At 35.7% G+C, this 57,671-nt stretch carries 42 protein-coding genes, 3 tRNA genes and 1 pseudogene; 22 read left to right on the forward strand and 24 right to left on the reverse strand.

What is annotated here, in order from left to right:
• Window positions 1-198 precede the first annotated feature (198 nt).
• The 4 genes and pseudogenes from J7R05_RS03445 to J7R05_RS03455 all read right to left on the reverse strand — a co-directional run bounded on the left by J7R05_RS03445 (window position 199) and on the right by J7R05_RS03455 (window position 2,691).
• Window positions 199-288, reverse strand: a tRNA-Ser gene (locus tag J7R05_RS03445).
• Between the two features lie 227 nt (window positions 289-515).
• Window positions 516-768 (reverse strand): annotated as a pseudogene (locus J7R05_RS09205) (hypothetical protein).
• A gap of 225 nt (window positions 769-993) precedes the next feature.
• Complete coding sequence (locus J7R05_RS03450) at window positions 994-1,452, reverse strand: NUDIX hydrolase (protein ID WP_208541215.1); 459 nt, start codon at window positions 1,450-1,452, stop codon at window positions 994-996.
• A 48-nt stretch (window positions 1,453-1,500) separates the two neighbouring features.
• Window positions 1,501-2,691 (reverse strand): UbiH/UbiF family hydroxylase, encoded by a 1,191-nt coding sequence (locus tag J7R05_RS03455; protein ID WP_208541216.1) that lies wholly within the window; start codon window positions 2,689-2,691, stop codon window positions 1,501-1,503.
• 151 nt (window positions 2,692-2,842) lie between these two features.
• Here J7R05_RS03455 and pcsA point away from each other — a divergent pair, with 151 nt between their 5' ends.
• Window positions 2,843-3,655: a phosphatidylcholine synthase gene (gene pcsA, locus J7R05_RS03460; RefSeq protein ID WP_281388199.1), complete on the forward strand. Its 813-nt coding sequence runs from the start codon at window positions 2,843-2,845 to the stop codon at window positions 3,653-3,655.
• Window positions 3,656-4,079: 424 nt separating this feature from the next.
• Here pcsA and J7R05_RS03465 read toward each other — a convergent pair.
• The 5 genes from J7R05_RS03465 to J7R05_RS03485 form a co-directional block, all read right to left on the reverse strand.
• Window positions 4,080-4,156, reverse strand: a tRNA-Arg gene (locus tag J7R05_RS03465).
• A gap of 33 nt (window positions 4,157-4,189) precedes the next feature.
• Complete coding sequence (locus J7R05_RS03470) at window positions 4,190-4,498, reverse strand: ETC complex I subunit (RefSeq protein ID WP_208541217.1); 309 nt, start codon at window positions 4,496-4,498, stop codon at window positions 4,190-4,192.
• Window positions 4,499-4,583: 85 nt separating this feature from the next.
• Window positions 4,584-4,660 (reverse strand) — tRNA-Pro (locus J7R05_RS03475).
• 626 nt (window positions 4,661-5,286) lie between these two features.
• The gene (hdaA, locus tag J7R05_RS03480; protein ID WP_208541218.1) at window positions 5,287-5,982 is read right to left on the reverse strand and encodes a DnaA regulatory inactivator HdaA; all 696 of its coding nucleotides are present in this window, start codon (window positions 5,980-5,982) and stop codon (window positions 5,287-5,289) included.
• The gene (locus J7R05_RS03485; RefSeq protein WP_208541219.1) at window positions 5,979-7,190 is read right to left on the reverse strand and encodes an AI-2E family transporter; all 1,212 of its coding nucleotides are present in this window, start codon (window positions 7,188-7,190) and stop codon (window positions 5,979-5,981) included. Before J7R05_RS03485 ends, hdaA begins: the two co-directional genes overlap by 4 nt.
• 168 nt (window positions 7,191-7,358) lie before the next feature.
• Between J7R05_RS03485 and purM the strand changes: the two genes are divergently transcribed.
• Complete coding sequence (purM, locus tag J7R05_RS03490; RefSeq protein ID WP_208541220.1) at window positions 7,359-8,441, forward strand: phosphoribosylformylglycinamidine cyclo-ligase; 1,083 nt, start codon at window positions 7,359-7,361, stop codon at window positions 8,439-8,441.
• Entirely contained in the window at window positions 8,438-9,055 is a 618-nt protein-coding gene (gene purN / locus J7R05_RS03495) for a phosphoribosylglycinamide formyltransferase (RefSeq protein ID WP_208541221.1), read from the forward strand. The genes purM and purN overlap by 4 nt, the downstream gene beginning before the upstream one ends.
• A 103-nt stretch (window positions 9,056-9,158) precedes the next feature.
• Here purN and J7R05_RS03500 read toward each other — a convergent pair whose 3' ends face one another.
• Window positions 9,159-11,702, reverse strand: a complete 2,544-nt coding sequence (locus J7R05_RS03500; RefSeq protein ID WP_208541222.1) for a response regulator — start codon at window positions 11,700-11,702, stop codon at window positions 9,159-9,161.
• 219 nt (window positions 11,703-11,921) lie between these two features.
• Here J7R05_RS03500 and J7R05_RS03505 point away from each other — a divergent pair, with 219 nt between their 5' ends.
• Complete coding sequence (locus J7R05_RS03505; protein WP_208541223.1) at window positions 11,922-12,461, forward strand: flagellar biosynthetic protein FliO; 540 nt, start codon at window positions 11,922-11,924, stop codon at window positions 12,459-12,461.
• Between the two features lie 56 nt (window positions 12,462-12,517).
• Here J7R05_RS03505 and dksA read toward each other — a convergent pair whose 3' ends face one another.
• Both dksA and J7R05_RS03515 read right to left on the reverse strand, forming a co-directional pair.
• Window positions 12,518-12,934: an RNA polymerase-binding protein DksA gene (gene dksA / locus J7R05_RS03510; protein WP_010703810.1), complete on the reverse strand. Its 417-nt coding sequence runs from the start codon at window positions 12,932-12,934 to the stop codon at window positions 12,518-12,520.
• 1,181 nt (window positions 12,935-14,115) lie between these two features.
• A complete protein-coding gene (locus tag J7R05_RS03515) occupies window positions 14,116-14,649 on the reverse strand; it encodes a flavin reductase family protein (protein ID WP_034990078.1) in 534 nt (177 codons plus the stop codon).
• A gap of 155 nt (window positions 14,650-14,804) precedes the next feature.
• On the opposite strand from J7R05_RS03515, the gene rpe reads away from it, so the two are divergent.
• The 10 genes from rpe (at window position 14,805) to J7R05_RS03565 (ending at window position 24,103) form a co-directional block, all read left to right on the forward strand.
• On the forward strand, window positions 14,805-15,479 hold the full coding sequence (rpe, locus tag J7R05_RS03520) for a ribulose-phosphate 3-epimerase (protein WP_208541224.1): 675 nt from the start codon (window positions 14,805-14,807) through the stop codon (window positions 15,477-15,479).
• A 10-nt stretch (window positions 15,480-15,489) separates the two neighbouring features.
• Window positions 15,490-16,791: an adenylosuccinate lyase gene (gene purB / locus J7R05_RS03525; protein ID WP_208541225.1), complete on the forward strand. Its 1,302-nt coding sequence runs from the start codon at window positions 15,490-15,492 to the stop codon at window positions 16,789-16,791.
• Between the two features lie 75 nt (window positions 16,792-16,866).
• Window positions 16,867-17,415, forward strand: coding sequence for an RBBP9/YdeN family alpha/beta hydrolase (locus tag J7R05_RS03530; RefSeq protein WP_208541226.1), 549 nt, complete (start codon window positions 16,867-16,869; stop codon window positions 17,413-17,415).
• 305 nt (window positions 17,416-17,720) lie between these two features.
• On the forward strand, window positions 17,721-18,485 hold the full coding sequence (gene purC, locus J7R05_RS03535) for a phosphoribosylaminoimidazolesuccinocarboxamide synthase (protein ID WP_208541334.1): 765 nt from the start codon (window positions 17,721-17,723) through the stop codon (window positions 18,483-18,485).
• An 82-nt stretch (window positions 18,486-18,567) separates the two neighbouring features.
• Window positions 18,568-18,807 (forward strand): phosphoribosylformylglycinamidine synthase subunit PurS, encoded by a 240-nt coding sequence (purS, locus tag J7R05_RS03540; protein WP_208541227.1) that lies wholly within the window; start codon window positions 18,568-18,570, stop codon window positions 18,805-18,807.
• 12 nt (window positions 18,808-18,819) lie between these two features.
• A complete protein-coding gene (purQ, locus tag J7R05_RS03545; protein WP_208541228.1) occupies window positions 18,820-19,488 on the forward strand; it encodes a phosphoribosylformylglycinamidine synthase subunit PurQ in 669 nt (222 codons plus the stop codon).
• Between the two features lie 350 nt (window positions 19,489-19,838).
• Entirely contained in the window at window positions 19,839-22,049 is a 2,211-nt protein-coding gene (gene purL, locus J7R05_RS03550; RefSeq protein WP_208541229.1) for a phosphoribosylformylglycinamidine synthase subunit PurL, read from the forward strand.
• A 55-nt stretch (window positions 22,050-22,104) separates the two neighbouring features.
• The gene (locus tag J7R05_RS03555) at window positions 22,105-22,341 is read left to right on the forward strand and encodes a BolA/IbaG family iron-sulfur metabolism protein (RefSeq protein ID WP_208541230.1); all 237 of its coding nucleotides are present in this window, start codon (window positions 22,105-22,107) and stop codon (window positions 22,339-22,341) included.
• Between the two features lie 100 nt (window positions 22,342-22,441).
• On the forward strand, window positions 22,442-22,774 hold the full coding sequence (gene grxD, locus J7R05_RS03560) for a Grx4 family monothiol glutaredoxin (protein WP_208541231.1): 333 nt from the start codon (window positions 22,442-22,444) through the stop codon (window positions 22,772-22,774).
• Between the two features lie 81 nt (window positions 22,775-22,855).
• Window positions 22,856-24,103 (forward strand): multidrug effflux MFS transporter, encoded by a 1,248-nt coding sequence (locus J7R05_RS03565; protein ID WP_208541232.1) that lies wholly within the window; start codon window positions 22,856-22,858, stop codon window positions 24,101-24,103.
• Window positions 24,104-24,223: 120 nt separating this feature from the next.
• On the opposite strand, the gene parC is transcribed toward J7R05_RS03565, so the two are convergent.
• Window positions 24,224-26,473, reverse strand: a complete 2,250-nt coding sequence (gene parC / locus J7R05_RS03570; protein ID WP_208541233.1) for a DNA topoisomerase IV subunit A — start codon at window positions 26,471-26,473, stop codon at window positions 24,224-24,226.
• A gap of 289 nt (window positions 26,474-26,762) precedes the next feature.
• On the reverse strand, window positions 26,763-28,553 hold the full coding sequence (gene aspS / locus J7R05_RS03575; protein WP_078689801.1) for an aspartate--tRNA ligase: 1,791 nt from the start codon (window positions 28,551-28,553) through the stop codon (window positions 26,763-26,765).
• 139 nt (window positions 28,554-28,692) lie between these two features.
• Between aspS and rnd the strand changes: the two genes are divergently transcribed.
• Window positions 28,693-29,847 carry a ribonuclease D gene (gene rnd / locus J7R05_RS03580; protein WP_208541234.1) on the forward strand — a complete coding sequence of 385 codons (1,155 nt, stop codon included), beginning with the start codon at window positions 28,693-28,695 and terminating at the stop codon, window positions 29,845-29,847.
• 105 nt (window positions 29,848-29,952) lie between these two features.
• Here the strand turns inward: rnd and ppx are convergent, their stop codons facing one another.
• Entirely contained in the window at window positions 29,953-31,464 is a 1,512-nt protein-coding gene (gene ppx / locus J7R05_RS03585; protein ID WP_208541235.1) for an exopolyphosphatase, read from the reverse strand.
• 7 nt (window positions 31,465-31,471) lie between these two features.
• On the reverse strand, window positions 31,472-33,652 hold the full coding sequence (locus J7R05_RS03590) for an RNA degradosome polyphosphate kinase (protein ID WP_208541236.1): 2,181 nt from the start codon (window positions 33,650-33,652) through the stop codon (window positions 31,472-31,474).
• Between the two features lie 186 nt (window positions 33,653-33,838).
• On the opposite strand from J7R05_RS03590, the gene J7R05_RS03595 reads away from it, so the two are divergent.
• Window positions 33,839-34,087: a zinc-finger domain-containing protein gene (locus tag J7R05_RS03595; protein ID WP_078689804.1), complete on the forward strand. Its 249-nt coding sequence runs from the start codon at window positions 33,839-33,841 to the stop codon at window positions 34,085-34,087.
• A 27-nt stretch (window positions 34,088-34,114) separates the two neighbouring features.
• Window positions 34,115-35,353: an FAD-binding protein gene (locus J7R05_RS03600; RefSeq protein WP_208541335.1), complete on the forward strand. Its 1,239-nt coding sequence runs from the start codon at window positions 34,115-34,117 to the stop codon at window positions 35,351-35,353.
• Window positions 35,354-35,413: 60 nt separating this feature from the next.
• Here J7R05_RS03600 and dnaE read toward each other — a convergent pair whose 3' ends face one another.
• Window positions 35,414-38,902 (reverse strand): DNA polymerase III subunit alpha, encoded by a 3,489-nt coding sequence (gene dnaE / locus J7R05_RS03605; RefSeq protein WP_208541237.1) that lies wholly within the window; start codon window positions 38,900-38,902, stop codon window positions 35,414-35,416.
• A 339-nt stretch (window positions 38,903-39,241) separates the two neighbouring features.
• On the opposite strand from dnaE, the gene recG reads away from it, so the two are divergent.
• A complete protein-coding gene (gene recG, locus J7R05_RS03610; protein ID WP_208541238.1) occupies window positions 39,242-41,350 on the forward strand; it encodes an ATP-dependent DNA helicase RecG in 2,109 nt (702 codons plus the stop codon).
• A 361-nt stretch (window positions 41,351-41,711) separates the two neighbouring features.
• Here the strand turns inward: recG and glmS are convergent, their stop codons facing one another.
• The 5 genes from glmS to J7R05_RS03635 form a co-directional block, all read right to left on the reverse strand.
• The gene (glmS, locus tag J7R05_RS03615) at window positions 41,712-43,535 is read right to left on the reverse strand and encodes a glutamine--fructose-6-phosphate transaminase (isomerizing) (RefSeq protein ID WP_208541239.1); all 1,824 of its coding nucleotides are present in this window, start codon (window positions 43,533-43,535) and stop codon (window positions 41,712-41,714) included.
• A 175-nt stretch (window positions 43,536-43,710) separates the two neighbouring features.
• Window positions 43,711-45,060, reverse strand: coding sequence for a bifunctional UDP-N-acetylglucosamine diphosphorylase/glucosamine-1-phosphate N-acetyltransferase GlmU (gene glmU / locus J7R05_RS03620; protein ID WP_208541240.1), 1,350 nt, complete (start codon window positions 45,058-45,060; stop codon window positions 43,711-43,713).
• A 14-nt stretch (window positions 45,061-45,074) separates the two neighbouring features.
• Window positions 45,075-45,863, reverse strand: a complete 789-nt coding sequence (locus J7R05_RS03625) for a cytochrome c biogenesis CcdA family protein (RefSeq protein WP_208541241.1) — start codon at window positions 45,861-45,863, stop codon at window positions 45,075-45,077.
• A gap of 46 nt (window positions 45,864-45,909) precedes the next feature.
• Entirely contained in the window at window positions 45,910-46,914 is a 1,005-nt protein-coding gene (locus tag J7R05_RS03630; protein WP_208541242.1) for a carboxypeptidase regulatory-like domain-containing protein, read from the reverse strand.
• An 18-nt stretch (window positions 46,915-46,932) separates the two neighbouring features.
• Window positions 46,933-47,256: a HesB/IscA family protein gene (locus J7R05_RS03635; protein WP_010703836.1), complete on the reverse strand. Its 324-nt coding sequence runs from the start codon at window positions 47,254-47,256 to the stop codon at window positions 46,933-46,935.
• 107 nt (window positions 47,257-47,363) lie between these two features.
• Between J7R05_RS03635 and J7R05_RS03640 the strand changes: the two genes are divergently transcribed.
• From J7R05_RS03640 to J7R05_RS03655, 4 genes are all read left to right on the forward strand, one after another.
• On the forward strand, window positions 47,364-48,563 hold the full coding sequence (locus J7R05_RS03640; RefSeq protein WP_208541243.1) for a deoxyguanosinetriphosphate triphosphohydrolase: 1,200 nt from the start codon (window positions 47,364-47,366) through the stop codon (window positions 48,561-48,563).
• A 30-nt stretch (window positions 48,564-48,593) separates the two neighbouring features.
• Entirely contained in the window at window positions 48,594-50,351 is a 1,758-nt protein-coding gene (argS, locus tag J7R05_RS03645) for an arginine--tRNA ligase (protein ID WP_208541244.1), read from the forward strand.
• A gap of 172 nt (window positions 50,352-50,523) precedes the next feature.
• Window positions 50,524-52,950: an SPOR domain-containing protein gene (locus tag J7R05_RS03650; protein WP_208541245.1), complete on the forward strand. Its 2,427-nt coding sequence runs from the start codon at window positions 50,524-50,526 to the stop codon at window positions 52,948-52,950.
• A gap of 471 nt (window positions 52,951-53,421) precedes the next feature.
• Window positions 53,422-54,525 (forward strand): branched-chain amino acid aminotransferase, encoded by a 1,104-nt coding sequence (locus tag J7R05_RS03655; protein ID WP_208541246.1) that lies wholly within the window; start codon window positions 53,422-53,424, stop codon window positions 54,523-54,525.
• 112 nt (window positions 54,526-54,637) lie between these two features.
• Here the strand turns inward: J7R05_RS03655 and glpX are convergent, their stop codons facing one another.
• Together glpX and J7R05_RS03665 are read right to left on the reverse strand one after the other, a co-directional pair.
• A complete protein-coding gene (glpX, locus tag J7R05_RS03660; protein ID WP_208541247.1) occupies window positions 54,638-55,627 on the reverse strand; it encodes a class II fructose-bisphosphatase in 990 nt (329 codons plus the stop codon).
• A 167-nt stretch (window positions 55,628-55,794) separates the two neighbouring features.
• Window positions 55,795-57,111, reverse strand: coding sequence for a homoserine dehydrogenase (locus J7R05_RS03665; RefSeq protein WP_208541248.1), 1,317 nt, complete (start codon window positions 57,109-57,111; stop codon window positions 55,795-55,797).
• Window positions 57,112-57,671 lie beyond the last annotated feature (560 nt).

Consider the following 57,671-nt stretch of genomic DNA (forward strand, 5'->3'; position numbering starts at 1 on the left):
AGCACGAGACATTTTAAAGCATAACCAGAACGGAAAACGTTCTTGTGGATGGAAACCTATTAACAAGAAATCAGGATGATCTTAATGCAGTTTGGAAAGACAAATTGCAAAATCCTATTCCCTAACCCTTATTATTTTATCCCTAACCTTAAATAAATAGAAATAAAATCAATGGGTTATAAAGACAAAAAAAGCTGGTGGCGGAGGGGGTGGGATTCGAACCCACGGTACAGTCTCCTGCACGCCGGTTTTCAAGACCGGTGCCTTAAACCGCTCGACCACCCCTCCAAAAAACACACTTTTTTATAAGGTACTTTTTACAAGCTTCTTCGAAAAGGTCAATCACTTAAATACGATTTTAAGTATTTTAATTAATGCTTTAAGCTTAATTAATCTTAATTTCTAAGCCATATACTTTTCTATAAGGCATTTCAATTAAAACTAACAATTCCACTGCCTTTATTTAATGGTTTGGTATTATAATGAAAAATTAAAATTGCAAGTTATTCATAAAACTAAAAACCAGCACCTATTATTAACCCTATCATTGCACCAATTAGGATACCAATAGAAAGTGCTATACCTAACCCATTACGATGATTGGACCAAACCCTGGTAAGGCAATATAACCATAAACTGCAAGAATTGTTGCAATTTCCCCTGAAATACTACCATTTAAGCTTCCAATAAGTGCAGATTTTTTAAGCTTTAAAGAAATTCTCCATGGTTATTTGGGTTAATTTCGTTATAAATTTTAAAACCAATCATATTTTTTCTTTCACTTTGGACGCTAACTACCCCAGAATAATCGATCGATATGAGAAAATTACAATTTTTAAATTCTACTAAAGCGCGAATTATACGAGCGCCAATTTTAAATAATTTGTATTTTTGTCTATTTCTTCAAATTATAATTTTATAACATTTATATTAGCAAGTGATCGATAAAAGAAAAGATAGTGTATAAAACAAGTTACCATGCACTATTTTATTTTAACATGGTTTATAACGCAATAAGATTTCTTTTAATTGTGGTTCATTAACACGTTTTACCGCTTCTGATACTGTAACCCACTCATACATACGCTGACTTTGTTCTGGCCATTTTTTTTCTTGACAAGAATAAAGTACAGCAAAAACATAGACACAGAACTTACTGTTTTTTTCTACTGGTAAATCTAATTTTTCATATTCATATGTGCCTATAGGAAATGTCCCCACGGCACCTCGCACTCCAGCTTCTTCAAAAGCTTCTTGCAATACAGCCTGTGAAAAAGACTTCTTTGGAATTGGCCATCCTTTTGGTATAATCCACCGACCAGATCCTCGGCTGGTAATCAGGAGAAATTCAAGATTTCCATTCTTTATGCGATAAACTAATGCACCAACTTGTAAAAAACGTGCATCATCTACTAAAATATATTTACTATGAGCTATATCAGCACCGTTCATTTCTTCTTATTATACCAGTGTAGTTATTTGAGAATTAATTGTAAAAATTTATATTATTGCTTTTAATCCATCACCAGGATGCATTCCTTCTCGCATCAATAAATTACGTAACGGTGAGAAATTACGTAATAATTCGAGCCCAACGCTTCGTACAATATGAACAGGAAACATATTGGAAAGTAAAGTATGATTAAGTGTATGAACAAATCCGCTACGAATAAATACATCAGGTTTACGGCACCGGTTATATTGTGCAATAATTGTTTTAAAATTAGAATTGGATATCTGGTTAGGTAAAATATCAACCAAAGTTTGAACATCACGAAACCCTAAATTAAATCCCTGTGCCCCAATAGGGGGAAAAACATGAGCTGCTTCACCCACTAAAATTGTTCTGTTTGCAGCAAAACAATGAGGGATAAGCCCCCAAAGAGAGCACGTTTGAATTGCCGTTTTTACTGTTACTTCACCAAGCATTGATTGCATCTGACCTTCAATCACTTTTGCTATTGTCTTTGGTTGCATATCCAATAGCTCTTTGGCGCGTGAGGGATTAGTAACCCACACAAGACTAGATGTATTTCCTGGTAACGGAACCTGTGTAAAAGGACCATCTTCTGTGTGAAATTCAGTTGATATATTTTGATGAGGTAACTTATGTGCAAAATTTAAAATAAGTGCTGTCTGCGGATAATTCCATTGTTTAACTCCAATTCCAGCAGCCGCTCGCGTTGGAGAATGACAACCGTCAGCTGCAACAACAAACGATGCTTGAATAACTCTGCCATCCGAAAGAGTAATATTTACATGATCTTGTTCATAATGAAAGGATTTTGCTAAAGAAAAAAATCTTATAATGTCTGATGTGCGCTCAATAGCATTCATTAAAGCATTGTTTAGTTTTAAATTGGGAATATTATAACCAAAAGCCTTTTTACCAATTTCAGAAGAACAAAAATTTACAGTAGGAGCACGTACAACCCTAGACGTTGCATCAACGATTCTCATTAAAGATAAAGCTGCAGCATGAGATTTGACAGTTTCCCAAATATTTAATCTTTGAAGCGCATGAATCGCCGGCATCATAAGAGCAGTTGTTCGTAATTCATCTACACGAGTAGGGGAGCCAATGAGAAAAACAGTGTAACCTTTATGCACAAGACTAAGTGCTGCTAACATACCAACAGGACCTGCACCAATAACAGCTACATCTCTATGTTCATTTTTTTCAAATATCACAACAGCTTAAATCCTCTAATTTACTAATTACTTTAATGATTTTAAATAAAGAATTTCTTTTCTTATTACATAATGTAATAAATTTTGCGATACAAAAAAGTGGTAATCTTGTACTCTTTTTACAGATTAGTCATACAATATAAAGAGAAAAATGATACAAAGCTTAAAAAGTGAGGATAGAAAAACATTGAAACGTAAATTAACAAGAAAAATCAAAACTAACACTGATCAATTGCGCTCCAAAACAGTAACAATGCCACAAGCAAGGGCTTTTTCTGTTCATTTGCTAACAGCTTCAGGTTCATTTTTAGCATTCCTTTCTTTAATAGCTGCATCTAAAAAAGAATGGATCGCTATGTTTTGTTGGCTTGGGCTTGCACTTCTCGTTGATGGTATTGATGGGCCAATAGCACGTAAACTTAATGTAAAATCTATACTTCCAACATGGTCTGGTGAACTGCTAGATAACATTATTGACTACGTGACTTATGTTTTAATTCCAGCCTTTGCGCTTTATCAAAGCGGTTTTATGGGGGAAGGGTTATCATTCTTATTAAGTGCTATTATCGTCATTTCATCAGCTATTTATTATGCAGATACTGGAATGAAAACTAAAGAAAATTTCTTTAAAGGATTTCCTGTTGTTTGGAACATGATGATTTTCACACTTTTTGTGGTGCGACCTGAAGAATGGGTTGCCTTCGTTATTATTTTCTTATCAGCAATTTTATCTTTTTTACCAATTTATTTTATTCACCCAATAAGAGTTATTCGCTTACGTATGCTTAATCTTTCAGTTTTTCTTGCGTGGTGTTCATTTGGTATTGCTGCATTTTTTTATCAACTTAACGCTCCACATTGGATTAAAATAGGAATCTCGATCACCGGTATTTATATTTATTGTATTGGTGCCATCATGCAATTATTTCCTACATTAGGTGCACAAAAGAGTGATCCAAAATAATAAATTGTGATTAAAATTTTATTTAATGAAATGAATAAGAAAAAGTTTGAGAAAGGGATGCAACCAGAATATCTTAAAATCGCATAATATATATTATGGAACTTTTTAGATTAACAGCAACAAAAAGAAATTAATAAAAGTCAAAGTCTTCACATGCTTGCTCACGTTATTCATTGACCTCAACACGTGTAATCATCTTGATGGCTTCATCATTTTCCCCGGTAACCTGGCAAAGGTAAGATCTTTCCCAACAAAGCTAAATAAGCAGCACTCTACACAAAAACAGCTGATAGAAAGTGACTCGCCCATAGAAGCAATTAAAAAGCTCCAAAAAGGTGCGGGATAGTGAAACAAAACAACTTAATAAAATCAATGAAATCAAAAATCCCTAACTTCTATATAACCTATTGATTTTATTGATATTTGGTGATCCCGACAGGATTCGAACCTGTGACCCACGGCTTAGAAGGCCGTTGCTCTATCCAGCTGAGCTACGGGACCAATTGATGATCACTTTTTAAAAAACATTTTTTGTTAGTGCGTCCAAGATTGTTGCCGATCACTACGAAAATTATCAGAATAAGAGACAGCACGCCGAAAAGAAGGCTTACATGAATTTTCTACACGATAAGGAATAGAATTTTTGAGAGCAAAAGCAATGGCTTCTTCTTTCATTTTAAACCGGATTTTTATCTGACTATTCATATCTGATGTTGCTGTATATCCCATAAGAGGTTCAAGCATTTTTGCTTGCTCCGGCTCATACTGCAGAACCCAAAAACCACTATTAGCCTTGCCCGACTGCATTGATGTTTTCGCCGGACTATAAATACGTGCAACCATATTCTTTCCCTTTAGACGACACAACGCTTAAATAACAACACTGTATGCTATTCAATAAATCCATTTTACATCAAAATAAAACATATGGTCGGAGCGATAGGATTCGAACCTACGACCCCCTGATCCCAAATCAGGTGCGCTACCAGACTGCGCTACGCTCCGCGTTTTATATTTGATGTCCCTTCCCTAAAATTTTCACAACAGAAGTGCAAGTGTAAAACACATTTTTTTAAAATTTTGTTCTCTTTTTTTATGGATAATAGCTTTTTTCAAACATTTCTTATCGCCAATGACATATTATAAGCAGAAAAAATGATATTTTTAAAAAAAAGCTTAGACTGCACAAGTTAAAAAATTCCATACGTAATTTTCTTTAACGAGTCTTATTATTTTATCCATAGAATGACGATTGATATAATTTAAAATATAAATAATTTGAACACAATAAAAACTATCCCCCTATTTCCATTTATAAACAATCCCACTCAATAAAGTTTACAGCTTACTGATAACAGACCAATATACAATTAAATAAATGTTTTGCAGTATTCAAACTACAAAAATTTCCTTACAAAAGGAAAACAAATCGCCTCCTCATCCCCTTTTTATATGAAATAGTTAGATTCTTGACTTTTCAAAATTAACCAATGATGCATTACTGCCTACACAAACATTATCAGTTAAATAAAAACAGAAAATTTAGCGATTTCCCTCCTGTTTACGTACTTCAAGACCAATAAAAACCATATATTTTTATTAAACAACTAAAGACAACACTTAAAATATATTTATTGCATTTGTGTGTTAATGACTTCACAAATGACAGCACGTGTTATTTTGCTTTTTCTTTGCAATGCTAATTTATCAACAGAATCAATAACACATCTTAATGCAAATAAAGAACGTTCACAACGACTTACAAGATAGTGGATAACATCTGAATGAACAGTAATTTGGCGATCTGAAAAAAGTTTAAATGCAATAGCCGTTAACAATGCATCATCAGGTTGATCAATCTCAACCAACATAACTGAATTAAGACGACTTTTTAGATCATTTAGCTTTAAGTCCCATGTAGATGGTAGTGTGCGAGCAGTCATCAATAAAGTAGCTTGACCTTGGCGCACATTGAGATTTGCCTGTTTAATACTATTAATCAAATGAAAAAGCCCAGTTTCATTGATTTTCCCCGTATCAATATCCTCAATTAAAAGTGATCTACCTGAAGAAGCTGCAGTAATTACTTGGTCAATTTCATCACGATGAACAATTAAAGCATTAGCTTTTTGTACCCACACGCTAGAAAAATGCGTTTTTCCAGATCCTTCTTTTCCAACCAAAACAGCAATAGGTAATACCCAATTTGGCCAATGATCAACCAACTGAAAAGCCATACGATTACTATCTGTAACCACCAAATCATCTCGCCGAAAAATCGACTCACAGGAAAAGTCTAAAGGTAATTGTGTTTCATGTTCATTCATTCTACTGCCCCCGAATTCCCACTTTGTGAATACATTTGAGAATTAAGATAAGTATGAAGAGCAAAACGAACCAAAACACCAATGGCTGCAGAAGCAGGAACAGCAACCAACATGCCCGTGAAACCAAATAACGAACCAAAAGCAAAAAGTGCAAACATCAACCATACCGGATGAAGCCCCACTGATGAGCCCACAAGCTTTGGTTGAAGAATATAACCTTCAATAAATTGGCCAATAAAAAAAACAGCCATAACAAGAACAATCCGGCTCCAATTATCGGGATAAAACTGGACCCATGCAACACCACCAGATAAAATAAAACCACTCATTGTGCCAATATAAGGGATAAAACTGATGAGACCAACAAACATACCAATTAAAAGACCAAAATTAAGCTCCGTAATAGTTAGGCCAATAGCATAATACCCTCCCAATATTAAACAAACCGTTCCTTGCCCACGAACAAAGCCTGCAATGGCTCTATCCATTTCGTAAAAAATACTGCGGACAGTTTCAAGATGATCTCGCGGTATCCAAGAATCAACGGCTTCAACCATACGCTGCCAATCCAGTAACATATAAAATGCTACAACAGGCGCTACCACAAGCAGACTGACAATATTAACAATAGATTTTCCTGATCTTAAAAGTGAATTTAAAAGAGACGTAATAAAATCAGAGCTTTGCCCCAAAAGAACTTTAATATCGGTTTGTAATTCATTTGAATCACTACCAAAATAACGCCCTACCCAATCAAAATTAGATTCAGTCAACAAATTTTGAATGCGACTAACATAAATTGGTAAACCACTACTCACAAATTGTTGTATTTGCCAACTGACAATAGGAATTAAAATTATTAAAGCAGCAACAAAAACGATAACAATAAACAAGGTAATTAAAATTGTACCAAAAACACGACGAATACCAACTTTTTCAAGCAATTGTACAATCGGATTAAGAAAATAAGCTAATACAAGCCCTGCTACAAAAGGAAGTAAAACTGATCCAAAAACAAACATAAAGATAACAAAAAAAATCAATGTCCCAAGCCAGAAAAAAACTTGTTTTTTCATACTGTTTGGTAAAGGTACTTGTTCATAAGCTGGAACATAAGAAGTATAACGGCCTTGAAAGCTACTTTTTTTGATTTTCTCTTTCATTGACTGTAAATTAGGGTTATTATGACTATCTGATATTTTATTCATCGATATCCTCAAAAAATCCTTTACAAAAGATTATGCAACTTCTTTCGTTTAGGTTCAAGGTAAACAATCATTTATTTCTAGATGTTAAATATTAAATTTCTTGCAGAGATAGCGCTATCATGCCATTGCGTAAACAACATAAATTGATTTTTCATAAAGAAGGCTCCAATGAGCAACAAAAACCCAACAAATAATAAACCCAATAATCTTACTTATGCAGCAGCTGGTGTTGATATTGATATGGGTAACACCATGATAGAAAACATCAAACCCTATATACGCTTAACAAAACGAGTAGGTGCAGATGCAGAAATCGGCGGTTTTGGTGGCTTATTTGACTTAAAAGCAGCAGGATTCACAGACCCCATTCTTGTGGCAGCTAATGATGGTGTGGGTACAAAATTAAAAATTGCTATTGAAATAGGTATTCATAATACTGTTGGTATTGATCTTGTGGCCATGTGCGTTAATGATTTAATTGTTCAAGGTGCTGAACCTCTTTTTTTCTTAGATTATTTTGCAACTGGAAAGCTTGATGCTACACAAGGTGCTGAAATCATTTCAGGCATTGCAATAGGATGTCAGCAAGCAAACGCCGCTCTTATTGGAGGAGAAACTGCAGAAATGCCTGGAATGTACGCAAACGGAGACTATGACTTAGCAGGTTTTGCTGTAGGAGCTGTTGAACGCAATTCATTGTTGCCTTCAAAAGATCTTACAGAAGGTGATGTTATTTTAGGCCTTAGTTCATCTGGTGTTCATTCTAATGGTTTTTCTCTCGTCAGGCAGATCGTTAAACAAAGTGGTTTGAAATGGAATGACCCTGCCCCCTTTACCCCTAAAATAAACCTTGGGGAAGCACTTCTTACGCCAACTCGCATTTACGTCAAATCACTATTGCCAATTATACAAAATTATAAAGGGATTAAAGCTCTTGCTCATATAACAGGTGGTGGCTTTCCAGAAAACATTCCACGCATTCTCTCCCCTTCCCTTTGTGCTGAAATTAATCTTTCTGCTATTAATGTGCCGCCAGTATTTTCATGGATTGCCAAACAAGGTGAAATACAGGAAACAGAAATGCTACGAACATTCAATTGTGGTATTGGCATGGTTATTATTGTGGCACAAAACTCAGTTAAAGCTATTACACAAGCACTCAAATCACAGGGAGAAACAGTTACTTCACTTGGTATTTTAACAAAATACCAAAATAAAAGAATTGCTTATAAAGGTGCTCTTCACTTATGAAAAAAAAAGTAATTATTTTTATTTCCGGCAATGGTTCTAATATGGTTTCCCTTGCTAAAGCAAGCAAACAAGCTAATTATCCTGCTGAAATCATTGCAGTTATTTGTGACAAACCCCATGCTACTGGTATTGAAAAGGCACGTGCCAATGGCTTGCCTACTCATATTGTAGATCGTAAAAATTATCCAACTAAACAAGCCCATGAAGAATTTATTCTTACTATTTTAGCCCAATATCAACCAGATATCATTTGCTTAGCTGGCTATATGCGGCTTATTTCACCGCATTTCATAAAACCCTATGAAGGACGGATCCTTAACATTCACCCTTCCCTTTTGCCTTCATTTAAAGGTTTAAATACCCATGAAAGAGTTCTGCAAGCAGGTGTTAAAATTACTGGTTGTACAGTCCATCTTGTTACAGAAGCAATGGATGAAGGAAAGATTCTTGCTCAAGCTGCTGTTCCAGTGTGCCCTAATGACACTCCTGAAATGTTAGCGCAAAGAGTTCTTCAAGTTGAGCATAAACTCTATCCGCAAGCTTTAAAAGCATTCATTGAAGGTAATGATAACGATAAAATTATAGATTATCAACAGCAGCTTTTATCATTTTAAAACAATCTCTTATGTTAAATATTTCTTCTAAATTTACTGATCTATTTTCTAGATTAATGAGTACAAATTTTGATATAAACACTTATTATCTTCATTAATATTTTTACTGTGCTAACGTTTCTTTAACGGCTAAAGCTAGCTGTTTGAGTGTAAACGGCTTAGATAAAAATCCGAAAACAGCATCTTTTGAAAGATTCTTAGTAAAAGCATCTTTTGTATACCCTGAAACAAAAATAAATTTGATCTCAGGATATTTTTTTCGCACTTCCTTGAGTAAAGTCGGCCCATCCATTTCTGGCATAACTACATCGGAAACAATAATATCAACAGCACCTTTATTTTCTTCAAGTATAGCAAGCGCTTCCACCCCACTCGCAGCTTCTAAAACAGTATATCCTCTCATTTGAAGAGCTTTTACTCCGCCCATTCTAACAGCGTCTTCATCTTCAACCAATAAAACAGTCGCAAAGCCTGTTAAGTCCGTATTTTTTTCCTGCTCTTCTACTTTTTCAATTTGTGGAGAAATCTCATTGCTGACATCAGAAATATAACGAGGTAGAAAAATATGAAATGTCGTTCCTTCTCCTTCCTGGCTATCACAGTAAATATAACCACCTGTTTGTTTGACAATGCCATAAACCATTGATAACCCAAGGCCTGTTCCTTTACCAACTTCTTTTGTTGTAAAAAACGGCTCAAACATTTTTTCTTGTACAAAAGCAGATATACCTTCCCCTGTATCTGAAATGGTCAATTGTACATATTCACCACTCACAAAACCAACATAATTAAATTCAGCACTTTGTTGTTTTGTAATATTGTTTGTTTTAATTGTTATCAGGCCTCCATTCGGCATAGCATCACGCGCATTAATTACTAAATTCATAATAACACGCTGAAAAGAAGCTTGATCAACTTTAACATTCCACAGATCTCTTCCGTGAATAATTTTCAACTGGATATTATTTCCTAAAAGAGACAAAATAAGATTGCGAATATCGGATAAAAGTTCTGTAAAACCAACTTTCTCAGGTTTAAGTGTTTGCTTTCTAGAAAAAGCTAATAATTGCTGCACAAGTGCAGCAGCACGATTAGCATTATTTTTAATGTTGATAAGGTCAGCATGCGCTGGATCAGAACTGCGGTGCGTGTTTAAAAGAAGATCGCATGACATTAAAATTGCTGTTAAAACATTATTAAAATCATGAGCAATACCACCAGCTAACTGCCCAACAGCTTGCATCTTTTGATTTTGTACCATTTTATCTTCAAGTGTTTTTTGTTCTGTTGTTTCTATGACAGACACAATCACCAAATCTTCTAATGCATCATTATGATATTGCATCATAGGCATAAGATGAAGATGAAAATGGCGTTCTTTTTTATTTTCTAATACTATGTCTATTGAAATTGGATCATTCTTATTCTTTGTAATCTTCTCAAATGCATGCTCTAGCTGAGCACGACCTTGATGAGGTATAATATCATAAAAATTGATAGTTTTGCCAGAACACTCCATCAATAATAAAAAAGAGTTATTGATATGAATAAATTGCCCTTTCTGGTCAACTACAGCTATTGCAAAAGGACTTGCATCAAAATACCCTATCAATGTATTCGGCAATTTTAATTGATAATCGCTCTCCTTCTTTTGCATTGATTGCGGCGTCATAACAATGCGATAGACAGTATCATCTTCTAGGAGAGAAGAGATACACATAAAACAATTCAATATTTTCTTATCACCAGTTTGTGAAGTTAAAAACAAAGAAAACGTATAAGGTGTAGCACAATTTAAATTGTAGTGTTCGTGACTTTGTAAACAAATATCACTCCATACACTATTAACTCCAGAAGCATTAAAGAACTGATCAAAACTATATTGACCAACAGTAAAATTTGCCAAATCAATCGAAAACCATTCGGCAGAAACTGCATTTGCATAGATAATAACTCCTTGTGCATTAACAGATAAAAATCCAACAGGAGCTTGATCTAAATGATTGATAGCTTCTTGAAGATTCAAACAAAAAGTTTCACGGCATTCTTCTAAATGTGAAATATCAGCGATACGCCAAAATAAAAACTTTTTTCTCCATTGTAGTATTGGTTGAACAGAAATATTATACCATACAATGTTTTTCTGAATAGAATGAATAAAAATTGACCGATCTATCTTTAATGTTTCTTGAGCTGAAAGATTGTTAAATGCCGCAACTTTCAAGCGATATAAAAGTGCGCTAGCACCTGGAAGATCAGCAATAACTGCATAACAAGAAGCCTCAGGTTTATAAGTAAAAATTTTCTGATAATTCTGATTAGAGTAATAAACAAAACCTGATAAATCAGATATTACAATTGCATCATCTATCTCATCAAAGACACTAAAATCTAAGCTCTTATGCAATGACCCAATATCATATCTCAAAACACCTATTCCTATCAGAAAAAGCGCAGCAATGCCTATAATCGCTAAAACTAAAAAAAATATCAAAGAAGCCTGATGAAAATAGCCTTGCGGATAAAAAATGCCCAAAAATCCTACAATGAGCAAAAAAATTACAACAAAAAAAAGCCCCCAAACCATAGCTCCCCACCGCATGGAAGGAGGTAATAATTTGTCCATGCCATTAAAACCTTTGTTCATCTCTATCTGTCTCGATTGTAGATGCTTCATGAAGCTTAAAATATCTTCAATAATCACTATTATGAAGGATATGCTTAATCTTTCTATTATACATAATATAAGTATATTTGCTCAATGGAAATCACTCAACACTTCACATTTTATTGAACTTCTTAAAATGATTTATAAACTTACATAATAAAAAATAATGATTTCATTATGAAATGAGGAAAAAATAGTATGAATATTTGGTTATCAAACTATATAGGAACATCTGCAGCAAATATAATTACAAGCCTCGTGTTTCTTATAATAATAATTGCAGCAATTGTTGTAGTTATAATGCTTTTGCGCTATTTGAATAAAGGAGGATTTAATTTCAACAGAAAAAAGAATCCACTACGATTAATCATATCTGACACAATCGCTATTGATCGTACACGCCGCCTTGTTCTAATACGTCGCGATGATGTAGAGCATTTAATTCTTATCGGTGGAACGACAGATACTGTTATAGAATCTAATATTGTCAAAACACAAACTGCATACGAAAATTATAACAGAGCACAAAGAGATACACAGCCAACATCAAAAATGGCAGAAACTAATTTCAATGCTACCTTTACTGAACAAACCTCTTTATCCAGCAGTACAATAAAACCTACACAAGATAATATCTCCTCCCCCTCCTCTGAAAATAAACAGTTAAAAGATTCGGCACTCACAGCTGAAATTGAAGAACGGCAAGAACCATCTTTCTTTATTCCTACTCCCAAATAAAGTACTTTATTTTCTGATATTGATTGAGTATTTTGTTTTTGGATTGTAAATCGATTTTAATCATCACGATAGACCTTTTCTCGTCGTTCGTGGCGTTCTTGTGCTTCTAATGATAAAACTGCAATTGGTCGTGCCTCAAGACGTTTTATACTAATAGGTTCTCCAGTTTCTTCACAAAACCCGTAAGTACCATTATCAATACGCTCCAAAGCTGCATCTATTTTTGCAATGAGCTTTCTCTGGCGAGCACGAGCACGCAATTCGATTGCACGATCAGTTTCATAAGATGCACGATCAGTCAAATCAGATTGATTAGCATTTTCTTTTTGCAAACTCTCTAAAGTTTCACGGGTCTCCTTTAATATATCGCATTTCCAAGAAATTAATTTAGCACGAAAATATGCCTTTTGCCGCTCATTCATAAAAGGCTCATCTTCACTAGGACGATACTGACCACTAACAACTTTATTCATGCCATAAAACCTCCACATATGGTATGTGTGGTCTATATATTGTATACCCAAAATCAACACAAGTGTAAAACATATTTCTATAAAAATAAGAATATCTTGAATTCATTATTCAAATTTTTCAGCTCATTTTTGTGTAATATGTTGAAATTTCATAATATTTTTATTTAAAGAAGCTTTGTAAATTCTTTTATATCAGCATAAACTATAAAATCTGCCATATTAATTCTAGAAAATAATTTTCTTAATTGAATGTAAAAAAATCTGCAGAAATAAAAGGATAGTTTTTTGGTTTTTCATTATCTTCAAAAATGAAACTTCAACCGTTTTTAAACCATTAAAGATTGAGCACAAAATTTTGTAATCTCTGCTCTGGCAGTTAAGTCTCATTCCCTTTTCAAAAGCAAATAAAACAATTTTTACAAACAACGCACATAAGAACGTGAATTGCAGTAATGGGTATATTATAACCCGCCTTTCCTTTAGCAAGATTAAGGCTAAATGACCTTACAAGATTTGATACACTTTATTTATTCATACAAAAATCAAACACTAATATAATACAAAAACTTGAACACCATATAAAGCATTAATTGTTTTTATATGAAACTTCTATAACAAGGAGCTAGTGTAGAAAATATTGAACACCCTATATTATTTGACATAAAATGATAGCAACATGAAATTAGCATCTATCCTATGTATAATTCATATTTTTATTTACTAGTTTTGATAAAAATTATGAAACAAAATTCTTCATTCGGCCCCCAGTATCTGATAAGATCCGACAAAAGCGCACCTGAAATATAAAAGTGCTTTGCTTATTTTTTTTAAAAATACCCCAAAAAACCTAATACCTGATTAAACGATAATTGTTATATTAATATTTTTCAATTCACAAAAACAAAATATTTTTAAAGAAGAATCAAGTCGCACAAATACATATAAATCATAGCGTAAAAATCAAGTAATAGCAGTATTTCTAATTTAAATTAACCAAAACTATATCGCTATCGTGATTAAAAAAATAAAATTCCTTAAGTTTTATATCAACATTTTTAAATAGAAAATTGATAAATATAATTATTTTTCTTTACAACTGATAAAAAACCTAAGGCTAATTATTAAAAATTTAAGCATGAAAAACATGCATAACCAAAACTTACCCAATAACAAAGCAGAAATTATAAAGACAAAACATGATAGTCACGATTAAAATACATTAAAGCGTCTTTTTCTTGATTACGGTTTATCGCAACAACTTCACCAATCAAAATATAATGAGTCGCATGTTGGTGCCAACAAATCAAACGGCAGTCAAATGAAGCCAAGGCACCTGATAAGCTAGGTGCACCAGTCTGTAAAACATTCCATTGAGCTGTATTAAAGCGTTCAGTTTGTGTAAAACCACAGCGTCCAGAAAAAACTTCTGATAATGAACGATGTTTTCCTGCTAAGCTATTGACACAAAAATTTCCATTTTCCATAAACAGCTTATTTTCAGGATTATGCCGCATTAAGCAAACAAGAAGCATCGGAGGATCATCTGATAAAGAACAACAAGCTGAAACTGTTACCCCACGCTTTCCTTTAGCACCATTTGTCGTTACAATATGTACTGCCCCTGCCAGACAACTCATAGTATCCCGATATTCTTGTGAAGAAACCGTAGCAACTTGTTGAAATTTAGGCATTAAATCTTTTGTATGATTTTGCATATTTTTCACTTAGATAGCTTTCAAAATTTCAATGGATATTTCAATAAATTGATTTATTACATATTCTTATTCTTTTATATCATATATGAGCAACAAAAATGTATATTTTATCACACAATATTATACGCTAAAAAGGGCTCACTCAGGAGATCTTAATGCCCCGTCCCCATTTCATTTCACCCTCACTCTTGGCTGCTGATTTTTCTAAGCTCGGTCAGGAAATATCAGATGTTGTTGATGCTGGCGCAGACTGGCTTCACCTTGATATTATGGATGGCCACTTTGTTCCTAATATCACCTTTGGCCCTGATGTCGTCAAAGCATTACGCCCACTAACTAAAGCAATATTTGATGTTCACCTCATGATAGCACCTGTAGATCCTTATCTTGAAGCCTTTGCGCAAGCTGGCGCAGATATTATAACCATTCACGCTGAAGCAGGTCCTCATATTCATCGTTCACTGCAAACAATTAAAGCGATGGGAAAAAAGGCTGGGGTTTCAATCAACCCAAGCACGCCAGAACATGTGCTGGAGTATTTGCTTGATCAATTAGATCTCATTCTTATTATGACTGTCAATCCAGGTTTTGGTGGACAAAGCTTCATCCCAGAAATGAAAAATAAAATCGAACGAGTAAAAAATATGATGGCCAATCGACCTATTGATCTTGAAGTTGATGGTGGCATTACAGTTGATACAATTGGAATAGCTGCAAAAGCTGGTGCAAATGCATTTGTTGCAGGATCTGCAATTTATAAAAATGGTAACAAAGATCTTTATAAAACACGCATTAACGCACTGCGCCAAGCAGCAAAACTCTCACAATAAGGAAAAAATCATGATCGAGCGTTATTCTCGCCCTGAAATGGTAGCAATTTGGTCACCAGAAACTAAATACCGTATTTGGTTTGAAATTGAAGCACATGCTTGTGACGCGTTAGCTCAACTTGGTGTTATTCCAGAAAAATCAGCTAAAATCATTTGGGAAAAAGGTGCAGCAGCTGAATTTGATATTAATCGTATTAATGAAATTGAAGCGACTACAAAGCATGATGTTATAGCATTTTTAACCCACTTAGCTGAATTTATTGGGCCAGAATCTCGTTTTATTCATCAAGGTATGACATCATCAGATGTTTTAGATACAGCATTCAATGTTCAATTAATGCGTGCCAGCGATATTTTGTTGAGAGATATAAATCAACTTCTTGAAGTGCTAAAAAAACGTGCCTTTGAACATAAAGAGACAATTACTATTGGACGTAGTCATGGCATTCACGCCGAGCCTACAACATTTGGAGCTAAACTTGCCCTTGCATATGCTGAATTTCTCCGTTGTCACAAACGTTTGCTTGCTGCAAGGGAAGAAATTGCCACTTGTGCTATTTCAGGAGCTGTTGGCACTTTTGCAAATATTGACCCCCGCGTTGAAGAACATGTAGCACAAGCATTAGGTATACGTGTCGAACCTGTTTCTACCCAAGTAATACCACGTGATCGTCACGCTATGTTCTTTGCAACACTTGGAGTCATTGCTTCATCTATCGAAAGGTTAGCCATAGAAATACGTCATCTGCATAGAACAGAAGTTCTTGAAGTAGAAGAATATTTCTCACCTGGGCAAAAAGGTTCATCTGCTATGCCTCATAAACGTAATCCAGTTTTAACAGAAAATTTAACTGGACTGGCACGTATGGTGCGCGCATTTGCAGTACCTGCTATGGAAAATGTTGCGCTTTGGCATGAACGTGACATTTCACATTCATCTGTTGAACGTTATATTGGCCCTGATGCTACCATTACGCTTGATTTTGCTCTTTCTCGATTAACATCTGTGATTGAAAATTTAATCGTTTATCCAGAAAATATGCAAAAAAATCTCAATAAATTCCGTGGTCTTATTCATTCACAACGTGTGCTTCTAGCGCTTACACAAGCTGGTATAAGTCGTGAAAATGCTTATCACATTGTTCAGCGAAATGCGATGAAAGTTTGGGAACAAGGAAAAGATTTTTTAGAAGAATTGTTAAAAGATGAAGATGTCACAAAAGCTTTAAATGAAGCAGATCTTCGCGAAAAATTTGACCTTGCTTACCATACTAAACATGTTGATACAATTTTTAGACGTGTGTTTGGATAATAGTAACAACTGTAAAAAAATAAAAATCTTTTGTTTTTGCTAGTTCAAAGTACGTTTTCATAAAGAAAGACATTCATGAAAGCAAATCAACTCGATATTCTTATTGTTCCCGGCTATAAAGGATCTGGTCCGGATCATTGGCAAACACGTTGGGAACAAAAATTATCTACTGCTCGGCGTGTTCAACAAGCCCATTGGTCAAAACCTGTGTGTGAAGAATGGATTCATGAAGTAAAAAATGCCATCACACAAGCCAATAAACCTGTTGTTATTATTGCTCACTCATTGGGAGTGCCAACAGTTATTCACGCAATTGCTCAAAATGCACAAAAAATTTGTGGTGCTTTCTTTGTTGCCCCACCAGATGTAGAAAATAAAGAAATACGCCCCAAACATCTAATGACATTTGGTCCATATCATCGCAAGAAACTCCCCTTCCCTTCAGTGGTTATTGCCAGTCGCAATGATAAATTTTGCCAATTCTCAGTAGCAGAAAATCTTGCAAAAGACTGGAATGCGCTTTTTGTTGATGCTGGACAGTCTGGACATATTAACGTGGAATCTGGCCATGGTCCTTGGCCTGAAGGACTTATAATTTTCTCCCATTTTCTTGCAAAACTTTAAAGGTAATATGAATTATTCTCAGAATAATACATTTTATATTACTTTACCCAATATTACTTAACACATACTCTATAAGAAGCTTAAATATTTTTGCCTGCACTGATTTATGCTGAAAAACATAAAAATATTCACTTTGCCTGATTGCATTAATGTTTTTGCCAGACTATAAAAGTTTAAATCTCATTTAATATGCCTTAAATAATAAAAATTGTAGTAAACATTATAGCAATTCATTGAGAATTGTTGCTAATTAAGATACTATTTTATCAACAATATTAAGATTTTTCAACGAATAGAGAATTATGATGAATCGTCGTCACCGCATTTATGAAGGTAAGGCTAAAATCCTATATGAAGGGCCTGAACCGGGTACCTATATTCAATTTTTTAAAGATGACGCAACTGCATTTAATGCAAAAAAACATGAAATCATTGATGGTAAAGGAGTCTTAAATAATCGTATTTCAGAGTATATTTTTACCCAACTTGGCCGTTTAGGTATCCCAACACACTTTATCAAACGGATCAATATGCGTGAACAGCTTATCAAAGCAGTCGAAATTATTCCGCTAGAAGTTGTTGTACGTAATGTCGCTGCAGGTTCCCTTTCTAAGCGCTTAGGGCTAGAAGAAGGAACAGTTCTTCCACAATCTATTATCGAATTTTACTATAAAAACGATTCTCTTGATGACCCAATGGTAACGGAAGAACATATTACTGCTTTTGGGTGGTCTGCTCCGCAAGAAATAGAAGAAATTATGCAACTTTCAATTCGCATTAACGATTTTCTCTCTGGGCTTTTTGCAGGCGTTGGTATTCAATTGATTGATTTCAAAATAGAATTTGGTCGTTTATGGGAAGGTGAAACGATGCGTATCGTTCTTGCTGATGAAATTTCACCTGATTCTGCTCGTTTATGGGATGTGCAAACACGAGAAAAAATGGATAAAGATCGTTTTCGTCGTGACATGGGTGGGCTTATTAATGCTTATCAAGATGTTGCAAAGCGTCTTGGTATTATGAATAAAAATGACCCTCAACGGCCAAGCGGTCCAGTTTTAGTTAAATGAGAAACAAAGTAATGCAATATAGCCTTGCTTTATAAAAAAGAGCTATTCTTTTAAAAAATGCTTTAAATAACAGGAAATAAAAATGAAAGCACGCATTATAGTTACCTTAAAAAGCAGCGTTCTTGACCCTCAAGGAGAAGCGATCACTAGTGCTTTAAATAGTTTAGCTTTTACCGGTATTCAATCTATTCGCCAAGGAAAAGTGTTCGATATCATTCTCGATAATATACCCGCTGAAACAGCAAAACAAAAACTTAAACAAATGTGTGAACAATTGCTTGTAAATACTGTCATTGAAAACTACACTATAGAACTTCTTTGATCGGGTCACTTGATGAAAACTGCTATTATTCAATTACCTGGATTAAATCGCGATCAAGATATGATTGCGGCATTACATCACATAACAGGCATTCAACCTCTCAAGATTTGGCAAACAGAAACAACAATTCCAGAGGTTGATATGATTGTTATTCCTGGTGGTTTTTCCTATGGTGACTATTTAAGATGTGGCGCTATTGGTGCGCGAATGCCAGTTATGCAAGCTGTGCGTAAAAAAGCACAAAAAGGCGTCATGATTATGGGGGTATGTAATGGTTTTCAAATTTTGCTAGAATCCGGATTGCTACCAGGCGCTTTAATGCGCAATGCTTCGTTGAAATTTGTTTGTCGTGAAATAAAACTTGAAGTCGCTAATGCTGATACAAAATTTTCTCGATGCTATTCTAAAGGACAAATTATTCGCTGCCCTGTTGCCCATCACGATGGAAATTACTTCGTTGATAATGATACATTGAAGCAAATGGAAGACAATAAGCAAATTGTTTTCCGTTATGCAGAAAATACAAATCCCAATGGTTCAATTAATGATATTGCCGGTATCGTCAATAAAACTGGCAATGTTCTTGGTATAATGCCTCATCCTGAAAATTTCATTGAAACTGCGCATGGTGGTGGTGATGGCCGCTTATTGTTTCAAAGTGTTTTAGAATCGAAAAATTAATGTATGAAGTGAACCTTACTAAGCAAATTTCTACACTTACAATAATGAAATATATTATTCCAAATACACATCAGGTGTGGTTTGAAAGCTCAAAGTTTCACTATAAATTTGGTCCTTCTTTTAAATTTTATGCTTATTATTCAAGCTCAAATGACTTTCGTGTTTCAATCGTGCTTTATAATTTTTTAAAAAATTTGACCCCTGAGTTTGTTAAAGCAGAACTAATTAAAGCCTTAACTTATAGTCCTTTAATAGCTTCATTATCAAATAATGAAATTACCAATACACCAAACAACTTAGATTAAAAGTGATAATACATATTAAATCTGATCAATATAACGGAAATACTAATGAACTTTCGCAATAACATTGCCATTACACCAGAATTAATCGCACAACATGGCTTAAAACCCGATGAATACCAACATATTTTAGAGTTAATCGGGAGAGAACCAACACTAACTGAGCTTGGAATTTTTTCTGCAATGTGGAACGAGCATTGTTCATATAAATCTTCTAAAAAATGGCTCAAAACTTTACCGACAAAAGGAAAGTGTGTCATTCAAGGTCCTGGAGAAAATGCTGGCGTTGTTGATATAGGCAATAATCAATGTGTGGTTTTCAAAATGGAAAGTCATAACCATCCCTCTTACATTGAACCTTATCAAGGTGCAGCAACAGGTATTGGCGGCATTTTACGTGATGTTTTTACAATGGGTGCTCGCCCTGTTGCAAGTATGAATGCATTACGATTTGGATCTCCTGATCATCCCCGAACGCGTTATCTGGTTTCAGGTGTTGTTTCTGGAATTGGTGGTTATGGCAACGCTTTTGGTGTCCCTACTGTTGGTGGAGAAGTCAATTTTGACAAGCGTTATAATGGCAATATTCTTGTTAACGCTTTCGCGGCTGGTATAGCAAAAACAGATTCTATTTTTTATTCCAAAGCGCAAGGTGTAGGACTTCCTATTGTTTATCTTGGTGCCAAGACAGGACGTGACGGTGTTGGTGGAGCTACAATGGCTTCTGCTGAATTTGACGATACAATCAATGAAAAACGCCCGACTGTTCAAGTGGGTGATCCTTTCACTGAAAAATGCCTGCTTGAAGCTTGTTTAGAATTGATGGCATTAGGAGCCGTTATTGGTATTCAAGATATGGGTGCAGCAGGGTTAACATGCTCTGCAGTTGAAATGGGTGCAAAAGGAGATTTAGGAATAGAGCTAAATCTTGATAACGTACCTGTTCGTGAAGAAAATATGACAGCCTATGAAATGATGCTTTCTGAAAGTCAAGAACGTATGCTTATGGTTCTTAAACCAGAACTTGAAAAGCAAGCATCTGAGATTTTTAATAAATGGGGGCTTCATTTTGCTATCATTGGAAAAACAACAAATGATTTACGTTTCCGCGTATTACACCAAGGGCAAGAAGTGGCTAATCTACCAATTAAAGAACTTGGAGATGAAGCCCCAGCTTATGATCGCCCTTGGATAGAGCCTCCTAAAAAGCCAATTCTTAGAGTAGAAGAAGTTAAAAAAGTTGAAAACCTCGGTGATGCACTGCTTACCTTACTAAACTCTGCCAATCAAAGTTCACGGCGATGGGTTTATGAACAGTATGATACAATTATTCAGAGTAACAGCCTCACTCGCCCAGGGGGTGACGCAGGTGTTATCCGCATAGACAGTAGCGACAAACGTGCTCTTGCTTTTTCCTCTGATGTAACACCTCGCTATTGTGAAGCCGACCCTTATGAAGGGGGAAAACAAGCTGTTGCAGAATGTTGGCGCAATATTAGTACCACAGGTGCAACACCACTAGCCGCTACTGATAATCTCAATTTTGGCAATCCTGAAAAACCTGAAGTTATGGGGCAGCTAGTTTTTGCCATTAAAGGTATAGGTGAAGCTTGTAGGGTACTCGATTTTCCAATCGTTTCAGGAAATGTTTCCCTTTATAACGAAACCAATGGAGAAGAAATTCTTCCTACACCTACAATCGCTGGTGTTGGTATTCTTAATGATTGGTCAAAAATGGCTACAATAAATAATATGCAAAACGGAGATATTATAGTTTTAATTGGGCCTTGTGGCTCACATTTAGGACAATCAATCTACGCACGTGATATTTTAAATATTGAGGCTGGCGCACCGCCTTATGTGGATTTACAGCTTGAAAAAAAGAATGGTCAATTTGTTCGCGATGTTATTGATTGTGGTTTTATTCATGCAGCTCATGATATTTCCGATGGAGGACTGGCCATTGCTCTTGCGGAAATGGTAATTAAAGCAAATAAAGGAATTAAAGCAAAATTAAGCAACAAATTACCACATTATGCTGAACTTTTTGGTGAAGACCAAGGACGTTACGTATTAGCAGTTAATCCCAATAAATTTAATGACCTTAAAACACTTGCTCAAACAAGCGAAGTTTCTTTAATGGAGCTTGGTACAGTTGAAGGCAATGCACTTGACATACAAGATGTATTAACACTTCCAGTATCTGAACTGACGCAAGCTTATGAAAGCTGGTTTCCAGAGTTTATGGGTGATAAATAATGATTTATTTCCATTGGCTATATAAAAATAACAAATAAATAGAGGAGAATAACTCATGGCAATGAATGCTCATGCAATTGAAGCTCTTATTCGTGAAGGCATCCCCGATGCAAAAGTAACAATCCATGATCTTGCAGGAGACGGTGAACATTACGCTGCAGAAGTTATTTCAGAAAGTTTTCGGGGTAAAAGCCGTGTTCAGCAGCACAAAATGGTTTATGATGCTCTTAAAGGTAATATGGGAAGTGCTCTTCATGCTTTAGCACTTCAAACAAGTGTACCTAATAAATAATCTAAAAATTTCTTCTTGCATTCATTTTGTTAATACGATTTAAAATAAGACCAATACAACTGTAATTTTCCTAAAATGTTAGCCAATATAAGGAATAAAAATGACTACTGCTTATGATTTTATTGATAATGAAATTAAAACAAACGATGTCGTTTTATTCATGAAAGGAACACCTAATGCTCCGCAATGTGGATTTTCTGGGCAAGTTGTTCAAATTCTTGACTATTTAGGATTACACTATAAAGGAATTAATGTTTTAACTTCTGATGAATTGCGTCAGGGAATAAAAGATTATTCAAATTGGCCAACAATTCCACAACTTTATATCAAAGGTGAATTTATTGGTGGTTGTGACATTATTAAAGAAATGTTTCAAAGTGATGAGTTACAAAAACTACTCAAAGAAAAAAACATTACCTTTAATATATCATAGAATTAACTTTAATTTTATTCAGCCTCTTAAGTGAGCTGCTATTCAAGTCAGATCAGAGTTTTTTTATTTTAAAGGGTGTATATGTCGTATTCAGTTGACGAACAAAAGCATATAGATGCAATCAAGAAAAGAATTGGATATAAAGAATTTGTCATTATCATTGCAGCACTGATGGCAATTAATTCTATAGCCATTGATATTATGCTGCCAGCTATGCCTAATATTTTAAATAGCTTTAATATTATTAACGAAAATGATCAGCATTATATCATTTCTTGCTATCTTATCAGCTTTGGTGTTACACAAATATTTTTTGGCCCAATAAGTGACCGTTTCGGGCGGCGTAAACTTGTTCTCATGGGCCTTACCCTTTATTCATTAACAGCACTTGGCTGTGCGTATGTAACAAGTTTTCCTTTGTTACTTATTCTACGCATTTTGCAAGGCATTGGGGGTGCTGCAATGCGTGTGCTTACAATCTCTATGGTACGAGATCTCTACAACGGTCGAGAAATGGCAGAAGTTATGTCCATAGTCATGATGGTTTTCCTCATTGCAACAATGCTTGGACCAATAATAGGACAAACGATTTTATTTTTTGAATATTGGCAACTTATTTTTATATTCATGGCATTTATTGGTTTTGGGTTGATGATTTGGATTTACTTGCGCTTACCTGAAACTCTCCATACACAACGCTCTCTTTCTTTTTCTTCTATTAAAGATGGTTTATGCCTTGTCATTACAAATCGGAGTGCACTTTGTTACACGCTTGCTACTTCCATTATGTTAGGTTGCATCTTTATTGCTGTTAACACATCGCAACAAATATATGAAGGAATCTATAACTTGGGAGTTTTGTTCCCTGTAGCTTTTGCAGCCAGTGCTGCATTTCAAGCAGTATCAGCTTTCTTAAATTCTCGTCTTGTTCATCGTCTTGGAATGCGGTGCATCGGTCATAGTATGCTTTTACTATTTTGTACCATTTCATGCGTCTGGTTTATCGCATCAATTTTAACAGGTGGTATTATCTCTTTTTCTTTTTACATGCTATTGTATTCTATACTAATGTTTACGTGCGGTGGTATTATGGCCAATTTCAATACACTTGCTCTTGAACCTTTAGGAAAAATTGCTGGAACAGCAGCCTCTGTATCTGGTTTTCTTCAAACATCCATCGCTACAGGTATCGGCTTCTTCATCGCACAACACTTTGATGAAACAATGATCCCCAATTCAGCAGGATTTTTCTTTCTCAGTCTCATAGCTATCTTTCTTGTATTATGGGCTGAGCGTGGAAATCTTTTTAGTAAACATCACTCTAAATAAATATAGCTCTTAAAGGGATTTTATAATAATCCCTTTAATTATACTGCCAATAAATCTAAAAATTTAAAAGAGCTTTTTGTTATATACTTTAAGCTAATGATTTAATATGCTACCATCATATTAATTAGAAAATTTTCCTGATTTTGGAAATCCTTTTGGAACCAAGCGGCCCACTCCAGCACGTGTTCCCATCCACTCAATAAGCTCATCAGACTGGCGATTAAAACTGCGTTCAGCTGTATCTTGCCAACTTAAACCTTCTGACAAATTAAAGGTTTTGGCATCAACAACACCACCATCTTTGTAACGTTGCAAACGAACACCTTTACCACGGCTCATTTCTGGTATTTGCTCTATGGCAAAGATAAGCATTTTACGGTTTTCTCCAACCACTGCCACATAATCACCATTTACCGGAACGCAAAGTTTTACTTTATCAGGAGACTTCACATGCATAATTTGCTTTCCTTTTCGCGTATTGGCTATCACTTCATTTTCAGAAACAATAAAACCATTTCCATAAGCTGAAACCAAAAGCCGCTTTTCTTGCGCATTATGTACAAAGGCTGTTAAAATATCGTGTTCACCATCCATATCCACTAAAATACGAATTGGTTCACCGTGCCCTCTTCCTCCAGGCAAAACATTTGCACTAATAGTAAAAAATTTTCCACCAGTACTTACCACAACAATTTTATCTGTTGTAAATGCCGGTAATGCTAATTTTAAGCAATCCCCCTCTTTAAAAGAAAGCATTTTGTAATCATTCAAATGGCCCTTTAAAGCTCGCATCCAACCTTTTTCAGAAATAATAATAGTTACCGGTTCTCTTTCAATCATTGCTTGCTGAATATCATAAATATCGTGCTTTGGGGTATCCTCAAACGTTGTACGTCTTTTGCCTAAAATAGTTTCAGGCCCAAAAATTTTCCGAACTTTTGTGATTTCATCTGAAATCATTTTCCACTGTTTTATATTGGAGGCTAATAGGGCTTGCAATTGTGCTTCTTCAGTCTTAAGAGACTCAAATTCTTTACGAATTTCAAACTCTTCAAGTTTCCGTAAAGAACGCAACCGCATATTAAGAATAGCTTCAGCCTGATTATCTGTTAATTTAAAATGTTCGATTAATTCTTTTTTGGGTTCGTCTTCTTCACGAAGAATTTGGATCACCTCATCAAGATTCAAATACGCAATAAGATATCCATTAAGAATTTCCAATCGACGATTAATTTCATTAAGTCGATAACTTGAGCGACGAACAAGTACCTCTTTACGGTGTTCAAGCCATTGCTGTAAACTTTCACGTAAAGAAAGAACATTAGGTACTTTACCTAAAGTCAAAACATTGAGATTAAGAGGAAATCTCACCTCAAAATCAGTCAATTTGAAAAGTGACTCCATTAAGAGCTCAGCATCAACTGTACGATTTTTGGGAACAAGGACAATACGGATATCTTCTGCAGATTCGTCATGAATGTCTTCAAGCATTGGCAAGCGCCGTGCAAGTAATAATTCTGCCGTTTTTTCAATAAGACGTGATTTTTGTACTTGATACGGAATTTCAGTAACAACAATGACATAAGAACCACGGCTACTTTGTTCTTGATGCCAACGCGAACGCAACCGAAATAATCCACGCCCTGTACGATATGATTCTTCAATACTCTTTTTAGGCTCAACTAAAATACCACCTGTTGGAAAATCAGGTCCAAGTACAAACTTATTTAAATCCTCATTGTTTGCATTGGGGTGAGCAATTAAATGCAATGCCGCATCACATAATTCAGCAACATTATGTGGTGGAATAGATGTCGCCATACCAACAGCAATACCTGATGAACCATTGGCTAAAAGATTAGGAAAAGCACCTGGTAAAACAACAGGCTCTTCATCTTCCTCATTATAAGTCAAACGAAAATCAATGGAGTCTTCATTAATCCCTTCAAGTAACAATGCTGCAACTTCAGTCATACGTGCTTCTGTATAACGCATGGCTGCGGCATTATCACCGTCAATATTACCAAAATTGCCCTGCCCATCAACTAATGGGTAACGAACAGCAAAATCCTGAGCTAAGCGTACTAATGCATCATAAATAGACGCATCACCATGAGGATGAAATTTACCCATCACATCACCCACAATCCGCGCACATTTAGCATAAGACTGTCCAGGATTAAGCTTTAACAAACGCATCGCATGGATAATACGCCGATGTACTGGTTTTAACCCATCTCGTACATCAGGTAATGCACGGTGTGTAATGGTAGAAAGCGCATAGGCCAAATAGCGTTCCTGCAAAGCAGAACACAATTCTACTGGCTCAATACATTCTTTATCAAAAGGCTGACTCATTTTAACTGACATAATACGTGAATAGAAATTTCCAAAATAAAAAATAAGTATGCCATAAGGCCTATTAAGTGCAAAATTTTTAGTACCTGAACATTTTACAAAAACTATATTATGTAAATAACCATTGTGAGTAAAAAAATAATGAGGAAATAGATTAATACTGAAAATTTAGAAAAGAATATTTACTATTTATTTTATCAGCCGATAGGAGAAAGTGAAAGTATTACCCCATAAAGCTCATTTTTAGCATTTTAAAATACAACCTTTAATAAATTTAGCATCAAAATAACAACTAATTTTATCAATCATTTTTGGCAGTACGAACAATTCGAATTCCTAAATCAGACAACTGTAGAGCAGAAACTTCAGATGGAGCACTCATCAAAAGGTCAAGTGCTTGTTGATTCATAGGAAATAAAGAAATTTCACGTAAATTTTTCACACCTTGCAAAAGCATTACGATACGATCAATACCAGCAGCCATACCACCATGAGGTGGAGCGCCATAATGAAATGCACGATAAAGACCACCAAAACGTTCTTCGACTACCTCTTCAGAAAGACCTGCAAGCTTAAAAATCTTCAACATCATTTCTGGTGAATGATTACGAATTCCACCTGATGCAATCTCATAACCATTGCAAACAAGATCATACTGAAAAGCTTTGATAGTGAGAGGATCTTGACAATCAATAGCCTCTTTTCCACCTTGAGGCATTGAAAAAGGATTATGTGCAAAATCAAGCTTTTTCTCATCCTCATTCCATTCAAAAAATGGGAAATCAACAATCCATGCTAAAGAAAAACATTTATGATCGATAAGATCTAACTCCTCTCCTACTCGTGTACGCGCAGCACCAGCGAAAGACGCAAATTTTTTCGGATTTCCTGCAACAAAAAAGCAAGCATCACCACTTTCAAGCCCAAGTTGCGCACGAATAGCTTCAGTCCTCTGCTCACCAATGTTTTTAGCGATAGGACCAGCTCCCTCAAAGACTCCGTTTTCTTGACGCCAAAAAATATAGCCAAGACCGGGCTGCCCCTCACCTTGTGCCCATGCATTCATACGATCACAAAAAGAACGGCTGCCCCCTGTTTTAGCTGGAATAGCCCATACCTGCGCATGTTTATCATTCGCTAAAATCTGAGCAAAAACCTTAAAACCAGAATCATAAAAATGTTGAGAAACACTTTCCATAATAATTGGATTGCGTAAATCAGGCTTATCTGAACCATATTTCTGGATTGCTTCATCGTATGAAATACGAGGGAAACTTTGTGTAACACACTTTCCATCGGCAAACTCTTCAAAAACAGAACGTATAATAGGCTCCATCGTTGCAAGAACATCTTCTTGCTCAACAAAACTCATTTCAACATCTAATTGATAAAACTCACCTGGCAAACGATCTGCACGTGGATCTTCATCTCTAAAACATGGAGCTATTTGAAAATAACGATCAAAACCAGAAACCATTAATAACTGTTTATACTGCTGAGGCGCTTGAGGCAGTGCATAAAATTTTCCTTGATGTATACGACTTGGAACCAAAAAATCGCGTGCCCCTTCTGGGGACGATGCCGTTAAAAGTGGCGTCGTAAATTCTGTAAAGGCACAATTTTGCATGTGCTTTCTTATGGAAGCAATAATTTCAGTGCGACGCATTATATTCTTGTGCATAGTTGTTCGACGCAAATCAAGAAAACGATATTTCAATCGAATATCTTCTGGGTAATCAGGTTCACCAAAAACCGGTAGAGGAAGTTCATCAGATTTTGAAAGAATTTCCACCTCACTTGCAAAAACTTCAACCTCACCCGTTGGCAAAGTGGCATTAATAACCTCATCAGCACGTGCACGCACTTCCCCATCCACACGAATAACTGATTCAGCACGCACCTTCTCAACAGTTTTAAAAGCAGGTGAATGAGGATCAACAACAATCTGTGTGATTCCAAAATGATCTCGTAAATCAATAAAAAGAATTCCGCCATGGTCACGAACACGATAAACCCACCCTGAAAGACGGACTTGTATTCCTACATCGCATTTACGAAGCGCGGCGCAATTATGACTGCGATAACGGTGCATAGTTTTCTGCCTTTAAATTATAAATTGTTTCATACGCGTTACAAACGATTTTTGGCAGCTACTTGTCAAGACACCCCCCAAAAAACCTAGAAAAAAAACACAATAAAAGACAATTTTAACCTACTTATGCTATAATAGGGTGATGAAAGTTATTACACAGACAACAGAACTTGAAATTGCAATTGCCGCTTTGAGTAATTCTGATTTTGTAACCGTAGATACTGAATTTATCCGCGAAACAACCTTTTGGCCTCAACTGTGCCTGATTCAGCTTGCATCTCCAAATGTTACAATGCTTATTGACCCAATGGTACCGGATATTGATCTACAATCATTTTTTGACCTGATGGTAGATGAAAAAATTGTTAAAGTTTTTCACGCTGCACGCCAAGATATAGAAACTATTTATCATCTCGGGGGAATCATCCCCTACCCTCTATTTGATACACAAATAGCAGGATCAATTTGTGGATTTGGTGATTCTATCTCCTATGATCAAATTGTACAACGCTGCACTGGACATCACCTTGATAAATCATCTCGCTTTACAGACTGGAGCCACCGCCCCCTCTCTGAAAAACAATTGCTTTATGCACTTGCTGACGTAACTTACTTAAGAGACGTTTATCTTTCATTGAAAAAGAAATTAGAAAAAAACAAACGAACCCATTGGATGAATGATGAACTTAAGATTCTTCTAACACCAACAACTTACGATATACCAGAAGAAGACGCATGGAAAAAAGTAAAAGGAAAAGTTAAAGCCCCTCGTGAACTGGCTGTGTTACAAAAAGTTGCTGCTTGGCGTGAACGTGAAGCACGCAAACATAATGTTCCGCGTCGTCATATTATGAAAGATGAATGTCTTATCGAACTTGCAATTCAACAACCCAAAGACGAACTTGAACTAAAACGTTTACGCAGCCTAAAAAAAAGTGGGTATCACCCATCAACAACACAAGCATTAATCAAAGCTATCCACGAAAGTTTTGAAGTCGATATTGCTGTTTTACCTGACCTTCCCAAGCATAATCCTATTCATGATAAAACAGCTGCTGCAATTGATCTGCTTAAAGTATTATTAAAACTCGTTGCAAATGAAAATGACATTGCTCCTAAGATTATTGCAACTTCCAATGATTTAGAAAAAATCGCTCATGGTGGTATAACGGAAGATATTCCCGCTATGAATGGTTGGCGTTATGAAATATTTGGTCAAAAAGCAGAACAAATGCTAAAAGGCCAGCTAGCATTTTATTTTCACAATGGAGAAATAACAATTAAGCAGCTTTAACTTACAAAAGATATTTCTATAGAGAGATACACATTAAATATACAATAAATCTGAATGTGTTGTTATTTCAGAAAATAATAGACTTTTAATTCATCTATAAAAGAATCATGAAATTTCAAACGTCAGAGGTAATTTTGTTATCTTTGATAATTGTTTCAATCGTCCCAAAGGCCGTTCACCTATTAAATCAGCATGACACATTGGAATATGTAATATAACGTGATTTTGTTTTTTCTGCCATAATAGATCAGGTAAAATCCCTGTAGTAAAAGCACTAAAAAGATTAGCAATACGCATAACCCCCCCAAGGATACGTGCTTTTTCAACCATATCACGAGTCGCTAATTTAAGAACATCTGGAATTTCTTTATCGGCAAATAAACCTGCATTACGAAAAAAAACAGCTAATGCAGCATAAATGCGCCCCTCATGAGAAATCCCTGGATAGGATCCTAACGCTATTTGATTAGCTGCCTCATTACCTCTATAATCTGGATGTATACGCCAACCAATATCAGAAAGAAAGCAAGAAGCTTTACGATAACGATATTCATCTTCAGTTTCTAAAATTCCAAAAGCTTCAAATGCATTTGTCGTAAAATCAATGAGTTCGTCTGCCTGCTTTGGTGAGCGTGCTCGTAAAATAGCCATTTCTTGACAGGCTGCAATTAAAGGATCAGAAATGCGAACTTCTTGCAATAATTGTGAATAGAGAAAACCTTCACGAACTCCAGCTCCAGAAAAAATTATTTTTTTAAAACCCATATATTGAATAAGTTCAATAAGGACGACCGCTCCATAAGCTAAAAGTTGACGACGATTCTTTGAAATAGCTGAAATACCTTTCAAATTATCAATATTATCACTAGCTACAAGGTGCAGAAAATCCTTCATCTCAAGTGCATCAACTTCATAACCGTGTACAACAGGTAACAAGTAATGTTTAGCGGCCATATGAAGTTTTGCCAGATTACGCCACGTACCTCCTACTGCATAAAAATAATGTGGTGTACTTTTATGCATAAAAGATGCTTCATAAAGTTTTTCATGAGCAATCTTTGCTGCTGTTGCAATATTGTTATTAGACATATATTGCAACCGCAAACTACCCAATGGTAGCGTTATTCCTTCACCTAAGTTAGAATCATAGATATTAATAAGCTCAAGACTTCCACCACCAAGATCACCAGAAACACCATTTGGCCGATAAAAAGTGGAAATAACTCCATAAGCTGAATAGACTGCCTCTTCATTTCCTGAAAGAACGCATATCCTATTGTGTAAGATCTTTTCAGCATCCTGAATAAAAGCTACCCCATTTCTTGCTTCTCGCACTGCTGCTGTTGCTAAAGCATGAATTTCATCTACACCAATCTGTTGGCAAAGTGCACGAAATCGTTTCAATGTGTGCAATACCATTTCAGTTGATTTTTTTTCTAAAAAGCCAGTTTTTGCAACACCCTGACCAAGACCACAAAGAATTTTTTCATTAAATAAAACCGTCGGCGAGCGTACAAGACCTTCATAGACAACAAGTCGAACAGAATTGGAACCAATATCGACTACAGCAATGGGTTTACACCCTTTTAGTCGACCTTGAGCATTTGTATATGTCATTGATATTTCAGTCTTTATCTGTCTTTTTTTTCTGCCGACGCAACGCCATTAAACGTAAAGCAGAAGATTTAAAAGATTTGCCCCCCTCAGAAAGACTTGCATTGGTCATAAAATACTCCTGCGCATTAAATAGTTTTTCACCTTTTAACGGTGTTATACGTTTTGATGTTCCATCGCTCAATATATCAAAGCTTTGTTGGTTATCAATAATATTAGCCAACATAATTTGTGAAAGAATTTGTTGACGAACTGCCTTGTTAAAAACCGGAACCAACACTTCAATACGATGATCAAGATTACGTGTCATCATATCGGCTGAACCAAAATAAACTATGGTATTTTCACTCGGCAAATCTTCACCATTACCGAAACAAAAAATACGGCTATGTTCAAGAAACCGCCCTATTATTGATTTTACACGAATATTATTCGAAATGCCTGGAATACCAGGTCTTAAACAACATATACTACGAACAATCAGATCAATCTGTACACCAGCTTGACTAGCGCGATATAAAGCATCAATAATTTCAGGATCAACCAATGAATTTACTTTCATCCAAATAGTAGCAGGTTGCCCCTGTTGCGCATTAACAGTTTCCTCTTCGATATGTTCAAGAATACGATTGCGCAATGTTAATGGAGAAAAAGCAATTTTCCTTGCTTCTTTTGGTTGTTTATATTGAGTAATATAATCAAAAAGTAATGCAATATCATGACCAATGCCATCATCAGTGGTAAAAAAAGAAAGATCAGTATAAATTTTAGCAGTAATTGGATGATAATTGCCTGTGCCAAGATGCACATAAAAGCGAAGACAATTCTCTTCGCGCCTCATTATTAAAGACATTTTAGCATGTGTTTTGAGTTCAATAAAACCAAAAACAACTTTAACACCCGCATGTTCAAGATCACGTGCCCAGCGAATATTCGCCTCTTCATCAAAACGCGCTTTAAGTTCTACCAAAGCTGTTACTGATTTACCTTGTTTGGCAGCATCAATCAAAGCACCAATAATCGGGCTATCCTTCGACGTGCGATAAAGAGTTTGCTTGATCTCAACAACATCAGGGTCTTGAGCAGCTTGACGTAAAAAATGCACAACAAAACTAAATGATTCATAAGGATGGTGAATAATAATATCACTTTCACGAATAGCTGCAAAACAATCACCATTATGTTTGCGAACACGTTCAGGAAAGTGAGGGTTATAAGGAACAAATTTCAAATCATCACGTGGGATAGAAGCAATTTCTGATATCATATCAAGTGCCAACAATCCATTTAAAGTACTGATACAATTATCAGAAACTGAAAGTTCACTTGTTATAAATTGACGTAAATCTTCAGGTATTTTAACATCAAATTCAATTCGAATGATTTGCCCACGACGACGCCTTTTAAGTGCAGTTTCAAAAAGGTGGACAAGATCTTCAGCCTCTTCTTCCACCTCTATATCACTATCACGGATAATTCTAAATATACCTTTTCCTTTAACTTCATAATCAGGAAATAAATGGCTAACAAAAAGGCTAATAACATCTTCAAACGCGATAAAACGAAAACTATTCTTCTCTTGAGGAAGTAAAATAAAACGTTTCAAATCAGCTGGCATACATAATAATGCCGTTACAGGACGTTGATCAACATGGTGCAACAATTGGAATACAATAGAGAGCCCTAAATTAGGAATAAATGGAAAAGAGCGAGCAGAATCAATAAATGAAGGCGTTAAAATAGGAAGAATCGTGTTTAAAAAATGCTTTTCAAGCCACAATCTTTCAAGTTTTGAAAGGCTATCAGAGTGAATAATTTCAATATTATTCTGTTTTAATTCATGACGTAAAACACAAAATTTCTGTTGCTGATTAGTTTGCAGATACGAAATCTCAGTTAATATAAAATCAAGTTGCTCCTGTGGGGTTCGTCCATCTGCACTGCGTTCTACAATCCCTGCACAAATTTGACCAACAAGGCCAGCAACACGGACCATAAAAAACTCATCAAGATTAGTTGCTGAAATTGCAAGAAAACGTAGGCGCTCTAATAAAGGATGCTTCGGATTAGCAGCCTCCATTACCACACGATTATTAAATTCTAGCCACGAAAATTCTCGATTAATAAATCGTGCTGGATCTTGCATCGTTATATTCTGAGTAGCAATCTGATCCGTTATCGTCTGTTTCATATCCCTCAGATAATCTGTCTTTACATTAATTAAAAATAATTGGAAGAATTTTTATTTGCAAATTGTCTTAAAAAGCATTTTGCATTATAGTGTATTCAATTACAAACTAATAAAGTTAACGTGTGATTTAAAATATTTGATCTCAATCATGTCTTATCAGACAATTTAGCTGGAGGCTTTTACACAATGTCTGACCACAATATTCTCCATTTCCAAAATGACCGTGGATATAAAATAATTGAAATTGGTGTAAAAGAATTCATGTGTGTAGGTGCTACAGAACCATTCGACCATCCTCATATTTTTATCGATATGGGAGCAGATGATGAAAAAATTTGCCCTTATTGTTCAACGCTTTACCGTTATAATCATTCATTGTCATTCAATCAAACAAATCCAACAGGGTGCATATATCATATAGATAACCCGCTATAACTTCTAATATAATATACAATGGCTATCATTGATCAACCGCCAATCATTATCGGGGCGGGAATTGCTGGTTTAAGCTCTGCTTTAGCACTTGCCCAAAAGGGAATTGCAAGTACTCTTATTGAAAAATGTAAACAACTCGATAGTGTAGGCGCTGGCATTCAGCTTACTCCAAATGCAACGCGTATTCTTGCCCACTGGGGGGTTTTAAAAAAATTAATTGAATTAGGCCTTGAACCACATTTTCTTGAGCTAAAAGACGGTATATCGTTAAAAACGCATTTCCATGTTGATCTTATCAATTTATCTGAAAAACGTTGGAAAGCCCCTTATATCACGATTCATCGAGCTGATTTGCAGAAAGTTTTATATAATGCTGTTCTTAAAAACCCTCTTATCACATGTAAACTAGGTGAAAATATTGTATCATCTACTCACACTACAACCCACAGCATTAATATAGAAACTATAAAAACAGAAGAATCAACTAAAATACAACAACACCAATTTTATTCTACATCACTTCTTATCGGGTGCGATGGTGTTTGGTCTAAGTTACGCCAACTTGCCCCTTTCCATGAAAAAGCAGATTTTAGTGGCTTAATTGCTTGGCGTGCAACAGCGACATTTGAAAGTCTTCCCCCAAATTTTCGTTCTTTATTGCAAAATATAAAGACAATTACTGCCTGGATGGGATCTAAGAATCATCTTGTTGTCTATCCCATTCAATCTGCAAAAATTTTTAACTTTGTAGCTATCACTCATGGAGACAATGCACAAAAAGAATGGAATCAAAAGGGAGATAAAGAAAAACTCAAAGCTCTCTTCAGTAATTGGAATCCCAAAATCCTCGAACTCTTTGATCATATTGACACTTGGAATTATTGGCCACTATTTCAAATGAATCATGATCGTTTTGTAGGTTTAAAACAGCAAGTATTTGTTGGTGACTGTGCGCATGCAGCCTTGCCTTTTGCAGCACAAGGTGCTGCTATGGCGATAGAAGATGCAGCCACATTAGCAGAAGTGCTTTCAATTAGTGACTTTTCACTCATTGAAGCTATTTCACTTTATAAAAAAATACGCGAACCTCGCGTTACAGCCATAAAAAAACGTGGAGATTTTAATAAACTAGTTTACCATGCAACCGGTCCTGTAGCAGTTGCACGTAACTTTATAATGAAAATTCGTTCATCAGAAAACATTATATCTAGCCTAGATTGGCTTTACAGTTATGACGCCATGAATCTGGCAAAAAATAATATTTAAAAACGGTATAGTAAAAACTACAAAATCTACACTCTAAATAACAGTCACTTCACTGTTGATTTAACTCAACTCTACATCAATCACACCATGAATTGCTTTTATAGCATTTGCTACCTGTAAATTTACCTTGTATCGCTTTGAAAGCATAACTTCAACTTCCCGTACCCCATTTTCTTGAATCAGAATAAATGCCACCTCTCCATTGCCACCGGGCTTTAAATACTGCTCAATTTGTGGAAGAATGTCTGCTGTTTTTATAAAAAGGCGCATTGTTTTACAATCCCGTATTGATTCTTTTTCTAAGGACTGAATAGTTTCAATACGTAAACCAATTCCTTCAGAGCGATCTTCTGCAATCACTGTAACAATAAAAGATTTTCCCGGTTCTAACATATCCTCGTAAATAGAAAGCCCTTCAGAAAATATAACTGCCTCATAGTGCCCACTTGTATCAGAAAACTGAATAACCCCCATTTTTTTACCAGATTTTGTTTTGCGAATTTGCTTTGCCACAATGGTTCCAGCAAGCCGAGCAGCAGTCGCCCCTTTTTTTACTGCATCAGAAAAATCACTCCAAATTTGAACGCGTTTTTTTGTAAGAATAGTTTGGTATTCATCCAAAGGATGAGCAGAAAAATAAAAACCTATTACCTGAAATTCGTGATGAAGTTTTTCAGCCAAAGACCACGGAGATGCTTGCGATAAAATCAAAGGCTCTTTCGGCCCACCCATCATTCCAAATATATCAGTCTGCCCACTAGAATTATTATCAATAATACGAATAGCGCGTGCATTAAGAGTTCCAAGACTTGCCAATAAAACCTCACGTGCAACTTGAAAACAATCAAGAGCACCTGCATAAATCAAACTTTCCATCGCACGTTTATTAACAATACGAGGATCAATACGCTCACAAAAATCTTCCAGATCTTTAAAAGGCTTATCTCCCCGGCAAGCAACAATATGATCAACTACTAAATCCCCAATACCTTTAATCGCAGCAAGGGAATAATAAATACACTTTTCTCCTATTTCAAAAACACGACACGATGTTTGCACACAAGGTGCAATAACTTCAATTCCAAGCCTTAATGCCTCACGTCGAAAATCATTCAACTTATCCGTATTTGTCATGTCACATGTCATGGAGGCAGCTAAAAATTCAACTGGGTGGTGTGCTTTCATATAAGCTGTTTGATATGAAACAATTGCATAAGCAGCAGCATGCGATTTATTAAAACCATAATCTGCAAATTTTGCTAAAAGGTCGAAAATAATATCAGCTTGATCTTTATCAATACCACCATCAACAGCACCACTTACAAAACGTGTACGCTGTTTTTGCATTTCCTTATGGATCTTTTTACCCATAGCGCGGCGTAATAAATCTGCTTCTCCAAGAGAATAACCAGAAAGTACCTGTGCAATTTGCATAACCTGTTCTTGATAAACAATAACACCTTGTGTCTCTTTAACCAGATGATCTATTTTAGGATGAATAGAAGTAATTTCCTCTTTCCCATGTTTGCGTGCATTATATGTTGGAATATTTTCCATTGGACCAGGACGATAAAGTGCCACAAGTGCAATAATATCTTCAATGCGGTCCGGCTTCATCCCAATAAGTGCCTTACGCATACCAGAACTTTCAATTTGAAATACACCAACTGTCTCACCACGTGCTAACATAGTATAAGTCGTTTTATCATTAAGAGAAATATGCGACAAATCTACCTTTATACCTTTTCGTGCAACAAAATCCGTGGCCATTTTTAAAACAGTAAGCGTTTTTAAACCAAGAAAATCAAACTTCACCAAACCAGCTTGTTCAACGCATTTCATGTTAAATTGGGTAACTGGCATATCAGAACGTGGATCGCGATACATTGGTACAAGCTCCGACAATGGCCGATCGCCGATAACAATTCCTGCAGCGTGAGTTGATGCATGACGGTAAAGCCCCTCAAGCTGAAGTGCTATATCCAACATGCGCCCAATAACAGGATTCTTTTTCTTTTCTTCCTTAAATTTAGGTTCATCTCGAATAGCCACTGCCAACTCAATATTACTGCCAGGCATAGAAGGAACTAATTTGGTAAGATAATCAACCTGACGATAGGGTACTTCCAAAACACGTCCGACATCACGTAACACCGCACGTGCCTGTAATTTACCAAATGTAATAATTTGAGCTACTTGATCACGACCATATTTTTCTTGAACGTATTGAATAACCTCTTCCCGCCGATCTTGACAAAAATCGATATCAAAATCTGGCATAGAAATACGATCTGGATTGAGAAAACGCTCAAACAAGAGAGAAAAGCGCAAAGGATCAACATCAGTGATAGTCAAAGCATAAGCAACAAGTGAACCAGCGCCAGAACCACGCCCTGGGCCAACAGGAATACCATGGCCTTTTGCCCATTTTATAAAATCCGAAACAATAAGAAAATAGCCAGGAAATTGCATACGTGTGATAACTGAAATTTCATAATTCAGTCGTTGTTCATAATCTTCAACTGTATAACCTTCGGCCAAACCAATTGTTTCAAGGCGCATTTTTAAACCAGCTTTAGCCTGATTTAATAATTCCTTAGCCTCGTCTTCTAAAGCAGAATCTGGATCTACAGAGCGTTCTGTAAAACGGGGTAAAATAGGTTTTCGAGTTGGTACAAAAGTATGACAACGTAACGCAATTTCAACGCTATTTTCTAAAGCTTCTGGAAGATCAGAAAATAATGAGACCATTTCATCTTGTGACTTCAAATAATGATCTGGCGTCACACGCCTGCGATTTGGATTAGAAACAATCTGCCCCTCTGCCACAGCCATCAATGCATCATGAGCCTCGTACCCTTCTTTATTCAGAAAAAAAGCTTCATTGGTTGCAACAAGAGGAATTTCATGCTCATAAGCTAATTCAATAAGTGTGGTTTCAACTTTCCTATCGTAAGAACTATGTCGTTGTAATTCAACATAAAGACGATCACCAAAAATTTGCTTCAAATAAGTTAAATGCTCAACAGCTCGCTCTTTTTTATTTTCTACTAAAGCCAAATTAATGGGGCCATTCCACCCCCCAGTTAAAGCAATAATTCCTTCATTTTGTGATAACAGCCAATCAGCCTTAATATGAGGAGGATCCGTATCACGTTTATCAAGATAAGCGCGACTAACAAGGCTAATCAAATGAGCATAGCCTGCTTCGCTAGCAGCAAACAGCACAATAGAAGCAAAATCAGAAGGGTTGCGTGGTTTGATTAAACGTGGATCATAATTCTCATGTTCAAAATCAATCGCAAGCTGACAACCAATAATAGGCTGCACACCATCTGTAAAACAATACTGAGAAAACTCTAAAGCACCAAACAAATTATTCGTATCTGTAATAGCTATTGCTGGTGCATGATCAGAAATTGCATGCTGAATAATTTGCCTGATTTTCAAAGCCCCTTCAAGAAGGGAATAAGCTGAATGAACCCTCAAATGAATAAAGCGAGGAAGAGAATTTTTACTGTTTAGTATTTTGCTTTTTTTTGCTGGCATTTTCACAATTTCCCATCACAACATAAATGCCAAATTGCAACTATTATTTGTTTCATAATAAAAAGTACTCTAGTTCCCCCTATATTCAATCTATAATTTTAGCATTATCGTATATATGGAAAGTACTCCAATTTCTCTTCATATCATATATAATATTACTAATATTAGCTACCCTTCTTGCACTGTTCTTACCACATTTGTTAATTTAATTTTTTATTCTTGTTATCCAAGGCTTAAAATTTAAAATAATGCAATTTATTCTCATAAACTGAGTAATTTATCCCCAAAAAGCTCCTCTAAAGTACTAGAAAAAATGAAAAGAGCAGGCTAAATTTCCTTATGTATTCAAACCTCTTTAATCTTTTTTCAACCTCTATCCGCACTCTTCCAGGAGTGAACCAAAAAGTATATCCCTTACTGGCTAAAGTTTTAAACGCCAATCTCTCACAACATGAACCGACTATAATTGACCTGCTTCAACTGATGCCTCATTCCGTTATAGACCGAAGAATGCGGCCCGATATAGCTTTTGCACCAGAAGGAAAAATCGTTACTCTTGAAATCATCATTGATCAACACCGACCACCACTAAATAGTAACAACCGATCACCTTATCGTGTCATTGGTTATGATAAAACAGGAAGCATAAATTTAGTGTTTTTTCACGCTCAACGTTCTTGGCTAGAAAGACAGCTCCCTGAAGGAAAAAAAGTAATTGTATCAGGTAAAGTGGAACGATTTAACGGGCAGCTTTCAATAGTTCACCCTGATCATATAGCCCCTAGTGAACAATTAAACCAGATGCCACTAATTGAACCTATCTATCCTTCTACCGCAGGGCTATCAGCAAGAGCACTAAAACGCGCAATGCAAGGTGCTCTTGAGCGTATTCCTCTTTTGCCAGAATGGATAGAGGAAAACCTTAAAAAACAGCAACAATTTCCTTCTTTTTCTGATGCTTTGCATTGTATTCATGCACCGACAGACCCTAATGATTTGGCTTTAAAAAGTGCAGCACGTCAACGCCTTGCCTATGATGAACTCCTTGCTGGTCAATTAGCTCTTGGTCTTGTACGTTTAAAAACAAAATCTCTTTCAGGTGCTTCTCGCCCACCAACAGGTGTCTATACAGAAAAACTGCTTGAATCTTTACCTTTTCAACTGACAAATGCACAAAAACAAGCAATACAAGATATTGCAAGTGATTTAGCTTCACCTGAACCTATGTTAAGACTCCTCCAAGGTGATGTAGGAACAGGAAAAACCGTAGTTGCACTAATGGCAATGGCACAAATTGCTGAAAATTCAGGTCAGTCAGCTCTAATGGCACCCACAGAAGTGCTTGCACGACAACATTTTACTATGATTACTCCTCTTGCTGAAAAAATTGGTTTAAAAACAGTTCTTTTAACTGGACGAGAAAAAGGGAAATCACGCGTAAATATTCTTAGCGATATATTGTCAGGGAAAATCTCTATTATCATCGGCACCCACGCCTTGATACAAAAGAATGTTACTTATAATAACCTTGCTTTAACCATTATTGATGAGCAGCACCGTTTTGGTGTAAATCAACGTCTTGCCCTTACAGCAAAAGGTCATAAACCTGACATATTAGTGATGACAGCCACCCCTATTCCACGCACACTGGTGTTAACAGCCTTTGGTGACATGGATGTATCAAAAATTACAGAAAAACCAATTGGACGAAAACCAATCACTACAGCAACTCTCCCTTTAGAGCGGATTGATGAACTTATAGAGCGAATTGCAGTTGCGTTAGAAAAAGGAGAAAAACTTTATTGGATCTGTCCCCTGGTAGAAGAATCAGAAAACTTTCAACTCACTTCGATTGAAAACCGTTTTGCCATTCTCCATAAACGATTTGGTGCATGTGTTGGTATGATACATGGAAAAATGTCTACCACTAAAAAAAACGCAGCAATAGCGTCTTTTAAATCTGGAGAAACATGTATTTTAGTTGCAACTACAGTTATTGAAGTGGGAGTAGATATTCCTGATGCCTCAATCATCATAATCGAACATGCGGAGCATTTTGGTCTTTCACAATTACACCAATTGCGTGGACGCGTTGGACGAGGAGAAAAAAAATCTTCTTGTATTTTACTATATAAAGCTCCACTTACAAAAACAGCCGCAATGCGTCTTAATATCATACGTAACACAGAGGATGGTTTTAAAATTGCTGAAGAAGACTTGCGTTTACGAGGAGAAGGTGAACTTTTAGGAACGCGACAATCTGGTATGCCTGAGTTCCACATAGCAAATCTTACAACACACCATAAACTTTTGTTAACGGCAAGAAAGGATGCACGTTTATTCTTGCAACACGATTCTGATCTTTCCTCAGAACGGGGACAAGCTTTACGCTTACTTCTCTACCTTTTTAGACATGATGATGCCATTCAGCTTTTACGTTCAGGCTAACTTTTTAAAAGCGTATTTACGAACAAAATTATCCAAAATTCTATTGCTAAACAAAGTTTTAATCACTCTAACAAAAGTGCTTTGCAAAAAACTGTATGTGAACCAAATGAATATCTGAGTTTTAAAACTTCTATTTTATATAAGTTATTAGAAAAAAAATATATTATTTTCCTCACATCTCTTAAAAAGAACTATCCTATTCTTTCTTATTAACTCAAACAAACATTGTTTTTACAGTAAAAAAGACTTCAATTAGACAAGAAAATGCTTTCTTTAATAATGAATACCAATTCTCAATTTTTACATATTAATTTCTAGCTTTAATTATTTTCCACGCCTCCCAAAGACATAAAACTATTTTTTATTCGACTGTTACCGATTTTGCCAAATTACGAGGTTGATCAACGTCTGTTCCCAATAAAACAGCTGTGTGATAAGCGATTAACTGAATAGGTAAAGTATAAATAATAGGTGCAATAAATTCTGGAATCTCTGGTAAAATAATAGTCGACGAAGAACTAAAACGTGTAGCCTCCATTCCTCTTTTATCCGTTATCAAAATAATACGGCCATTGCGAGCTGCCACTTCTTGCATATTAGAAAAAGTCTTTTCAAACCATTTATCATAAGGTGCAATAACAATAACTGGTATTGTTTTATCAACCAATGCAATCGGTCCATGCTTCAATTCACCCGCTGCATAACCTTCAGCGTGAATATAAGAAAGCTCTTTTAGTTTGAGCGCTCCCTCCAAAGCAATCGGATAAGAAGTACCACGCCCAAGATAGAGAACACCTTTTGCATTCACTAAATCACGACAAATGTGCTCAATTGTATTATCAAGTTTTAAAACCTCATTTAAAATTCGTGGTATCTCTGCTAACTGTTGAACTAAACGCTGTTCTACCGTTTCTAAAAGGCGTCCACGTTGCTTAGCTGCACACAAAGCCATTGAAGCAAGTGTTGATAATTGACAGATAAAAGCTTTTGTTGAAGCAACACCAATTTCTGGACCAGCTAATGTTGGTAAAACAAAATCAGCTTCCCTTGCCATTGTTGATTGCTCAACATTTACAACTGTCGCTGTTTTTACACCGCAATCCCTACAGTAACGTAAAGATGCTAATGTATCTGCTGTTTCACCGGATTGAGAAACAAATACCGACAATGCATCAGTTGTCATAGGTGGTTCCCGATAACGAAATTCAGAAGCCACATCATTATCAACACTTAAAGCAGCAAGACTTTCAAACCAATAACGTGCAACTAAGGTTGAATAATAAGCAGTTCCACAGCTTGCAAATAATAATCGGTTAACATTTTTCCAATCAATTGAATTTTCAAGTGGGCGAACTTTAAAATTTCCAAGATCAAGATAACGCGCTAAATTATGAGAAATAACATCAGGTTGTTCAAATATTTCTTTGCGCATAAAATGACGATGACTACCTTTGGAAACAAACAAAGTGCTATCACACAACGTTGTAATGGGGCGTTTTTTCTGCTGATCGTCTGCATTATAAATTGTTACCCCTTTACGTGTAAGAACAGCCAAATCCCCATCTTCCATATAGCTTATACGATTTGTAAATGAAGCTAAAGCAATTGCATCTGATCCTACAAAAAATTCATCCTTACCATAGCCAATCGCTAAAGGGGGGCCAGAACGGACAGCAATTATCAGATTATCTTCACCTTCAAAAATAAGAGCAATCGCAAAAGCACCCTTTAATTTTTTCCAACTTGTGTATGTTGCTTCCTTCGGAGAAAGACCACCTTTTAACGCACGAGTAATTAAATGAGCAATAACTTCTGTATCAGTTTCCGTTTCAAAGATATAACCATCTTCGACGAGTTCTTTTCGCAATTCTACAAAATTTTCAATAATACCATTGTGCACAATTGCAAGCCGATCAGTCATATGGGGATGAGCATTGCGTTCTACGGGGACGCCATGTGTAGCCCAACGTGTATGGCCAATTCCTAAATTACCTTTTAAAGGTGTGTTTTTTAGTTTTTCTTCTAAATGAGTCAGCTTACCTTCGGCTCGAATACGATGAAGACGCCCATTAAATACTGTTGCTAAACCAGATGAATCATAACCTCTGTATTCAAGACGTCTCAAACCATCAACCAGATAGGATGCAACAGGTTTATTTCCAACAATTCCGATAATTCCGCACATTAGAAAGCTCCAATCTACATCCTTAAGTTTATAACAGTCCCATAAACAATTAGACTAACCCCATTCAAAATTTTAAGCACCATATGAAATAGAATATGCTATGATCATAAAAAAGGATAAATTTTTATTATAATTGCTTAAGCCACCATAAAACAAAAAAAAGAAATTGAAATATTTACTTTTTTCGTTTGTTTATTGATAAACGGGTACGCAATTTTGTTGCACGATTTTCTTTTATTACCTGCCGTGCACGCCCTAAAGCCAAACTGTTTATAGGAACATCTTCAGTGATAACACTTCCTGAAGCGATATAGGAATCTTTTCCGATAATCAATGGAGCAACAAGTGCTGAATTAGATCCAATAAAAACATTGTCATCAATCATAGTTTTATATTTATGAAAGCCATCATAATTACACGTAATCGTACCAGCTCCAATATTAGTATGTGAACCAATTTCTGCATCACCAATATAACTCAAATGGTTAATTTTAGCAGCTTCCCCTACCTTTGCTTGTTTAATCTCACAAAAATTTCCAACCTTAACTGATCGTGCTAACTCTGTCCCAGGGCGTAAACGTGCATAAGGACCAATTTGCGTATCTGCACCAACAAAAGCCCCCTCTAAATAACTAAATGCGCGAATAACTGCACCAGATTGTACCTTAACCCCTGATCCAAAATAAACATTTGGCTCAATCAGAACACCTGGTTCAATTTCTGTATCATAAGAAAAATAAACACTTTCTGGCTTCAATATTGTCACACCAGATAACATGAAATCACGTGCCTTACGTTTCTGCCATAAAGTATCAACTTCAGAAAGTTCAAAACAGTTATTAACTCCTATAACATTATCAAAAGGTACTTCAATGACTCGAACATCTAGCCCTTCACGTGATGCAATAGAAACAATATCTGTTAAATAATATTCTTGCTGCGCATTATTATTATTAATTTTCTCCAAGAGAGAAAGCGCATGCTTTCCATTAATAGCCATTATTCCGCCATTACAAAAAGAATTCTTTTTCTCTTCATCACTTGCATCTTTTTCTTCTACAATAGCTATAAATTTACCATTTTTTTCAATAAGGCGGCCATATCCCGTTGGATCAGGAGCATAAAAACCAGCCACAACAACATCTGCTCCCATAGCAAGAGGAGCGCGAATCCGTGTCAATGAAGTATGTTCGATCAAAGGAGTATCGCCAAAGATAATCAAAACATCATCTATTCCTTTTTGTAAAGCTAGTCGAGCAGATAAAACAGCGTGAGCAGTTCCTAAACGCTCCTCTTGTTCAAAAATCATGACATCCTTTACACATGATTGAACAACTTTAGTAACATCTTTTCCACCAGCGCCCACGACAACTGCTAATTGTGAAAAACCTGCCAATTCTACTTGTTTCACCACATGGCATATAAGTGGTAACCCTGCCACCTTATGAAGTACCTTGGGGAGAAACGACTTCATACGCGTTCCCTCCCCTGCCGCAAGAACAATAGAAAGACAACTTCTAACCATAAAACACACAAAAATTAATGAAAAAAGCTAAACCAACGAGAAATATCATGCCAACTGATAGCCTCGACATTGCTTAGTAAAGGATAATTTTCCAAAAGCCAAAATGAAAAGTTCTGAATATAGCCCGTTAAAAATAAAATACCTGTAATAACCAAAAAAATACCAATAATTTTTTCAACTTTTCCTAAATGAACACGAAAAGCTCCCAAAAACTTCATGAAACTGCTTGAAAATAAAGCTGCCAATACAAAAGGCACTGCGAGACCTAACGAATAAAATCCTAAAAGAATAGCTCCCTCACCTACAGTTTCTTTTGTTCCTGCAAGCGTTATAATAGGCCCTAAAATTGGGCCAATACATGGCGTCCAACCAAATGCGAAAGCTAAACCTATAACATAAGCCCCCAAAGGCCCAGTAGGAATTTTACGCGTCTGAAAACGTGCCTCCCGAGATAATAAATTAATTTTAAAAACATGCAAAAAATTTAAACCAAAAATGATGATAATAATTCCAGCAGCAATAGCAAACCAATCACGATAATAACCAATAAATTTGCCAATTGTACTTGCACTTGCCCCCAAAGCAACAAAAACAGTTGTAAACCCAAGTACAAAAGCAAAAACAGAAGATAAAAGTGCCAAGCGTACAGATGTGTTTCCATTTTCCTTTTCTGAACGAAAATCGTCAACACTAATACCAGCCATATAGCATAAATAAGGAGGAACTAACGGCAAAACACACGGTGATAAAAAAGATAACGCACCGGCACAAAACACACTCAATATTGAAAATTCTAAAACCAAAATTTTATACCTATTCTCAATTACAGTTTATATTCACAAATGATAATCAATTCATCGTTTCATCAAATTTCTGTATATTTTGTATATCTGCTATAACATTTACATCTTCATCTCGACCAGAAACTACTGAAAAAACTTTTTGATAAATTTGATCTTTATTTTTAGCAATTGCAATATAATCACCTTCAGCCAATACAAGCGAAACATAAGCCCCTACCGTTTCATAAACAATATCACCAGACTCATTAGTAATCGACCAACTTGTATCTGCCAACGCCTCTCCTCCTTCTTGACGGACCAACTTTAATACAATCTGAGCTGCTTGATGTTGAAAGGTTACCTCAATAATTTTGCCCGCATCTACTTGGATATCCGAACGTGTTATAGCATTAACCAAACCATAATGAGAAACAACATGGTAATGACCTGTTTTTAAACGTACAATCGATTGAGGTTTCACATTCGACAAAATCACACCTGTATCATCATTTTCCTCTGCATCTTTATAGATAGTAAAATGTAATTCCTTTTCGTTAACCGTGCCATTAAGAAGTGTACTGTTAAAAACAATACCACCAGCATTAAGATTAAAATTTTTGACGAACTCTTGTCCATTTTTTAAATTTATCTGATCTACCATACTTGCATGACCAAATGAAACATGCACAAGATAACTGCCCTCTTCTAAATCAAAATGTGCAGTGCCACCTTCAAAAGTCGCGATCAATGGTAATTTATTATCAATTCCCAAGATAGGGGTATAAACACGCCATACTAATCCTTTTGTAATATTCTCGCTGTTACGAGTTAATCGAGCATTAAGTGTCAGTTTAGCCTGAGAATGCTCCTGTTCATGATTTTCAGAATGTGTAATGGAAGTTATTGGTTGCTCTTGTTGATAGTTTTGAAGCTCTTTTTCTTCAGAAAATGCACTATCATTCCAAATCAACAAAACAGGTATTATAGCTAACCGTAAAGTCTGACGTAATATTTTTGTAAATATGCTCATCTCTACATTGTTGACCAAAGCAACAATCTTTTCAAGAAGCAATGTCAGAGAATCATTATTCTAAATTGAAAAACTAACACCACAACCACATGATGAGGCAGCATTGGGATTATGTATTTGAAAAGATTGCTCCATGAGATTGTCAACAAAATCAATTTCTGCCCCTTTCATGAAAGGAAGAGAGAGTGAATCAATTAATATAACCGCTCCATCTTTTTTTATAACGAGATCATCTTCTCTACTTTCAGAAACTAAATCATATTTATATGAAAAACCCGAACACCCACCACCTTCAACAGAAATTCGTAACGCTATTTTATCGGGCTTACTCGAAAGTATCTGTGCAATCCGTTTAGCAGCAAAATCTGATATTTTTACACTCATTTTTACACACCCTTGCATTAAACTGTTGAGAAAGCGTATCCTAAACAGATAAAAGCTTGTTAATAATAAATTGATTTTACATTTAAGATGAGAATGGATAACTTGCAATGGATAATAATACCAATTTCAATTACCAATCTCGGGCAATATATAGCACAAATCCACAAAGAAGCCGTGGTAGATTATTTAATGAAGCTATAAGTACCATACGTACACCTTTTCAACGAGATAGGGACCGTATTATTCACTCTAATGCATTTCGACGTCTTAAACATAAAACCCAAGTGTTTATTGCCGACGAAAGTGATCATTATCGTACTCGCCTTACCCATTCGATCGAAGTTTCCCAAATTGCGCGTACATTAGCTCGTGCATTATATCTTGATGAAGATCTTGCCGAAGCCATCGCTCTTGTGCACGACTTTGGGCATACGCCTTTTGGGCATGCAGGGGAAGATGCTCTTAATGAAGTAATGGCACCTTATGGCGGTTTTGATCATAACGCACAAGCATTACGTATTATTACAAAGCTTGAACATCGTTACGCAAACTTCGATGGATTAAATCTCACCTGGGAAACACTTGAAGGACTTGTGAAACATAATGGACCTCTTTTAGGCCCTCATTCTTCCAATAAAAATGTCCCTATTGATATTTTGCAATATAATGCACAACAAGATCTTGAACTTGACTGTTTTGCTGGATTAGAAGCGCAATGTGCTGCTATTGCCGATGACATTGCTTACAATGCCCATGATATTGATGATGGTTTACGCGCACATTTTTTAACAATTAATCAATTCGAAAATATTTCGTTAACCGCTTCATTATTACACAATATTGAACAAGAATACCCACAGCTTGACCAAACTCGGCGTGGCTACGAACTGGTACGCAGACAAATAACAGTCATGGTTGAAGATGTTATTGAACAATCACAAAAAAACTTAACACTCATAAAACCTGAAAGTGTAAACGACATTCACCAGGCAGGACAAACTATTGTTACCTTTTCTCCCGCAATGGCCATTCAAGAAAAACAATTAAAGGATTTTTTATTTCAAAATCTTTACTATCATGACCAAGTCCTCACGCGTCGAAATGCAGCAAAACAGGTTATACAAAAATTATTTGATTGTTATTATAAAAATCCAGAACTCATGCCTGAAAACTGGTGCAATAAAATAGCTCACTTAACAAATCAGGAATTGGCACGTCTCATTGCTGACTTTTTATCAGGTATGACCGACCACTACGCATTGCGTGAATACCGCCGACTATTTGACCATACAGATGATTTCGTTTAATTAATTTCGAATACAATATGGAATTAGAATATGAATATCTTTAAAAGTTTCGAAAAAAAAATTAAAGAATTAATTGAATTATCTGATATAAAAGAAAAAAATAGAGAAACTTTAGATTTATCAAAAGTTACTATTGACCCCCCACGAGATCCTTCGCACGGTCATTTATCAACCAATGCAGCTATGGTGCTTGCAAAATTTGTTGGGCTTAATCCACGCATACTCGCAGAAAAAATTATAGAACTTCTAAAAAATGATCAGTCTATTGAATGCATTAATGTTGCTGGTCCCGGATTTATTAATATCAAACTGACAAAATCATTTTGGCAAGACGTATTAAAATCAATGATTGAAGCAGGTATAGCCTATGGTCGCAGCCAAATAGGACAAGGTAAACGAGTCAATGTTGAGTATGTCTCTGCAAATCCAACAGGTCCAATGCACGTCGGACATTGCAGAGGTGCTGTTATTGGAGATGTTCTTTCTAATTTGCTTCAATTTGTTGGCTATAATGTCACTAAAGAATATTACATTAATGATGCTGGTGGACAAGTTGAAGTACTAGCGCATTCTGTTTTGTTGCGCTACCGCCAAGCACTTGGGCAAACAATCAATGAAATTCCAGAAGGGTTGTATCCTGGTGAGTATCTGATACCATTAGGGCAATCACTTGCTCAAGAATTTGGTGACCAATTACTTACTATAGATAAATCTGAAGCTTTATCTATAATAAAAGAGCGTGCAATTGACGCAATGATGACTATGATTCGCGATGATTTATCTGCCTTGAATATTCAGCATGACGTTTTTTTTTCCGAACGAATGCTTTATGCTGATAATGCGCAAGCCATTCGCAGTGCAATCAATGACCTCACTTTAAATGGTTATATTTATAAAGGTACACTCTCTCCACCAAAGGGGAAAATCTTAGAAGATTGGGAACCACATGAGCAAACCTTGTTTCGTTCAACTGATGTTGGTGATGATCAAGACCGTGTTTTAATTAAATCTGATGGTTCTTATACTTATTTTGCCGCTGACATTGCTTATTTTCGTGATAAATTTAATCGCCATTTTGACGAGATGATTTATATTCTAGGTGCAGATCACGCTGGATACGTGAAACGATTAGAAGCAGTAGCAAAAGCAATTTCTGGAGATAAAGCCAAACTGGCTGTTTTCTTATGCCAATTAGTAAAACTCTTTCGTAATGGTCAACCTGTACGTATGTCTAAAAGAGAGGGATCGTTTGTTACCCTGCGCGATGTTGTAGAAGAAGTTGGTTGTGATCCAGTGCGTTTTATGATGCTTTATCGTAAATGTGAAGCACCTCTTGATTTTGACTTCACAAAAGTGACAGAACAATCAAAAGATAATCCTATTTTTTATGTGCAATATGCAAGTGCACGTTGTCACTCAGTTTTTCGTCAAGCACAAGAAAGCCTGCATATTGACAACATTTCAAGCAATATAATGATTCCTTATCTTAACAAGTTGATAGACGATAGCGAAATATCGTTAATACGTAAACTTGCTGAATATCCACGTATTATTGAACAAGCTGTAATTCATAAAGAGCCACATCGACTAGCGTTTTATCTTTATGATCTTGCTTCAAACTTTCACGGACATTGGAATAAAGGTAATGATAATCCTGATTTACGCTTTACAAAACTTGAAGATAAAGAATTATCCTTGGCTAGATTAGGTTTGATCCAAGCTGTCATTAATATTTTATCATCAGGACTTCAAATTGTAGGAATAAAAGCATCAACAGAAATGCGTTGAAAAAATCCTATAAAACTATAAAATGGATTTTTATTAAAAATGTTTTTTGTATACTTCTTTTATAAAAATGCATTGTTTTGATTGAAAGAAAAGATTTTATAATTCCAAATATAATAAATCTAAATTAACAAATTTATTGCATTTAAACGCAGATCATTATGTGAGAAAACTTATGAGCGATAATAATCGCAAAAATTTGCAGGAAGAAAAACAAAATCATAAACAGCCTGATTCTGTGGAAGAGTTTACGCAGATTTTCAATTCAAACACACAAAATAGAAATCAAAATTCTCATCATACTCACTCTTCGTTAGAACCTGATTATTCTATACCTCAAACTCCATTCCAAAATGATGATTTTGACCTTCCTTTTTTAGAGGATAATTTTGAAAATAATTCAGTGGGTGAATTGCCATTTAACACTCAAAGTGAGCAATGGAATTTACAATCAAATGTTAACAATCCAACTTCAATGGATACAGCTGCCCCTGCTCGCAATCACTTAGAAAAAAATAGCTCTTTTTCTGAAGGAGTGCATTCTTATTCTCCCCATAATGATGAAGAACAAATCTTAGAAGCACTTTCTCCATTACCCATTCAGAAGAATGAAAGCCTACAAGATAAAACGGCACCAACTAATATTGATCCTTTTTTTGAAATAGATGATTTTAACACAAATCTAGAAAATTTTTTTCTTGATGAGATAGACAAACAAAATAAAAATACAGTTACTAAAAAAGCATATGAAGAAACTGAAGCTTTTTTACAAACAAATGCGCAACATCCCGCAACTAACAATACACAATCAAACTATGATGACAAGCAAAGCGCTTATCACACACCTTTAAATTCTCCTTATGAGATGCGGGCTAATCAACAGAATTTGGGTAATAATTATTATGATGATGGATTCTTAAAACAAGAAGACAAAACTGCAAAAATTGCAGAATATAAAGATGCGCAAACCCAATATTCCCAAAACAATATAAATACTACTGAAGATATTTCTCATCAAAACAACACGAGTGAAATTTGGAATAATCAAAATAATTTAAGTGACACACAAGCCTCGTTAGAACCTCTTAATGCCACACAAACAGAAAGTTTTTTTGTAGATGAGCATTTTCACAATGACAATCCTCCTCCAGAGGTTGATACTTATAAATTTGCAGATGAAATTGTAGAAAAAACTGAACCTATTATAGCTTCAAAAATTCTCTATGAAGCCCTCAAACATGATGTAGCTGCTGATGGTCTTCAAAAAGAATTCTCTGAAGTATTCAATGTAGGAAATGTCTCTTCAGAAGATTTTTTACAGCAGCAACAAAATGACTTTTTCAACGAAATTTTTTATCATACTAAGCAAAATCCAGAAGAAAGTTCATCCATAAATATCTCGCAACAGAGTGCTAACTATTCTTCTGTTGAAAACAAAGAACAACCTTTTGCCCCTCTTGCCAACAGTTCGCAACATAAATCTGCAGACGAAGTGCCCACCCATGTATTGGCAACTGCATATTCGAGAAATTCTATCAGAAAAAGTTTTATTAGAGGTGTTATTCTTTGTGCTCTGATTGCAATTAGTATTTTTAGTTATTTTCGCTTTTTTATATTATCAAATGAAAATGAAAACCCACTCATTATCCATGCTGACAACACACCTTTTAAAGTCAAGCCAGAAAAAACAGAAACTAAAAATAATGTTACTCATGATTTAAATATTTACAATCAAAACAACGGTAAAGACGAAACACAAAAAAGCGCACAACAGCCTCTTGTTGACAGTTCTGAAACACCTGAAAATTTAACAGTGTTAAATGAGAAGGCACTTGAAAATGAGGAAGCTCCTGAAAATACCTCTTCTGCTTTTTCTCATGATGAACCTAATATTGAAGATGCAATTACAAAAGCTCTCGACCGTACTGTACCAACACGAGAAGTTCAAACTGTTATTGTAAAAGCAGATGGTACAATGGTACTTACTCCAGCGCATCAGACAAATGAAAAACGAGCAGATCAGTCTACAGAACCCACTAATCAATCTGAAGCAATTAATCAATCTGCTGATCAACCTCAAGATGACTCTGTAGATTCCGTGCAATCATCCAATATCAATAATAATCAAGTAGAAGATAGCACCGCAACAAATATTGATACAATTATTGCGGAAAGTGCTTCTATCCCTGATGATGAAAATTTCTTCACTCCTAATGAAAATCCTTCTATTCCTAATACTGAAAAGAAAACTAAAGATTTATTCATACCAGTGCCTTTATCTGTAAAACCTAATTTAACTGCACAAACACACAGTAGTGATCGTTCAAATCTATCGGCACAAGTAACAACACAAAACTCAGAAAACTACTATGTACAACTTGCATCGCATCCAACGTATGAATTAGCTGAAAATTCTTTGAGAAAATTAAAATCTAAATTTAGATATCTTATTGGTGAGCGTCCTTTCAATATTCAATCTACTTCTATACCAGAAAAAGGGACCTATTATCGTGTCCGTATTCAAACTCAAAATCGTAATGAAGCTATAAATCTCTGCGAAAATATCAAAATCTCTGGTGGAAATTGCTTTGTCACACGCTAAATAAATATAGTAACAGCTAAAAAACTGTTGCTATGTTTTACTTATTTTTTGTTTAATTCAACTCTATATATAGCATTACCTTATAAAAACGCGTTCTTGTGATTTTGTAAAAAATTCAAAAGTAAAAACAAGCAAATAATAAACACAAAAATAGCCAAAAGTTTTTATTAAGTAAAATACGTGTTTTTATTTCCCCTAATTTTAAATCATTTAAATGATGTGCATACATATAGTTATTCAGATTCTCATTTCAGGAGAACAATAAATATCTACAAAAGTTTTTTACTCTCTCGAAAAAATCTTAAAGTAAGACTCTGACAATACAGTCAAAATATTTAAGCATAATCTCACATCTGCAATAAAAACATTGACACTAAGAAATTGCTAATCATAATGTTGTAATTGAAATGTCTTGTTATCTTCTCAGTAAAAATATATAAAAATAAAACATAATCTCAGAAGGTTTCATTTATGACTTCTTTTACATCATCTCTCCCATTTAAAATAGAAAAGCATCCGTCACCTTTATCAAACGAAAAACGAGAAGAAATTCTAAAAAATCCTGGTTTTGGTCAATTTTTTACAGATCATATGGGGGTTATTCAATGGAATGAAGAAAAAGGTTGGCACAATGCCACTATTTCTCAGTACAAATCTCTAGAGATTAATCCTGCCAGTACCGTTTTGCACTATGCTCAAGGAATTTTTGAAGGCTTGAAAGCATACCGTGCAAAAGATGGACGTATTTTATTATTTCGTCCTGATGCTAACGCGCAACGTTTTGCAGAATCTGCCAAACGATTAGCTATGCCTGAACTACCAAAAGATATCTTTTTAGATGCTATTAATCAATTGGTGAAAATTGATCAAAAATGGGTTTCTGATCGTCCAAATGCTAGCCTCTATTTACGCCCATTCATGTTTGGTAATGAAAGCTTCTTAAAAGTCCGTCCTTCCCGAGAATATATTTTTTGCATTATAGCATCTCCAGTGGAGTCATATTTCACAGGAGAAAAAACCGTTAGTGTATGGCTTGAAACAGAATATAGCCGTGCTGGTCCAGGTGGTACGGGAGCTGCTAAATGTAGTGGAAATTATGCAGCAGGCTTACTTGCACAAAATAACGCAATTAAAAATAAGTGTAGTCAAGTGCTGTTCCTTGATATGGTTGAACATAAATGGATTGAAGAGCTTGGTGGTATGAATATTTGCTTTATTATGGCAAATAATACTCTTGTAACACCTGCATTAAATGGCACCATTCTTTCAGGAATAACACGTGATTCAATTTTGAAGTTAGCGCAACAAATGAATCTAACAATAGAAGAGCGTCCTTATTCTTTTGAATCTCTAAAAGAAGACGCACAAAATGGTAAACTTAAAGAAGTTTTTGCCTGTGGTACTGCCGCTGTTATCACATCAATTGGACGATTTAAATATAAAGGGGGAGAATTTGCCATTGGGGATGAAACAATTGGTGAGATTACAGCAAAACTGCATGCACAACTAATTGGCATTCAAAAAGGAAATATAGAAGATAAAAATGGCTGGGTGCACCCTGTTCAACTCACTTAAAAACTCATAAAAACTAAAGAATATCTTTAAAATTCATTCTTAAATTTTATAAGAATTTAGCTTCTAAAAAGCTTCTTTTTTTTAAAAACAACAGCTTAAAAGAATAAAAAAATCAGCTAAATTTTGATTGGGTTTTGTGCTGTGTCTTAATATTACGAATTGTGCCCGTACATGAACGCATCACAATAGTTTCTGTCTGAATATAATTGCGTGTAAACTTAACACCAGAAAGCATATTACCATCAGTCACACCCGTTGCAGCAAACAAGACATCACCCTTTGCCATTTCCTCCATTGTATAAGCTTTATTTGGATCACTAATTCCCATTTTGGCAGCACGTGCAATCTTTTCTTCTGTATCAAGTTTTAAACGCCCTTGCATTTGCCCACCAATACAACGCAAAGCCGCTGCAGCTAACACCCCTTCTGGTGCTCCACCAATACCCATGTAAATATCAATACCCGTTTCATCTGGATCAGTTGTATGAATAACACCAGCAACATCACCATCACCAATCAAACGGATCGACGCACCAGTTGCACGTACTTTACTAATCAGTTCTGTGTGGCGAGGCCGATCCATAATGCAGACAGTAATTTGATCAACAGCCACTCCCTTAGCCTTTGCAAGAGCATAAATATTATCTGCAGGTTCAGCATCTATATCCACCAAACCCTTCGGATAGCCAGGACCAATAGCAATTTTTTGCATATAAACATCCGGAGCATAAAGCAAATTACCTTTTTCAGCAATCGCAATTACTGCAAGCGAATTAGCTAAATTTTTAGCGCAAATTGTCGTTCCCTCAAGTGGATCAAGTGCAATATCAACTTCTGGTCCAGTGCGAAGCCCTACCTTTTCTCCAATATAAAGCATAGGAGCTTCATCGCGTTCACCTTCACCAATCACAACCGTACCATCAATAGGTAAACGATTAAGCTCCTGACGCATTGCATCCACAGCAGCTTGATCAGCTGCTTTTTCATCACCACGCCCTCGTAAACGTGCAGCTGCTACAGCAGCACATTCAGTCACACGGACTAATTCAAGCGTTAAAATACGATCAAGTCCATTTAAAATATTCTGAGTTACTTTGGGCATATAAAAATCCTACCAGATTGGTATTAGCTAATAACATTAGCATTCACTATCAAATGTTAACAATAAAACTTTTTCGTAAAAATGAAAGCCTTCTACAAAAAAATAATCAACTTTCCCCTTTATCATCATAAAATAAATAGGATCATATAAAATAAATCTCCGTAATTTTATGTCATACGTTCGATACGAATGAATTGAGATCTTGCAACAAGGTGACCATCTTCTGCAATCCTTGCAAGCGCTTGTTGTATGTTTGCCTCTGTTGTTTCATGCGTAACTAAAATAATTGTTTTTGTCCCCCCAATTTGACCTTCTACAAAAGATCTCTGAACAATAGACTCCAATGAAATGTCATGATCAGCCATATGCTGTGCAACCGTCGCAAAAACACCAGCGCGATCATGAACACTCAAACGAATAAAGTAACCACCTGCGTGGGTAGCAATGCATGCTTTTTTATAAGGAGTAAGCGTTAATGCTGGCCGTCCCAAAACAGATCCACACTGAAAACCAGGATGTGCTTTTGCTATGTCAGCTAAATCCCCAATAACTGCTGAAGCTGTTGCTGCCCCTCCAGCACCAGGACCAGAAAATAGTAACTCACCCAATAAATCACTTTGAATGGCAAGTGCATTAGTGACACCATAAATTTGTGCAATTACCGATGATGTGGGTACCATTGCCGGATGAACACGTTGTTCAATTCCCGTATCAGTTTTTAACGCAACCCCTAAAAGTTTAATACGGTAACCCAATTCATCAGCTGCGCGGATATCAACTTGCGAGATATTGCTAATCCCTTCAACATAAACATCATCCAATGAAATGACAGTTCCAAACGCCAAACTTGTTAATAAAGCTAATTTATGAGCGGTATCGTGACCTTCAATATCAAAAATCGGATCAGCCTCAGCATACCCAAGTTTTTGCGCATCTGCCAAACAATCTTTAAATGAGAGACCTTCAGTAAACATGCGCGTTAATATATAGTTACACGTCCCATTAAGAATCCCATAAATTCGTGACACATAATTACTGGAAAGAGATTCTCTCATCACTTTGATAACAGGAATTCCACCCGCGACAGCAGCTTCAAAATTAAGAAAAACGCCTTTTTCTTCTGCATGAGTAGCAAGTGCTACTCCATGTCGGGCTAACAGCGCTTTATTGGCAGTAACAACATGATGTCCTGCCTTAAGAGCCGCCTCAACCGAAGCATGCGCAACATCTAATTCACCACCAATCAATTCAACGAAAACATCAATTTCATTAGAAGAAGCCATTTGCACAGGTGAATCGAACCATTTAACATGACTCAAATCAATTCCACGGTCACGGTTCTTATCACGCGCACTAACAGCAACAACTTCTATGGGATATCCGCAATGACAAGCTAAAGTATTTGCTTTTTCGCGTAAAATTCGAACAACTGAAGCACCAACCGTTCCAAGGCCTCCAATTCCAACCCTCAAAGCTTTCGCCATTATTTAAACTGCCTGCTAATTTCTTATCTTTATTGAAAAATATTTGAAATAACACTTGCTTTTGATGCAAATCGTGCTCATTCACAACAAATACACTACGTACTTATTACACTCCCACTTTTAAAATGACAACAATATCGTGCTTATTTAGTCAAACATTCAAAAACTATGAGGAATATAAAATTCGCATTTTTAAAGAATAAACTTAAAAACTATAACTTGCATGGGTATATAAATGCTGCAGAATTTAAGTAAGGTCACACATATTAAAGCAGTTGTTATTTTCTATATCCAACAGTGTACCCTCCTCACCTATTCGTTCTAATACTGCAAAGACTTTAGAGCTTGATACAAATTCAACGTTTATATATTGCGTTTAAATATCTGAAATTTTGAAATTGATAAATAAATTATCTTTAAAATAAAGCGCTATTTTAAATGATTGCTGATTTCAACTTCATGCAGTCTGATACAATGTTTTTTCAATTTCACAACGCAATATTTTCTTATTTTTCAATTAAATTCAATGAATTTGCGATTTATGTCTTAAAAAACAGCTT

It is taken from the genome of Bartonella capreoli, assembly GCF_902813205.1.
GTDB classification, from domain to species: Bacteria; Pseudomonadota; Alphaproteobacteria; order Rhizobiales; family Rhizobiaceae; genus Bartonella; species Bartonella schoenbuchensis.

Coding starts and splice junctions, on each gene's coding strand:
- parC (WP_208541233.1), bottom strand. CDS start 26,473: ATGTCAGTTAAAATGAGTCAGCCTTTTGATAAAGAATGTATTGAGCCA.
- dksA (WP_010703810.1), bottom strand. CDS start 12,934: ATGAATAAAGTTGTTAGTGGTCAGTATCGTCCTAGTGAAGATGAGCCT.
- J7R05_RS03590 (WP_208541236.1), bottom strand. CDS start 33,652: ATGAAACAGACGATAACGGATCAGATTGCTACTCAGAATATAACGATG.
- purL (WP_208541229.1), top strand. CDS start 19,839: ATGAACTTTCGCAATAACATTGCCATTACACCAGAATTAATCGCACAA.
- glpX (WP_208541247.1), bottom strand. CDS start 55,627: ATGCCCAAAGTAACTCAGAATATTTTAAATGGACTTGATCGTATTTTA.
- argS (WP_208541244.1), top strand. CDS start 48,594: ATGAATATCTTTAAAAGTTTCGAAAAAAAAATTAAAGAATTAATTGAA.
- purN (WP_208541221.1), top strand. CDS start 8,438: ATGAAAAAAAAAGTAATTATTTTTATTTCCGGCAATGGTTCTAATATG.
- purM (WP_208541220.1), top strand. CDS start 7,359: ATGAGCAACAAAAACCCAACAAATAATAAACCCAATAATCTTACTTAT.
- J7R05_RS03505 (WP_208541223.1), top strand. CDS start 11,922: ATGAATATTTGGTTATCAAACTATATAGGAACATCTGCAGCAAATATA.
- J7R05_RS03485 (WP_208541219.1), bottom strand. CDS start 7,190: ATGAATAAAATATCAGATAGTCATAATAACCCTAATTTACAGTCAATG.
- glmU (WP_208541240.1), bottom strand. CDS start 45,060: ATGGTTAGAAGTTGTCTTTCTATTGTTCTTGCGGCAGGGGAGGGAACG.
- rpe (WP_208541224.1), top strand. CDS start 14,805: ATGCCCCGTCCCCATTTCATTTCACCCTCACTCTTGGCTGCTGATTTT.
- dnaE (WP_208541237.1), bottom strand. CDS start 38,902: ATGCCAGCAAAAAAAAGCAAAATACTAAACAGTAAAAATTCTCTTCCT.
- purS (WP_208541227.1), top strand. CDS start 18,568: ATGAAAGCACGCATTATAGTTACCTTAAAAAGCAGCGTTCTTGACCCT.
- J7R05_RS03650 (WP_208541245.1), top strand. CDS start 50,524: ATGAGCGATAATAATCGCAAAAATTTGCAGGAAGAAAAACAAAATCAT.
- glmS (WP_208541239.1), bottom strand. CDS start 43,535: ATGTGCGGAATTATCGGAATTGTTGGAAATAAACCTGTTGCATCCTAT.
- J7R05_RS03665 (WP_208541248.1), bottom strand. CDS start 57,111: ATGGCGAAAGCTTTGAGGGTTGGAATTGGAGGCCTTGGAACGGTTGGT.
- J7R05_RS03450 (WP_208541215.1), bottom strand. CDS start 1,452: ATGAACGGTGCTGATATAGCTCATAGTAAATATATTTTAGTAGATGAT.
- J7R05_RS03470 (WP_208541217.1), bottom strand. CDS start 4,498: ATGGTTGCACGTATTTATAGTCCGGCGAAAACATCAATGCAGTCGGGC.
- J7R05_RS03640 (WP_208541243.1), top strand. CDS start 47,364: ATGGATAATAATACCAATTTCAATTACCAATCTCGGGCAATATATAGC.
- J7R05_RS03565 (WP_208541232.1), top strand. CDS start 22,856: ATGTCGTATTCAGTTGACGAACAAAAGCATATAGATGCAATCAAGAAA.
- purC (WP_208541334.1), top strand. CDS start 17,721: ATGAATCGTCGTCACCGCATTTATGAAGGTAAGGCTAAAATCCTATAT.
- aspS (WP_078689801.1), bottom strand. CDS start 28,553: ATGCACCGTTATCGCAGTCATAATTGCGCCGCGCTTCGTAAATGCGAT.
- pcsA (WP_281388199.1), top strand. CDS start 2,843: ATGATACAAAGCTTAAAAAGTGAGGATAGAAAAACATTGAAACGTAAA.
- J7R05_RS03635 (WP_010703836.1), bottom strand. CDS start 47,256: ATGAGTGTAAAAATATCAGATTTTGCTGCTAAACGGATTGCACAGATA.
- ppx (WP_208541235.1), bottom strand. CDS start 31,464: ATGACATATACAAATGCTCAAGGTCGACTAAAAGGGTGTAAACCCATT.
- J7R05_RS03515 (WP_034990078.1), bottom strand. CDS start 14,649: ATGCAAAATCATACAAAAGATTTAATGCCTAAATTTCAACAAGTTGCT.
- hdaA (WP_208541218.1), bottom strand. CDS start 5,982: ATGAATGAACATGAAACACAATTACCTTTAGACTTTTCCTGTGAGTCG.
- recG (WP_208541238.1), top strand. CDS start 39,242: ATGTATTCAAACCTCTTTAATCTTTTTTCAACCTCTATCCGCACTCTT.
- J7R05_RS03555 (WP_208541230.1), top strand. CDS start 22,105: ATGGCAATGAATGCTCATGCAATTGAAGCTCTTATTCGTGAAGGCATC.
- J7R05_RS03595 (WP_078689804.1), top strand. CDS start 33,839: ATGTCTGACCACAATATTCTCCATTTCCAAAATGACCGTGGATATAAA.
- purB (WP_208541225.1), top strand. CDS start 15,490: ATGATCGAGCGTTATTCTCGCCCTGAAATGGTAGCAATTTGGTCACCA.
- J7R05_RS03530 (WP_208541226.1), top strand. CDS start 16,867: ATGAAAGCAAATCAACTCGATATTCTTATTGTTCCCGGCTATAAAGGA.
- grxD (WP_208541231.1), top strand. CDS start 22,442: ATGACTACTGCTTATGATTTTATTGATAATGAAATTAAAACAAACGAT.
- purQ (WP_208541228.1), top strand. CDS start 18,820: ATGAAAACTGCTATTATTCAATTACCTGGATTAAATCGCGATCAAGAT.
- J7R05_RS03500 (WP_208541222.1), bottom strand. CDS start 11,702: ATGAACAAAGGTTTTAATGGCATGGACAAATTATTACCTCCTTCCATG.
- J7R05_RS03655 (WP_208541246.1), top strand. CDS start 53,422: ATGACTTCTTTTACATCATCTCTCCCATTTAAAATAGAAAAGCATCCG.